This window comes from Roseimaritima multifibrata (assembly GCF_007741495.1).
GTDB lineage: Bacteria > Planctomycetota > Planctomycetia > Pirellulales > Pirellulaceae > Roseimaritima > Roseimaritima multifibrata.
Window position 1 is genome coordinate 2,768,230 of sequence record NZ_CP036262.1, and the last position, 57,671, is coordinate 2,825,900.

A 57,671-nucleotide genomic window follows, 5' to 3' on the forward strand; every position below is an offset into this window, starting at 1 on the left:
CACCGGACCAGGTGGTCCCTTCCAGTACGTTGGCAGCGGTGTGACCGTGGACCCTGGCAGTTATCAGTACAACACCGATCGCAGCAGTCCTTCGGCGAACCTGGAAGTGAGTCAAATGACGATCACGCCTCTGCCAACTCCGACGGCAGCGGTAAGCCTAACGAACCGTGTCCTGTCCGATGATGGCGATCCTATTCCTGCCTACATTCCTTCAGCCGGCGCGGTTCCTCTGTTGTACTTCGATAGTCGTACTTACGGTTACATCAGCGATGCGGCGGATTACAACGGCTATGTCTACGGCGGCACCGAGGGTGCGGGGCAGATTCGTCCTTACAAAACCAATTTGACGCCACCCGGAGCATCGACCTATACGGCTGCAAATGTTGCTGAAGCTTTGGGCTGGAGAAACCCCGATACCTACCAAATCATTTCGGCAGGTTTGGATAACAACTACGGAACGATCGTGGGGCCAACCGCCTCGACGTTGACTCCGCCGGCTTACTGGCTCGCGGAAACCGGGCAGCTGATGATCTGCGATACCAGTGCAACAAGTGGTACCAGCATGTTGGCCAGCGTGAATGGTTTTCAGGAACGCAGTGTCGACGGTTCGGTGACGGAAAACGGTCACCTGGACAACATCACGAACTTTAATACCCAAGTCCGTATGGAAGACAACCTAGAGGAGTAGTCCCACTGATTTTCTGGCCGCGTGCACTCGCATGCGGCTGGAGATTATCCGCGGGAAGCTAACCACTGTTTTTATATTGCTGCCGCGACTTATCGATTGCATCCCTTATCGGATACCCTTTTCATGTTCATCCACCGCTCACGACGCCGCGCGTTTACGCTCGTCGAATTGCTGGTCACGATGGCGGTCTTAACCATTCTGGTTGGAATGGTGACCGCCGCGCTTGCCAGTGTGAATTCGGACGCTCGACGAGCACGATGCGAGACTCAGCTGACGGCGATCAACGCCATGCTACAGGCTCGGCTGGAGACCTATTTGACGCAGCGGATCCGGGTAAACCCCACACCGCCATACCAGCACTTTTTGCCATATTCGGCCCGCGCCCGAATGCTGTTGGTTCGCGACCAGATGCGGATGGAGTTGCCCGATCGTAAGAACGATCTGATGTTCGGACCGGTGAGCGTGCAGTCGTACGTGCAGACACGCCGCGGTGCAGCTACCACACGTGAGGATTTTACGGCGCCGGATCATCAACAGCTAATGTACCGTCGAATCATCGCTCGGTTCCGAGGAAACGCACTAACTCCAACGACTTGGCACCTGGGTTGGACGGAGCAGAACGAAGCGAGCGAGTGTCTGTATTTGATACTGGCCGCAACGACTGTCGGTGGTAAATCGGGTTTGGAAATTGTCCGTAAGGATCAGATCGGTGACACCGACGGAGACTTGGTGCCGGAAATTTTAGATCCATGGGGCGTCCCGATCGCATGGATTCGCTGGCCGGCTGGATACTGGCTGACGTATGCCCTACGCAACGAGTGGAATGGAGCGACGGCTGCAGATCGCACCGCTGCCATTCAGGCTAAGAAGCAAATTCTTGGCGAAGACCAGTTCGACATGCTGTACGTCGATTGGCGCAATTTCGATCGCAACACGTCGGCTACGGGCGATGATGACAGCACCGATGATACCTTTAACATGCCACCATTGGTCGTCTCTGCCGGTCCCGACGGCGAGTTCGATTTGATGCTTCGCAGCCCTGGGCACGGCGACCCAATCAATTTTGCAACCATGCCATCCCCTGCGGCACCGACTCCCTATGCGACACCCTATTACTACCCCGATCCTTACCCAAGGAATTATCACGGGGCGACCGATCCATCCTATGGCGTCGACTATATCGGTGACAGCGATGTCTTCGCTTCGACAAAAACAGAAGGCTGGTTGGGTGCGTATTACGATGCGAACGGCAACGGCTACGATGAATCGGCTGACAACATCTACAGTGTGAGGGCCCAATGATCCGGAATCTAATACCGACGAACGTCGGACGATCCTACCGGTTGGCGAATCGCACCTCGGTGATGCGGCGCAGCGGTTTGACTTTGATTGAATTGTTGATCGTGATTGCGATCCTTTCACTCCTGGCAGCCATTTCGCTTCCCAGCATTCGCGACATCATTCGCGAACAGAAAACGAGCCGCACGGCTAGCTTGATTCAGGCTTACATCAATGGAGCACGAGCTCGCGCGATTGGTGAAGGACGTTCGTTTGGTGTCGTGATCGAACGCGCCAGTACCGAATCACCGATCGGACGTGCTTATTCGATTAGAGTTTCGCAGGCTTACGTTCCACCACCATACAAGGGAACAGGCGTTGCGGCGGTCGCTGCGGGAGGAACTCTGACCGTCACGGATGACCTGGTGTATGCAGCTCAGCAACAGATTCTAAACGGTCACGTCAACCCAGTGATTGGGCCAGGAGACATGGTTGGGATCGGTGCCACTCCACGGTTCTTTCCGATCACTGGGATCTCGGCTGGTCCAATTGCGCTTTCGTCTTCGATTTCTGTTTTAGCACCCCATGCGGCTGAAATAGTCGCTCAATTTCCCGTCGGTACAACGCTTCCCTTTACGATCATTCGCAAACCGCGACGTTCCTTTACCGCTCCTTTAGAACTGCCTGAAGGGACGGCAATCGATTTGGTCTATAGCGGCATCGGCCTGAATGGCGATCAGTTTTCGCCGCTTGCGATCGATGACGCTAGAGGCTTAGGCAACCGTTACGGGACCACTCCTTATAGCCCGCTGTCGACGACTCCGTTTGCAGGGGGAGTGCTTGATTTCCAGCCCGTGACGATCATGTTCAACGCGACAGGTGGAGTTAACGAAGTGCGTTCGGGGGCTCCGAGTGGTGCGACCGCTGTGGTGGTAGCCAACCAAATTCCGACGTCCAATATCTACTTGATGTTGGGCAAGATCGGCGGAGTCTTTCCGGAAGCTCCGTTTTATGTCGATAAAGCAGACCAAGCGAACCTGACCGATTTTGAATCGGCTTGGATTGTGATCAATCGTCAAACCGGCGAAGTTGCTTTGTCGCCAATTTCTGCTTTCAGCATGGGGGCTGCCGGGAACATCCTGGACAGCAATACAGGAGTCGAATTCGCCGCAGCGTCGGCTCCTCTCCAGACCAAAATTCAAGCAGCTCTTCAGTTGTCTCGCAAGGAAGCTGCTGAAAACAGGGCGGTTAACCAATAGGCAAACCCATGAATAAAACAATCAACACTAGTGCGCCGATGACCGCCGGAGTTGTCGCTCGGCTCTCCGACCCGCAGGGCGTTGGTCGCTGCGAGCCAGGTGTGCAGGACCGTGCGACCTTTGTTATGTCGACGGCCTTCAGCTATCGTGGGACTGTGGCACGCGGGGCAGGCCGCCAGCGGCATGGTGTTACGATCGTCGAGGTTTTATTTGCGATCGGTGTGATCCTGATTGGATTGGTAGGCGTCGTCGCGATCATTCCGGTAGCCGGTCGTGATGCGGGGGAAGCCTTGCGAATCGACGCGGCGAATCGTATCGCGTCGGGCGTCATGGACGAATTGGTTGCTCGCGATCTGAAAAGTATGACCGGTTTGGTTTACTGGGATAACGATCCACTGGCGGACGATTATTCGGTCTCTGGGCAAGTCTTGGGAACCGGATCGGTAAACGATGTGGTGTCGCTGACTAGCCCTGGGATGCGGAGCGTTTCGGCTCTGCTGGAAGGCCCAACGCTTTCGATTAGCGGTACGGCCACCCGCCTGAAAGGGCTTGATTCGCCCGGGTTCGCGTACAAATTTCAGTCGTCCGGTTCGACGCCTGGTTATCGCACGACCCGAATGGCATCGTTTTGCTTGGACCCTGATTTCCTCAGCAAGAATGATCCCTCCACAAGCACATTGGGGACGACTCGCAATGCGTACCAAATCTCAAGGTTCCCCTATTACAGCGAGTGGTATTCGCCGTTGACATCGCCGACCGCGTCGATCGATACGTCCAGCCTTGGGTTGCCGCATCCGCGTATGTTCCGGATCACGGCGTCAGGGACCGGTGGGTTTACTCCCTCTTTGATCGCCGATGTTCTGACGCATGTCGATAGCAGCATGATGGCCTATCGTCCTGAGGACAAATCACTGCAGCCGAGCCAAGTGCTGAACAATTTGGATGCTGCCGGGACGACCGCCGGGTCTCGGCGAACCGGGGGACGCTACACATGGTTGGCGACGATTTCGCCGCCGATCGATGGTTCCCTTTCCTACAACGTGACGGTCGTTGTGATTGAATCCCGTGGAGGGACAACCGATATCGCCGGAGCCGGTGGGACCGCGGATACCAATCCGACCAGCGAACGAGTGTTATGGGTAACCAACGGCATTTCGTTTGGCTCGACCGCTCAAGTAACCGTTTACGGTTCGAACGCCATTGACGATTCGATCCGAGCGGGCGAATGGGTGATGCTGTCGCAGCAGGCGTATAACTCATCAGGTACTCCGTCTGGCACCATGCCTGCTGTCCATCGCTGGTTCCGAGTTCAGCGAGTCACCGAGGTTGAAAAAGGACCGTTTGGTACCGGGGATAATATCCTGCCTTACACGTCCTTAACCGATGTCTGGCGGCGTGACGTCGTTCTTGAGGGGCCGAGCTGGCAGTTCGGTAGCGTTAATAACGGCACTGTGACACCGGCAGCCCTAGCCGTTGCGGACGATAGTTATATGACGGTCATCGATGGAGCGGTCAGTATCCGCGAAGCGACCATCGTGATCGATCCATAAGCGATTGAACCACAAAACATTAAAGCACTAAAACATTTCAGAAATATTTAGAACACCCTTTTCTCTGCACGTTTCACGGAAGTCTCCGGGAAACGTGCTACCCGGAACCGAAACTGACGGCCGCGTTCGATTGTTTGCGGCTTTCAGAAAATGTTCCTAGCGGACCTTCCCGTCCAACGAGGTTTTTTCGATGAAGACTTCTCCCCGATTTTCGAACTCCTGCGGTCAGCGACGCTCCGGCGTTGTCTTGCTGTTGGTTTTGGGCATGTTGGCGCTGTTTAGTTTATTGACAGCCACCTATGTCATCTTTACCAGCCAGGCGAAGCTTGCTTCGGTTTCGATCGGGCAGCGGACGACGCGTGCGGTTGCGCCAGAAGATCTTTTGGATCGAGCCAGCGTGTTGGCGCTTAGTGGTAGTCAAGACAATTCGTCGGCATGGTTCGGGCAGTCGATTCTGGAGGATCGGTATGGCAACGATGTGATCACCGGCAATTTGCGAAATGCAGCTAACTTTTTGGATGACGGATCAGGCCGTACTTCGGGCACTCCGGGAGCCCTCAGTTACGTCACTGGCGTTCCCGCCAACGACCGGACGAACTACCGCTTCTTGCGGGTTCAGACCAATCTTCCATTGCCTGTCGATGACATCCTGACAGGGCGTTATTTCACGATGACCGAAGGTCCGTTGAAGAACATGACCTTTCGGATCGTTCGCTCCTACGCCAACCGCTCCAGTTTTACCGATAACCGTCGTTTCCTGGATCGCATTCTTATCTTGGATGCGGGGCCTCATCTTGAAACGCTGATTACCCATGAAGGGCTGACCCGTGACCTAGCGACCTGGATGGTGCCGAACACTGCGACGCCAGATGTCTCGGCCGTGGGGGCTTTGCTGTACGGCAAAGGGGCCAACGGTGTGTGGGGAGGCGGCGGAACGGTAACGTCGGCGGCAGCGCTTGCTACGGATGATGTTGGCCTGGATTTTGTGATCAATGGCCGAGTCCGAAATGGGTACGGGTACGGTTGGAACGACACAACGGGAAGTCTGTCTAACTATCAAACAATCACGGCGGGTAGTGAGAATATTGATGTCCCTTTGAATTTGCTCCCCAATTACGCAAGCTACTACATTCCAACGGCGGCCAACGGGGATCCACTTCCGTTTGGTGATCCTGATGAACCCTTTGATGTTCCGGATTACCGGGATATGTATCTGGCTCACTTTCCTGAATCGTTGGCACTTGGTCCACAGTCACCATCCTTCGTCCGTCCAGCGCTGGTCAACTACGTAACGGCGTATTTCAACCAGTCGCTTGACGACATGGAGTCCAGTAATCCGGAACGCTTACAGTTAATCCTTAGCATGTTGATTCGTTCAACCATGCGTCCGCTGCCGATTTCCGGGGCCCCTGAATACGGCGGAGGCAATCGTTATGCCGTGTTCGATGGTGGCGCCGAGAACCATGCGGCGTTTTCGACGACCATCAATTATTCGGCACCGACGGCCGCTGGGGTTTTGGCCCTCGCGGAAGCACTGGTTGATGGTCCTTGGGATGTTGACAATAACGGCAATGGAATCAACGACAGTGTCTTTATCGACGCGGGACTTCCACGGATCACGCTTCCCGATGGGACTTTGGTCCAGCCGATGCCGGCCTACCGAATCGAAGACCTTAGTGGTCGTGTGAACGTGAACACCGCCGGAAGTTTGGCGACGTTGGTAAATTCGGTTCTGGGATACAACACCACAAACAATACGGCTCGCAGTATTTCCAGTATGTATGCTCGTCCTCCGCTGGGAACGGGAGCCGCTCTGGAGACCGCGAACCCTGTGACCGTCATTCAACCTGCCGGGATCGGATATGGACCGGCTGAAATCGATCCGCGTGTGTTGTACACAGGTGGAGTCACGGCAGCGACTCCGCCGGCTTTAAGTTTGGTACGCGGACGGTATGGAAATGGTTTCCCTGGGCTTTCCGTCTCTAGTGACGAACCGATCGGCGTTCTTCGTCGCGCCCATTATCCGGCCAGTCATACGATGGTCAATTCGTTTGGTTTGCCGATGGATGTTTGGGGCCGTGGTAGTGTTGCGGTTGACCCCACCGGGGCACCGCTGTTCTCAGGCCTAACCAACTTGCTTGATTTGAATGGCGATTCGACAAGTGATGCCAACGAATTGATCAATGACCCGTATGAGACGATGATGAACGGGGTGCTGCGTGGCGACACCAAATATACGTTGGCCGAATTGGAAGCGATGCTTCGCAATTGGGACTGGGATCAAAACCAGCTCAATCGCCGTTTGGTTGGCGCTTACAACCAACAGAAGTCTTCGCCTGCTGTCGATCCTCAGCGCTACGTCACGACGATCTCTTCATCGGATGACCAGATCCCGACGCAGGCGTCTTATAAGATGCGAACCGAGATCGAAGGGACGTCGCCGCTTGCATATCGCGAGGGTTCGACTCCGCCACCACCCGCTAATCCATTCATCGGCCATCCGGTTCAGCGGTTGATCGAAGCGTTAGGATTTGGGACGCCTCCTTATTCGAACGCAGAGATCACTCGTTTTGAGCAGATCGTTCCAGCGGACATTCGCTTGGGAATGAAAATGGATCTGAACCGTTGGTTTGGCAATGGGATCGACGACGACGGTGACGGTGTTGTCGATGATCCAGTAGAAGTGGACAACGGCGAACAGGTTTACGCTGGGTCATCCTGGGTGACGAACGGAGGAGATTTCAGCCGCGAGGCGGATGAATCGATCGCTCCTTTGAACATTGGTCAGAACGGCGGCCGTCAACGATTGGCCAAGGATCTGTACAACTTGATGATGATTCTGTTGTACGACAAAAACACCAATCAGGTCTATCGATTCCCCGATACTCCAACCGCACCTGGCGGAATCGCGCAACCTCAGTTTGATCAAGACTTCGCTGCATGGCGAGTCGCCCAGTGGGCGGTGAACGTAGTCGATTTCCGCGATCCCGATGGCATCATGACTCGGTTTTCCTATGACACACGTCCCTACGACGGCTGGGATATTACTCCTGGCAACCCGACAACCAAAGTGGTTTACGGGATGGAAACCCCTGAGCTGTTGTTGACTGAAGGACTGGCATTCCATGATCGCCGGGCTAAAGACACCCCCGCCGGTGGCGCTTCCTTTCAAGCGGGCAGCGATTGGGGGGCGATGCCTGATGATGACCTGGACCAGCACCGCATCCCACAGGGGAGCAGCTATATCGAAATCTACAATCCGCGAACCCCCGCGGCGCCTGCGGCTCCAACAAGCTTCACGGCTCCGAATCCGCAGGGGATCGCACCGCGAAGCGAACTTTACCAAACCGTAGGAACCGAGACCGCGTTGAACCTTGCGGCAACGGGGCCTGATGGAAATCCGGTTTTCCGCGTCGCAATCGGCCGCGTCCAAACCAAGGGAGAGACCCCGGTTGAAACGCCACTGGAATACTTGGACGATGCGGACCTGTTGAAAACGGCTGCTTTCCAGACCCCACAGGGGGCATCGGGATTGCACATGGACCCGTTTGATACGACTCGTGATATCTCGGTCGATCGCGTGGTCTGGATGGGAAATTCAGATCCAACGGCGATCGGTGGCACGCTGCCTCCTGATTCGCCTGCGGAACGGATTTACTGGAACCGTATTGCTTCTGGTACCTATACGGGATCGAATCCATTCCTGATGGGTGGACAGTATGCAGTGATCGGACCCCGGAACGTCACTTATCTGGGAGCGGACGCGGCACTGGATACCAGTTCCGTCGTGAATTACCAGTCGAAACAGCGTATTGAAATGGATCATGAATCGATCCGAATGTTCAATATCGCGGACACTCGGTTAACTCCCGATTTTGCCGGCGAAACCAATCCTTCGATTCGGCCGATCGTGGGGATCATCGCTCAAGCGAATCCTCCCAGCCACTGGACCGCTGCCAACCCGCCAGAGATCGGATTTAATATTTCCGAACCGGTTGCTATCGCTCCGGCTGGCGGAAACCCTGGATATTATCCTCAGCCTGACGATCAGTTAGATGCTGCTTTCCCCTTTGATAGTTATTCAACAGCACTCGACACGCCATTTGATAAGGTTGCCGGTCGACCTTTGGAAGGCGGAACCCCGGAAAATCCCGATGGTCAGAAGACTGGGACACGGACGAATTTTCGGACCGCATTTCTGCAGCGTCTGGCCGACCCAACCCAGGCATACGATGCCAATACCAACCCATACATCACGGTTGACTGGATGCCTATGGACCTGACGGTCTTTAATGGTGAGCAGCCTGAAACGATTGAAACGGACGCTATGGGAGAGCCTCGCCACGTCGATGCGGACGATCCCAATCCGTATAGCGATGCAGGGATCGCAATCGCCGGTTTGCCGATTCAATTGGGGTCTCGGTACAAGAGCGGATTGCCAAATGATCCGAGCATGGCCGTCGCGTTCGACGCGACGCCGACCAACCACTTGTACTCGTCCAACACAGTAGAACCCGTCGATGCGACGCGTTCGGGCGGAACCGCTATTTTCCCCTACGATGTTCATGTCGATCCATCAGGGGATATCAACAGTGGCGGTAACTTCACGACGCATGCAACGACCGTTGGGTATTTGAATCACTCCTTCGGTCGCCGCTGGAGCGATGACAGTCGAGTTCGGTTCTTGGGCGTTCCTGATCAAGCGGCGTTCCCATGGATTCCTTGGCTCGACCGACCGTTTGCGTCTCCCTATGAAATCATGTACGTCCCCTCCTCAGCGCCAGGTCGATTGGGTGTCGAATGTTACTTCCCAACGAAAAAGCCTGGTGGACCGGTTACGGACCCCTATTCGAACGGGAATCCTGAAACATGGGCAGGGTCCTATGGATCGTTCTTGAATTACTTTGCCCATGACGATGCGGACGGCGGTGCATTGGATGCACCCAACGTCCATCGGATTTTGGATTGGATCAAAACGCCCCAACCGTACGATGCACTGGAACAGTTGATCACTCCGAATTGGATCGCAAAGTCGTCGACTTGGAATTCGGCTGGCGCTGCCGATCCGGTGGCCGCAACCACGGTCAATTCGGTCCCTAAGAACTACGTGACGCTGTACACCAACGAGCTGTACGGGCCGCCGTTTAACTGGATTGGTCCCGATGACCTACGCGGAAAAATCAATCTGAATACGATTGTTTCGCCACAGGTCTATCGATCGATCTTCGCGCCTCGGGCACGGAACAGCGGGGAGTACTCCAACGGAGCGTTCTGGGATGAATTTATTAACTCTCGTCGCTCGTTTGCTCCGGTCGCAGCGACTGCGCCCGGAAGCCGGTTGACGACAACGACGCTTAACTTGGTGCCAGGGCAGGACCCTGAATTTCCGACTCCGTACGTCGGTGCATTCCAGCCCGGCGAAACGGGGCACGTGGTTCCCGACTTGAATACGATTCACGGTGGGGTTGCCGATCGGATGCGTCGCGATGAGCAGCAGTTAAAACTGACGCGGAAGCAGTTCACCGATCCTCAGGAACCGCTCTTTTATCGCGACCCTGCGGACACCCTAAATGGTATTACCGCGGCTGATACTCCGGGGCGGCACCCATATTTCCAAGTGAACGAAATTGCTCGCTTGCCGAACTTGGTTTCCAATAACTCCAATACGTTTGCGATGTGGGTCACGGTGGCGATGTTTGAAGTCGATACGGCGACCGGCAATGTGCTGGGTGAATACAACGCGGACCAAGGAACGAACAAACGTTATCGAGCCTTCTACATTATCGATCGCTCGGTACCGGTTGCCTGTGAACCCGGCAAAGAACACAACGTGAAAGATACGATCCTGTTTTCACGAATACTGAATTGATTTTGATAACCCAATGTTAAATATCGGGCGCAGCAGCCCGGGCATCCCAGTCCGCTGTCGGTGTTAGCCGATCCCTCGCTGACGCGTCGGGTTGTGATGAAAAGCGGTGGAACGATTGTTCTGCGTGATACTAACGATTTATTCCTTTTGTTTTGGTGCGTACCATGTTCCTTCCATCTCGCCGCCGTCACGGACGATCTGCGTTTACGCTGATTGAAATGTTGATTGCAATGGCGGTCACCCTTTTGATGATGGCAGCCCTCGGCCGGATGTTTCAGTCGATTGGGCGTGGGATGCAGGACAGCCGCGCCAATGTCGAAATGAGTGCGAAGCTTCGCTCGGTGACGTTTCGGTTGAAGGAAGAGCTTTCGCTGGCAACCGCCAACATGCAGCCACCTTTGGCTTCGGGCGATGGCTCGGGGTACTTCGTTTACCACGATGGGCCGATGACCGATGCGACCACGATGATGTTGACTGGCGGGATCGCGTTGGTGGACGATCAGGTTATCGATTACCGAAGCACGAGCAAGTTCGGCGATTTCGATGACTATATCGCTTTCACCGCGGTCGCTCCTGGATCAGAGTATTTCACGGGAGTGGTTCCCTACGGTGTCGTTTCGGGTGCTTATCCTGGACGTTATCCCGCTGGAGCGATGGCGGCATCGGCGCTGGTTCCGATCGAATCCAAGTATGCCGAAATCATTTATTGGGTTCAGCCTGTGATGGAAGCTGGAGTGGTCGTCGATCGGAATTCCGACGGACTGCCAGACCTTATGAATCTGCACCGACGGGTGTTGTTGATTCGTCCCGACCTGAACAACGCTGCCGGTTTACTGCCGGTTGTCGGAACGGTTCCTGGCACCAGCCCGTCGCCGGTAAATACGATGATGGTGATGCGGCGTTACGACGGATCGACGATCGCTTCGACCGGGGCGCCTCAGTATTACTACGGCGAAACCTACCCAGGCAACTACGACCAGCAGCTGGAAATCTATCAGGATTGTGATCTTTCGATTCGCCGTCCTCTGCAAGCCAACGGGTTGCCAGCGGCTGGCGGACAGGTTGCAGCCAATTCGCTAAGCGATCTTGCGATGCCGCACAACCGATTTGCCCATGTGCGGATCCCTGGTGGAACCGGCGTGATGAGCAGTATCGGAACCGCGACCACGATGACATCGATGCCCATTTTGGACTTGGCAGGGCCTGCAAGTATTCCCTACCTGACCAACAATGCCGCTTTGCTGTCGGGGCGAACCACGATCGAAACCACCAGCGGTTTCCTGAGCGCCGCCTACTCGCTGCGTGGATCGCGAGCGGGTGAAGATGTCGTCTTGTCCAATCTGACCGCGTTTGATGTGAAGATCTTTGACCCCGAGGCGCCCGTGTTGATCCATTCGGGACCCGATGGGATTCCCGGGTATTCGAACACGGCAGCAAGTTACGGTGAACTGGGAAGCGATGACGTTGTTCTCACCCCTTCGGATCCAGGTTTTTTTACTGCGATTCGAGGTACTTCCCCGGCAGCCAGCGGAGCCTTTAGCGCAACGTCGCCATGGAGTTTCGTCTTGGGAAGCAATGGAGCTTTTGTTGATTTGGATTACGTCTATAAAGCGGCCGGGACCGTGCAAGCTTCTTCCGGAGCGGGTACCGCAAATCTGAATGCCTACTGTGATTCGCACTTCAGTAATTACGACACCAGTCGGCCCGGTTCGGGTTGGCGATTCCCGGATTCGCTGGGCAAATCGGGGGCTTACGTGCAGCGTTCCGGTGGTTTGACTTTCTATCAGCCTCGTTTTGATACCTGGGCTCAGAACTACGAATTCGACGGGTTTAACCAAGAGGTTAGCCCTACAGGCGAAGGAACGATCTGGTCGACCAATTCGACGATGGCAAACACCGATACGGGGAACGATGGTCTGGACGTTGGCGGTGGCATTGGAATCGATGATGAAGGGGAGCGAGAAACGAGTGCTCCGTATGTCTCGCCGATGCGAGCGATTCAGATTAAGATCCGTATCGAAGACCAGTCGACACGGTTGTTGCGTGAGCTGATGGTTACTCAAGAGTACGTAAATTAATGTCGTCGATTGAAGTCTGGGCGGACGTCGGAGGAACGTTCACGGATTGTCTTGTTCTCAATCCAGACGCTCCGGACCATTTGCACCGCCAGTCGATCAAAGTCCTCAGCAGCGGCTTGGCGTCGGCGACCGTGGTGGAACAGCTGGCCAGTGATTCCTGGCTGCTGGAAATGCCTGCTGCCTTTACCTGTGACCAATTCTGGATTGGTGCCAAGGTCTTTTCTCCGCAAGCCTCTGCAATGGGAACGGTGACGGTTTGTGATCGTCTGGAACCGTCGGCTCAGGCGGGGAAAACAAAATTCCGAATCGTGGTCGATGGCACTGAGGGGGCGTCTGAGGAATCTGAAGGGTTCGGCGCCGGTCAGTCGCTGACGCTGGACGCTCGCTTAGAGGCCCCTGTGCTGGCGGCTCGCCTGCTGTTGCAGGTACCGCTCTCGCAGTCTCTGTCGCCTCTTCGAGTCCGTCTGGGGACGACACGTGGCACCAATGCACTGCTGACCCGTTCGGGAGCCAAGACCGGGCTGGTTATCAATTCAGGTTTCGGCGATCTGCTTTCCATCGGGACGCAGGATCGACCGGATCTGTTCGCGTTAGATATTTGTAAACCGATCCCGCTGACCGATTGTGTTCTCGAAATCGCGGGGCGGTTGGACGCCGCAGGGAAGGAAATTCAGCCTCTTGATGAAGCGGCCCTAGCGAACCAGTTTTCCGAATTGTCGGCTTCGCCGGATGCTCCGGATGTGTTGGCGATCTGCTTGATGAATTCCCACCGCAATGATTTGCATGAGCGGACCGTTCAGCAGATCGCGCGGCGATGTGGTTTTGCGCGCGTCGTCCGTTCCAGTGCGGTTGCTCCGTTGCCTCAATTGGTGCCGCGTGCGGAAACGACGGTATTGGATGCTTACCTGCAGCCGATCTTGGAAGACTATATCGATCGCGTCTGGGAACAGTTTGGCGGTCCTTCGAATTGCCATTTGCGTTGGATGACCAGTGGTGGCAACTTGGTTTCGTCGTCCGCTTTTCGAGGCGTCGATAGCTTGTTGTCGGGGCCGGCAGGTGGCGTGGTTGCATTGGCTAGGATCGCCGACCGAGTTGGCGCCCGTGGGGCGGTCGGCCTGGATATGGGGGGAACCAGTACCGACGTCAGTCGCTATGAGGGATCGATAGGACGGCGTCAAGAAAGTCAGTTGGCCGGCGTACGCGTGCTGACGCCCATGATGGATATCCACACGATTGCCGCCGGCGGTGGATCGATTTGCTCCGTCCGAGACGGTCGGTTGATTGTCGGACCCGAGAGCGCCGGAGCGGCGCCGGGTCCAGCCTGCTACGGCCGAGGCGGACCGTTAACCATCACCGATGTCAATCTGCTGCTGGGAAGATTGCCAATCGATCGCTTTCCCTTTCCGCTTGATATCCCCGCAGCCGAACAAGCTTTGCAGCGCGTCGCCCAGGCATTGCCAAACGACAGCACGTTGGATTCGCAGGCGTTGGCGGCTGGTTTTCTGCAAATCGCGATCACGGAAATGGCCGAGGCGGTTCGAGTGGTGACCACCGCCGCAGGAAGTGATGTGCGACAGATGACGCTGGTCGGATTCGGAGGAGCGGCTGGAGGGCATCTGTGCCGTGTGGCCGATGCCTTGGAAATCACGTCGATCGTCGACCATCCCGAATCGGGGTTGCTTTCCGCCGTCGGGATCGGAGCCGCTCCGCTAGGCAAAATTTTGACTTTGGCTTTAGAGCAGAAAATCGCCAACAAGGTTTCACCCGGTTCAGGCGATTCGCAGGCAACACGGATAACGGATTCGAGTGCGATTAGGAACCTGCAGCAGACAAGTGACGCGTTGCGATCGCGGACGCTGGAAGGTTTTGCCTCAGCAGAGTCACTCAGTCCATCTGAAATCTCAGCGGCAGAAGTGGCGGTGGAGGTGGATGTTCGTTACGTAGGAACCCAAGCGAGTCTTCCCGTTGCTGTCGATCCGCTGGACCGCTTAGCGGCAAGGTTTGACCAGTTGCATGCGAAGACATTTGGGTACGATCGTCCCGAAATGGAAATCGAAACGATCGCCATACGTTGTGAAGCAACGTTAAAGGAACGAGTGAATGGAGAGGAGTCAACGAGCGCAAACAACCTAGCGGCAGGGCGCAAGCCCTCCGGCCAGCAGTCGAATCTCACGGACGTTGGCGGAGAGGCGGGTGATGCGAATTCGATCGCGGGACAAGACATAGCGTCCAGTGAAGTGGGGCCGGAGGGCTCGCGCCCTGCCGCTAAGAATTTGGGACGTGCGCCCTCTGCTAATTCGGAAACGCTGCCTACTTGGGATCGTTTGCAACTTGAACCGGGACAAGTTATCTCGGGACCGGCAATTGTGTCGGGGCCCCACTCGGTCTTGATCGTTGAATCTGGCTGGCGAGCCGAAGTGGACTCCGAGGGATGGATTCAATTGGAGCGGACGGTCTCGGAATCGTCATCCGATTTGGTTTCGGATACGCAAGAAACGAGCGACGATGCAATCGCTATGGAAGTTGTTGCACGACGTGTCCAGTCGATTGCGGAGGCGATGGGTGAAGTCATCCGCAGGACAAGTGTTAGCATCAATGTGAAAGAGCGACGGGATTACAGTTGCGCCGTTTTCTTAGGGGATGGCTCGCTTGTCGCCAACGCGCCTCATGTGCCGGTGCACCTAGGGGCGATGGGGCATACGGTGCGGCGAATGATTACTGAATTTCCGCAAATGGTTGCGGGCGATTGTTTCATCACCAATGACCCCTACGCAGGCGGATCGCACCTGCCGGACGTCACGGTGATCACGCCCGTATTCTGTGCTCAGTCAGATGCAAAGCGACCGACGGGCTGGGTGGCTGACTTCTTTGTCGCCTCGCGCTGCCACCATGCCGAGATCGGGGGAATGGTCCCCGGGTCGATGGCTCCGGCGGCAACCAATTTAAGCCAAGAAGGGGTTGTGATCCGTCCGTTTTGTTTGGTCGGCAATGGAGTTTCGCATCACAACGAATTGCAGACGCTGCTGGGAAGCGGCCCTTATCCGTCTAGAAACGTGGCCGAAAACATGGCCGATATTGCGGCGGCCGAGGCGGCGGGACGATCGGGTAGCGAAGCGGTTCAGCAACTGAACGCGTCGCTTCCCCCTGGCACTTTGACCAAATTGCTTCAGCGATTGTTAACGGTCGCCGGCAATGCAACGGCCGACTGGATCGCCTCTTTGGGACCGGAGCGGCGATCCTTCCGCGATCAGTTGGATGATGGGACTCCGCTACAGGTGACGCTGCAACCGAACGCGGATGGTTCAAAGTTGACGATCGATTTTGAAGGAACGGGGAAGGTGCATCCTCATGGATTTAACGCAACGCCATCGATTGTCACGTCCGCCGTGCTGTACGTTCTAAGATCCGTATCACCGACCAAGTTGCCGCTGTGCGATGGCGTGCTACAGCGTATCGATTTGAAAATTCCTGAAGGACTATTGGATCCGCCGGCGGACGAAGACCCTGCAAAATGTCCGGCGGTTGTCGCTGGGAATGTCGAAACCAGCAACCGAGTCGTCGATGTGCTCTTGGGAGCCATTGGCGGTGTCGCGGCGTCGCAGGGGACGATGAACAATCTGCTGTTGGGGAACGATCATTTCGGCTACTACGAAACGATCGGTGGTGGAGCCGGGGCGACGGCATCGCAGCGTGGTGCGGACGCCGTTCATACTCACATGACGAACACCAGGATGACCGACCCTGAAGTCTTAGAATCAAGGCTGCCAGTCCGGTTATGGCAATTTGCAATCCGCCAAGGAAGCGGAGGCAAAGGAGAACATCGAGGCGGCAACGGAATGGTCCGAGAATTAGAGTTCCTAGAACCGTTAACCCTTTCCTTGATCACATCGCGACGCACCACCGCCCCCTACGGCCAAGACGGAGGCGAACCAGGCGAATCAGGAAAGCAAGTCCTAAGAACCAAAGCAGGAGAGGAAGAACTGCCCCCAGCCGTCACCCGCCAAGTAGAACCGGGAGATCGTCTGGTAATCGAAACCCCAGGAGGGGGAGGTTTTGGACACGGAGACACGGAGTGAAGGAGTGAAGGAGTGAAGGAGTGAAGGAGTGAAGGAGTGAAGGAGTGAAGGAGTGAAGGAGTGAAGGAGTGAAGGAGTGAAGGACCATGCGCGAAAAGTCAATTATTATCCCAGCTCCCAGCTCCCAGCTCCCAGCTCCCAGCTCCCAACTCCCAACTCCCAACTCCCAACTCCTTGTCTCCTTGTCTCCTTGTCTCCTTGTCTCCTTGTCTCCTTGTCTCCTTGTCTCCTTGTCTCCTTGTCTCCTTGTCTCCCAATCCAAGCCTCTACTGAAACCTTACTACCGTCCAGTCCTCGGCGTTGACTTGGGCTCCTTCCCAGGAGTTTTGTTGGCCTTGGCGGTGGTCGAAGCGGATGTTCCAGGTGCTGCCGCTGGGGATGGGGAGCGTTTGTAAGTCGCTGCGGCGGATTGCGGCTTCGACACAGATCGTGTCCTGGTCGTTGCGGACGTCGACGAACCACATCGGTTGCCAACCTGTGAATGCATTGCAGGTGTCTCGCGTTCGCCCTTCGGCGTCGACTTCCAGTGCAAACGCGGTCAGCAAGTCACCGTCGATGTCGATCTTGAGGACCAGTCGGTCGCCAAGGTTTAGGTCGGCGTCTCGCGTCGCTGCGGTGGTCTCGTTTGCACCCTTTAGCTGCGGGAGAATCCTGGGCCCGACTGCGGACCAGTAAACGTGCTGGGAATCGTAAGCGAAACGAATGTCGTACCCTTGGGAGTTCCGGTACGGTTTGGATTGCCAGCAGGCTTCGTTCAGTTTTCCATCCAGAAAAGGACGTTCCGCCGAATGAAGGGCCCGCGTCGCGTTCGCCTCTTGCGGATTCAGCAGCGGAGACCAGCTGTCCATTTCGCTCAGGTGCTTTGATTGTTTTGCCAGTTGGGTCAACGGTGTTCCACCCAGTGTTTCCTCTTCTGGATTGCTTGATTGCCGGTGCCGGATCAAGGCGACCATGGGATGGAAGTCCCAGCTCAGGTCGAACTCGTTTGCCGAACGGTCTTGCGGTGTTTCGTGCGACGTCGTCCGGTCGGGCGTGATGATCAGGTTTTCGACCGAACTGGCTTGCCGGATCGGCGAAGGATCGTCGCTGGAGAATGGGGAGAATTGGACGTTTGTCGCCACCGGTTGCGGGGTGTGCGCTTGCAGCCGACGCGTACGGTGCAGTGCCGACCACTCTTGGCTGAAATGCAAGGCTTCTCCTCGCAGCTGAGCCCAGCGTCCAAGCGGGGTGTCGGGGATTTCCGAAGCGACGACCGAGAGTGCCTGGAGGTACAGACGCGGTTGGTCCGTACGCTGACAGCCTTGCAGGATTTGTCTTGCCAAACGCGTTCGATTTTCAGTGGGCGTTTGGCTGAGGGTTAACCGCAATCGATGGACAAACGACCCATTTCGGTCGCCGTCATCCAGCATCCTTTGGATCATGGCGACTTCGCTTCCGCGGGCTTGAAGTATTTGCAGCGTCCGTCGATTGGCGGCCGTTTCAATCGTCCGCGTTTCCGTGGTCCCCAGCCTGACGTATCCGTCCAGCGGGTCCGAAATCGAGCGGCCTAGCGGGACGAGTGCATCATGTGTGCGACGGAAATGCAGATCGTCCGTCGAACGGTTTCTGACGCCTAATATCGCATCCGTATCCTGTTGAAGATCGACCAACAGAAGTCCCGATTGAGGCAACAAAGCGCGGCGGTAGAGACTCCAGTCGGCGTATGATTTTGCCGTTGGTTCGAGGACTCGCTGGACGCCATTTTGAATCGCAAGTTCGATCCAGTCGCGTCGTTGGTCGGGATCGATTTTGTCGCTGATCACCAGCACGCGTGGGCGGTAGGCTTTCAGAGCGTGTTGGATCGACACACTTTCCAGGTTGGTTGGAATTTGGTCCGGCGAGTTTGGCAGTTTGAACCCAACCGCTTCTCGGCCCGCCGAAGTGGGGCTGGCGATCTCGGTCGGTTTGGGAGCCGCGGGATGCCACTCGAAAATTTCTCCACCACCAAGCTGGCAAGCGACCTGTGTTCCCAGCGTGGCGGCTCGAGGGGAAAAAGGGTCCAGGTGCGGCGTTTCTTGAGCGGTGCTAACAACGACTCGGTGGCCTCGTTCGAGGGCTTCGTTGGCTACGAAGGACCAGGGGACGTCCGTTAACTTGTCGCCGACCACAAGGATTGCGGCTCTTGAATTCCCGCCTCGCTGCGTGCGCCAGGAACGACCACCATCGCGGGTGGCCAAAATGGTGCCAAATGCGCCCACGGCCCAGCCTCGTTGTGCGTCCTGAAAAGAGATGTCGTTTAAAGAAGCGTGGATGGGCGTTGAAAAAGACTCTTCCGTTCCCGCGGGGTGCCGGTGGAGGATCTTGGTGCCGGGCATTCCGGCCAAATAGAAATTGGTTTGACCGGTTTCGGCTCGCCCAGCATTCGATGGAAGCGGGGCAATCGCGGCGGCTAAAGGCGAAAATTCCGCAGGGGCTGAAACGGACTTCCATTGGCGTCCACCGTCGGTTGATTGATAGACCGCATTTTGACTGCCGATGGCGATTCGTTGCGGCCCGCTGCCGGTGACCCTTTGCAGGTGAGCATCGGCAAGGACTTTTAGCGGAGCGGTTTGCAGGGTCGCATAGAAATGCATGACCCCGTCATCGCCAAGAACGTTTAGAGGGCCGTGAAGCGAACCCGACATCGAAATCGCTCGGCGAAGTCCGTCCGTCGACACTCCGGCCCATGTTCGGCCTCCGTCGACACTGTGGAAGATGGCGGAAGTGTGCACGGGGGAAAAGTCGCCGATCGCCAGCACCGATCCGTTCTCTTCCATTTTGACGCCGCGCAGGAAGGGCAGGTCGTCGCCGTAGGTTTTCCAGGTTCGGCCGCCATTAAGGGTGATCAGTAGGACGCCGCGGCTGATTTGGGTATCGGCTTCGTAGTATCCGCCCACGGCGGCTCCACGCTTTGCATCGACAAAATCGACGTCGACCAATTGCACGTGCGTGGGGCTGTCCTGAAGTTCCCAGCGGTCCCCGCCGGTGTCGGTCACCAGGATCACGCCCCGGTCTCCCACGGCCCAGCCGCGGTCGGCATCGACGAACGTCACCGAGCGTAGCGATGCATCCGATTTCAGCCAGCTGCGGGTCGCATAGCCCGGAACCGACGACGAATCCTCTGCGGCGGCCAGCGAGGCCAGCAGCCACAGCGACAGAGTGATCGCTCCTCGCAGAATGCGTCGTGGCGAGTGTGGCAGGACGTTTCCCGCTTTCAAAATCACGGGGGCATGCTTTCTGATCATGATGCTAACTCACGCACAATATAGCTTCCGAGCCAAAACGCAAAAAAACCGACCACCAGATGGGCGGCCGTATGCATCATCAGCCAGTGAGGGCGTCCTTCGCCCCCCATCGCCCATGATTCGGCTGCAAAGGTAGAAAACGTCGTTAATCCGCCCAACAGTCCCACGCGAAGCAATAAGACCTGTCGCTCGGACAGCTGTGAAGCTTCCAACGCGACCCATTCCCCTAGCAGGCCGATGGCAAAGCAACCGATGGCGTTTGCCACAAGCGTGCCCAACATCGCTTTCCCGCCTGGTAAAGCGGGCAACATAACGGTCAGGCCGTGTCTTAGGACGGCTCCAATGGCTCCACCCAATCCAACAGCCAACAGATCGGCAAATAGGCCGGGACGCGGCATGAGGCGAGCCTTGGGAAGGGGGAAAACGAACGATATGAACGAAATCGACGGAAATTAAGGGCGGGTTGGGAGGGCATCCTAGCGAGCGAACGCCAAATTCAGCAATGTCGTTTCTAAATGACCATTGCCATTCTGGCGGTCGGATTCTAGATTTAGGGTTAAATGAGAGCCGAACTCTCTTTGTTGGCATCTGTTTGCCTGTTTCTGAACCCCTGAATGAACGGAAGTTTCCGATGAGCACCGCGAAAGCCGCGTCCGACACGCAACTGATGACTGGAGCCGATATCCTAGTCAAGTCGCTGGTCGATCACGGCGTCGAGGTCCTATTTGCTTATCCCGGCGGCTGCAGCATGCCAATGCATCAGGCGTTGACTCGCTACGGAGATTCGCTCCGGACGATTCTGCCGCGGCACGAGCAAGGGGGAGCTTTCGCCGCCCAAGGTTATTCCCGTAGTACGGGTAAAGTTGGCGTCGTGATGGCGACCAGTGGCCCTGGAGCCACCAATTTGGTCACCGCGATTGCGGACGCAAAACTGGATAGCATTCCAATGGTTTGCATCACCGGACAGGTTCCTACGGGAATCATCGGTACCGATGCTTTCCAAGAATGCCCGATGGTTGAAGTCTGCCGTGGGATTACAAAACACCATTATTTGGTGACCGATGTCAAAGATTTGCCGCGGATCATGCGGGAAGCCTTCCATATCGCTTCGACCGGCCGTCCTGGCCCCGTCCTGATCGATATGCCCAAAGACGTCCAACTGGGATCGACGGTCCCGGATTGGGACGTGGAAATGAATTTGCCTGGCTACCATCCCGACGCGACTCCCGTTGCGGATGAAAAGATCAAGCAGATGGTCGCAGCCATTCGCCGCGCCAAACGTCCGATCATCTACGCAGGTGGCGGGATCATCAGTGGCGAAGCTAGCGCCGAACTGCGTGAACTGGTTGCCAAGACCGGGATCCCGATCACGACCACCGTGATGGGATTGGGGGCCTACCCTGCAGGCGATCCGCTGTCGCTGGACATGCTGGGGATGCACGGTTCGGCTTACGCGAACTACGCCGTTCGCGACTGTGACCTATTGATCGCTTTGGGAGTTCGTTTTGACGACCGGGTAACCGGAAAGGTCGAAGCGTTCGCCAAAGATGCAAAAATTATCCACGTCGATATCGATGCATCGGAACTAAATAAAAATAAATCGGCTCACATCCCTGTTTGCGGCGACGTCAAACAGGTCCTCGGTGAACTGAACAAAGTCGTTCAGGCTCCCGAAGATATTAAAGAGTGGGTTCAGCACTGCAAAGCTTTGAAGTTGAAGTACCCGTTTAAGTACGACGAGAACTTCGACGGCATTTTGCAGCAGCATGCCATCAGTGAATTGTGCGACGTCACACGTGAGATGGATACGTATATCACGGTAGGCGTAGGGCAGCATCAAATGTGGGCGGCTCAGTTCTATCAGTTCACCAAACCACGAACCTGGCACAGCAGTAGTGGTCTGGGAACGATGGGCTTTGGTTTGCCCGCAGCGATGGGCGTCCAAGCGGCACATCCGAACTCGTTGGTGGTTGATATCGACGGAGACGGAAGTTTCCAAATGAACATCCAGGAACTGGCGACCTGCTTCTGCGAAGAATTGCCGGTCAAGGTTCTGCTGTTGAATAATCAGCACCTTGGGATGGTTGTTCAGTGGGAAGACCGGTTCATGGATCGCAATCGAGCCCACACTTATCTAGGCCCAATCCATCACGAAGAAGCTAGCGGGAAAAGCGACGCCGATCCGTTTGCCTATGCCGAAGAACGCTATCCCGACTTTGTCGGAATCGCCAAAGCCTACGGTTGTGGGGCAGCAACGATTCGTCGCAAAGCCGATTTGCGGGATGCCTATAAAGAAATGATTGAACACAAAGGGCCTTACCTCTTGGATGTTCAGGTTCCTTATCAAGAACATGTGTTGCCAATGATCCCAGGTGGTCATACCGTCGACGACATGATTCTGGAATAAACAACGCATCGCTGAATAGCGAGTGAACAAAACGAAACCCGGTGACCAAGTTCGCCGGGTTTTTTCGTGCCTGGAACGAGTGGGGAATCCAACTTAGCTTCGCCTTTCGGGATGTGCGATTTATTAATAAAGAAAGTCTGGCTCCCCTCGCCCCTAAGCGAGCTCTTTGGGGCGGAAGAAATCTCTGCTAGCTCATTGCGTGATCTCTGCCTCTTTTTTTGATTTAGAGGAGCTCGCTTGGGGGAGAGGGGCTGGGGGGGGGGGGGAGATTTCCAGGCGGCGATTTTGCAGCGAAGACGCAGTGAACGCCTCGGATTTCAAGCGGTTATGCCACGCCTTGCCCAGCGCTGTCGGCCCCTCTCCCCCAGCCCCTCTCCCCAAAAACAAGCCTTTGAATCGACCTTAATTGAATTAGCTGGCGAACCGTTGATCCGGTATCAAACCTGTTTTAAGCGAACTTGTTTTGAGGGTGAGGGGAGCCAGACTTTCTTCATGTATAGATCTCATCGCCTTTCGGGACGTGCGATTTATTAATAAAGACAGTCTGGCTCCCCTCGCCCCTAAGCGAGCTCTTTGTTGCGGAAGAAATCTCTGCTAGCTCATTGCGTGATCTCTGCCTCTTTTTTTGATTTAGTGGAGCTCGCTTGGGGGAGAGGGGCTGGGGGAGAGGGGGAGATTTCCAGGCGGCGATTTTGCAGCGAAGACGCAGTGAACGCCTCGGATTTCAAGCGGTTATGCCACGCCTTGCCCAGCGCTGTCGGCCCCTCTCCCCCAGCCCCTCTCCCCAAAAACAAGCCTCTGAAACGTACTTTATTTGAACTAGCTGGCGAACCGTTGATCCAGTATCAAACCTGTTTTAAGCGAACTTGTTTTGAGGGCGAGGGGAGCCAGACTTTCTTCATATATAGATCTCATCGCCTTTCGGGACGTGCGATTTATTAATAAAGACAGTCTGGCTCCCCTCGCCCCTAAGCGAGCTCTTTGTTGCGGAAGAAATCTCTGCTAGCTCATTGCGTGATCTCTGCCTCTTTTTTTGATTTAGTGGAGCTCGCTTGGGGAAGAGGGGCTGGGGGAGAGGGGGAGATTTCCAGGCGGCGATTTTGCAGCGAAGACGCAGTGAACGCCTCGGATTTCAAGCGGTTATGCCACGCCTTGCCCAGCGCTGTCGGCCCCTCTCCCCCAGCCCCTCTCCCCAAATACAAGCCTTTGAATCGACCTTAATTGAATTAGCTGGCGAACCGTTGATCCGGTATCAAACCGGTTTTAAGCGAGCTTGTTTTGAGGGCGAGGGGAGCCAGACTTTCTTCATATATAGATCTCATCGCCTCTCGGGACGTGCGATTTATTAATAAAGACAGTCTGGCTCCCCTCGCCCCTAAGCGAGCTCTTTGTTGCGGAAGAAATCTCTGCTAGCTCATTGCGTGATCTCTGCCTCTTTTTTTGATTTAGTGGAGCTCGCTTGGGGGAGAGGGGCTGGGGGAGAGGGGGAGATTTTCAGGCGGCGATTTTGCAGCGAAGACGCAGTGAACGCCTCGGATTTCAAGCGGTTATGCCACGCCTTGCCCAGCGCTGTCGGCCCCTCTCCCCCAGCCCCTCTCCCCAAAAACAAGCCTTTGAATCGACCTTAATTGAATTAGCTGGCGAACCGTTGATCCAGTATCAAACCTGTTTTAAGCGAACTTGTTTTGAGGGTGAGGGGAGCCAGACTTTCTTCACTTATAAATCGCACGTCTCGGAGCGACGCGGCTACGGTTATTGGTTACTTCGGATTTGGCGATCCGTTCTTTGTATTGCTTCGGCGGATGTCGACAACGACGCCTGGCCAGAGCACCTCGGAAGCCTCCTCAAGATTGGTATCGCCTAACAACTTGAAAGGTAGTTCGCCGTTTTTTGCTAGTTTCTGTAACTCTTCGATAGTCGATTTTTGGGTGCAGCAGATCAGACAGCTGCCTGCTCTGGTTAGATGATTTTCCAAGCCATCTAGCAATGCGACCAAACGGGCGGTCCGGTCGCTCTCTTCTAAATCAACGTCGGCCAGAATCAAAATCCGGTCAAAGCTTTCGTCCGGCTTGATCCCCGCGTAGGGCTGGGCGGGGTCGTTGGATCCCAGGCGGACCGAAACGATTCTATCTTGGTATAAACTGGCCGCGTTGTAGCGAGCGCAGGCGACGGCCGCCGGATTGCCGTCGGTGGCAACGACCTTGGACGCGCCTTGTTGACTTGAGTAGATCGCCAGCAGTCCGGTCCCCGTCTGGATTTCCAGCACGGTTCGCTGCGAGACCAACTCGTCCTTCTTAATCAGCTCACGAACGGTTTGGGTTGCTTCTGCGTTCCATGGAACCGTTTCGAATTGTTGGAATTCGCCTCCGAAGACCTCATCGACTTGCCAACTCTGGACGACTTGGTAGTCGTAATCCAAATCTTTGCGGACCGGTTGTCGGCAGGCGGCAACCAGTAGCAGTCCAATAAACAGAGCGACCAAGATGCTTGGGGGCGTTTTATGGGGCATCCATCACCTTCTGAATGACATTTGCATCGAAGTAGTTGGTCGACATACCAGCATCGACCACAATTCCTTGGGCGGTAATCCCCGACGATCTTGGGCTGAGCAAGAACGTTGCCGTCGAGGCGACTTCGTCGGTTGTTATCGCTTCGCCGCGGGGGATGACCTGTTCGGCGTACAGATAGGCATCGACGTAACCAGGGATTCCGGCAGATGCGCTGGTCTTCAGCAGGCCGGCCGAAACGGCGTTGAAGCGGACTTTGGAAAACCGGCTGAACGATTTGGTTAGGAAAGCTAGTGAGGATTCAAGTGCGGCCTTGATCGGAGCCATATAGCCGTAGCTTTCACTCGCCATCCTGGTCGTGCTGATTCCGATCGTCACGACGCTGGCATCGGGAGCAAACACGTTTTTCAGAGCATTGCAGACCGCGGTCAGCGAAAAACATGAAATGTCCATCGCTTGCAGGAACGCCGTGCGATTCGTTTCATGGAAAGGTTTGATTCCCTCGCTGTAATCGGCAAACGCGATCGAGTGAACGAACCCAGCCAACGGGACAGCGTCTTCCGCAAGCGTTGCTGCCAATTGCTCAATTTGCTCGGGGACTTCCACATCGCAGACCAAGATTCGGTCATTCGCCAACAGCTTGGCCAGCGATTCGCGGCGTTGTTCGCTGCGGACGCTGAACAGGACTTCGGCACCGGCTTGTTGCAGTTGGACCGCGATCTTGTAGGCCACGCTTTTTTTGTTGGCCACTCCCATCACGAGAAAACGTTTGCCCGCGACCTGCAAAAAATCGGCGGGGGTGGAAGCGTGCGTCATTTGTGGCAGTCTTGTAATGGTGTGTTAGTTGGGAAGGTGGACCGTGCAGGCGAAATCCAATCGAGCCGCAAGTTTACCCTGCAATTTGACCTGCCCGGTCAAAAAGAACGCGTTTGCAACCCGCTCGTTTAGCGTTACGTGGATCTCAATGCTGTCTCCAGGAGTCACCATCCGTTTGAATTTGACATTGTCCGCTCGGGTGGCCAGTGGGACCGCGCCCTTACCCCCTGGGGCGACATGGCTTAGCAGAATCGCCCCCGCCTGCATGCAGCTTTCGCACAAGATCACGCCGGGGACGATCGGTTGACCAGGGAAGTGCCCTTGGAAAAAAAATTCATCCGCATGAAACGTTTTGACGCAAACGATGCTGTTTTCAGTTCGCGATTCAATGCGATCAAGCAGCAACATGGGGGAGCGATGCGGGATCGCGGCTTCAATTTCCTCAATGGACATGAATGACTCGACGAGTGAAGGGACTTGAATCGCCCTCAGTTTAGGCGACCCCGAGCAGATCTCCCAGCAGGCTGGTTGGATTGGGGGGAAACCGAACGGATTCAATTGATTTCGGACGCAAGCCTGCGGCGATGGTCGGTGTGCAATGCGCTGGTTTTACGAGGTGCGTCCGGTTGGTTTGCCCATCCCGCCGACCGCGATCCGATCGACTCCAGGCTGGTTATCAAACGATCACCGGGGCATAATCTACGCATGTCCCTTAAGACCGGACATCTACAAATCAATTACCCAAGTTCTTTCGACAGCGGTCAGACCGATGACAATCTACTTTGCTGAGGGTTCGGCGACGACCGACCTATCCACCGAGGACATTCGTGCCGCGCTGAAGAAGACGTTTGATGCGATTTCAATACCTAAAAAGGCGCTGATCCTTCCGCCCGACTACTCCCGTTTGCCCAGTCGATCTGGCGAAATCACGGCGCTCACGCATGAACTGCTTGGCGACCGGATTACCGACATCATGCCCGCCTTGGGAACACATGATCCGATGTCCGATGCTCAGATCGCTGACATGTTCCCCGGAGTTCCTCGTAATCTGTTTCGTGAGCACCGGTGGCGTGACGATGTGGTGACTCTGGGACATGTGCCGGCTGACTTTGTTGGGGAAGTGACCGAAGGTTTGTATCCGAAACCGTGGCCAGCACAGGTCAACCAGATGCTTCGCGATGGGGGCCATGATCTGATTTTCTCGATCGGACAAGTCGTTCCTCATGAGGTCATCGGAATGGCGAATTACAACAAGAATGTGTTCGTCGGAACCGGCGGGAAAGATGGTATCAACGAGAGTCATTTCTTGAGTGCTGTCTATGGCATGGAACGAACCATGGGCCAGGCCAACACGCCGCTACGCAAAATTCTGAATTACGCTCAGGATAAATTTTGCCAAGATATGCCGCTGTTGTACGCGTTAACGGTGATTGAAGAGGATCACGCGAACCAGCGACTGATCACCCGTGGGCTGTTCATCGGCGATGATCACGAAACCTTCTTCACCGCAGCAAAATTATCGTACGAAGTGAACTTCACGCATCTGGATAAAGCTCCGAAACATGTCGTTGCTTATTTGGATCCGAAGGAATTCACGACAACATGGCTTGGAAATAAATCGATCTATCGGACGCGAATGGCGATCGCTACGGGCGGCCGGTTAACGGTTTTGGCTCCGGCGGTTAAACGATTTGGCGAAGACAAGCAAATTGACGTGCTGATTAGAAAGTACGGATACCGAACGACTCCAGAAGTGATGAAAGCTTTTGAAGAAAACGAAGATTTGGCTGCGAATCCCTCGGCCGCTGCCCACCTGATCCACGGTTCTTCGGAAGGACGCTTTGAAATCGTTTATGGTGCGGGCCAATTGACTCGCGAAGAAGTTGAAGGGGTTGGCTACCAATATGGAGATATCGATTCTTTGATGAAACAATATCCTCCCGAGGAACTTGTGGATGGGTGGAATCCTGATCGTGGCGATGGTCCGTTCTACTTCGTCCGCAATCCGGCCCTTGGTTTGTGGGAAGCCCCTGCAGCGGAACGTCAGTAACATTCGCGTTATCGATTTCCTGGCGGTTTGGGCGAAGTCCGTAAAGCCCTTAAAGCCCTTTTTGTTGGTCGCTTGTCTCAAACGGCGATCTATTCCATTCTTTTTGGTGAAGCTGTGAGTGCTACTTCTAAAGATTTGTTTCGGCTGGACGGTCAGACTGCATTGATCACCGGTGGGACGCAGGGGGTCGGAAAAGAGATTGCGTTGGCCATCGCTCGGGCGGGAGCCAATGTCGTGATCCACGGCTTGGAAGAAAACGAAGCGGCGATCGAAACGCGTGACCAGTGCCGTCAGTTTGGAAATCAAGCCGAACTGGTGTCGATCGATCTTGCGGGCCCGCAGCCGGAAGTTACCGCTCGCTTGCTGAGTAAGATCGAGCAGACCGGATTGACGGTCGATCTGTTGGTCAATAATGCAGGTGTCTTTATCGATCAGCCGTTCCTGGAAATGGAGCCAGAGCGATTCGAGAAAACGCTGCAGATCAATGTGGCGGCCGGTTACCATCTGACGCAGGCTTACGCACGGCGCTGGGTGGAATCGAAGACCGCGGGCCGAGTCCTGTTCACGGGATCGATCAACGGGATTCTTGCCGAGCCCGATCATGTGGCGTATGACTGCAGCAAAGGAGCGGTCGCAGCGATGGTTCGGTCTCTGTGCGTGGCGCTTGCACCGCATCAAATCCGAGTCAATTCGATGGCTCCAGGGTTGGTGCGAACCCCGCTGACCAATTCGGCAATTGATAACCCAGCGTTTGAATCGTGGATGCAGCTGCACACGCCAAGCGGAGAGATACCGCCTGCAGAAGTTTGTGGGCCCGCAGCCGTTTTCTTGTTAAGCGATGCAGCCAGACACATCCACGGTCAGACTCTATTGGTCGATGGCGGAATGAGCGTCTGGCAGCAACCCGATATGCCAAATAACTGACCACATGCCAAACCGCTGACCACCGAGCGAGCTTCGCCTTGCTCAAGAATTCCATTCCTGAGTTCTGCTCCGGCCACATTTTGTTATGGTTTGTCATAGAATGGCTTGGCTTACCTACCGCGTCGGTTTGTCCGTGTTTAAACCGCTCGCGGTAACCCTTTTCTGACAGAACTCTATTTCGCCGAAACAGAAATCTTGTCGACCGGTTCGCCTCGAGTCCAGGTCGCGAAATGATTTGGGTCGCGGTGAACTTCGTGATAAGTCGTGTCCCGTTCGACAGGTTTGCGACCGGTCTCGCTGATCAGATGTCGGATTTGGTCGACACTGAGGAATTCAGGCGTCGTTGCTCCGGCATCGTGATAGATCAATTCGTGACGAACGGTACCGTCAATATCGTCGGCACCGTACTGGAGCGCGGTTTGAGCGGTACCCAGGCCTAACATGATCCAGTAGGCCTTGATGTGCTGGATGTTGTCCAGCATCAAGCGGCTGACCGCCATGGTCCGCAGGTCCATGATTGCCGAAGGCTTTTTTAGATGGTCTAGTTTTGTATTTTCCGGGTGGAAGGCAAGCGGAATGAAAACTTGGAAGCCTCCGGTCTGGTCTTGCAGTTCTCGCAGACGCATCAGGTGATCGATGCGATGGTAGGCTTTTTCCAGATGCCCATACAGCATCGTGCAGTTGGTGCGAAGTCCGATCTCATGGGCCGTGCGATGGATGTCCAGCCAAGCATGTGTGTTGGCTTTATGTTCGCACAACTGGTCGCGGATTTCGGGATGGAAAATTTCCGCGCCACCGCCGGGCATGCTTCCAAGCCCCGCTTCTCGCATGTCCTCCAGGACCCACTGGACGCTCTTTTTGGTTTGGAATTCAAACCAATTGATCTCAACAGCCGTCCAAGCCTTGAGGTCGATCTGCGGGTAGTTGGAATTTAGCAGCGAAATCAGATTCCGGTACCATTCGTAGGGACGTTGGTGGTGCAGGCCGCCGACGATATGCATTTCGGTGCAGCCGTTTTCGGTCGCTTCTTTGCCGCGTGCCAGGATCTGTTCGTCGGTCATCGCATACCCCTTCGGGTCGCGTAGGTCCGATCGGAAAGCACAAAACCGGCAGCGGTAGACGCAAACGTTGGTTGGATTCAGATGGGTGTTGATATTGTAGTAACCCAAATTTCCATTTTTGCGTTCCCGCACAAGGTTGGCCAATGCGCCGACCTCTTGTAGCGGGACCTGGGGATCCTCGAGGAAGAGGCCGTCGTCCATCGTCAGCCGCTCTTCGGATTCAACCTTGTCACGGATTTCGCGAAAGCGGGCGTTCAGTTCAGTCTGGTTCATGATTTCGTAGCAAGCGAAAAAACGGAAACGGTGGTGGTGACGGGGTTAGATAACCCAACAGTCGATACCGGCTGCAATCAACAGCACGATACTAATGACTGCGTTGACATTGAAAAAGGCGTCGTTGACTCGTTGAAGATCGTCCGGTTTGACCAAACGGTGTTCATAGATCAGTAAAGCGGCGATCAATCCAATTGCCCCGTAATACAGGACACCTAGACCTAAACCGTTGGTTGTCTGTGGAAGTAACAGCAGCGCGAAGATCATCAGCATGTGTAAGCAGGCGGCGACATGGAGCGCTCGACGTGCTCCCAAGCGGGCAGGGATGCTCCGCAGCCCTACATGACGATCAAAAGTTTCGTCCTGGCAAGCGTAAATAATGTCGAATCCCGTGACCCAGAGGGCAACGGCAATCGCCAGCACCACCGACGGCATCCATTCAGCGGGGGCCGCCAATAGGCTTTCTCCGCGAATGGCAACCCACACGCAGATCGGGGCCAAGCTGAGTGCGATCCCCAGCCAAAGGTGCGCCAAAGACGTAAATCGCTTTGCCAGGCTATAGCCACAAAGGAAGATCAGAACGGGGACCGAAGCGGCCAGCGGTAGCCAGTTGGGCAAAAATAATCCGCAAGATGCGATAAAGCCGACGGCGCAAAATAGAGTGAAACCAATCACCTCGGCTCGGGAAAGCAGGCCCGCTGGCAGGTGGCGGCCAGCGGTTCGCGGGTTGGCCGCATCGTACGTCTGATCGACCAGCCGATTAAAAGCCATCGCGGCACTACGAGCGAACACCATGCAGAGGATCAACCCGATCGCCGTCCACCAGGTAATCGTAACTTGGGTCCCGTCCGCAAGCGGCAAGCGAAGCGCCAGCAGGGCGGCTAGGCAAGCGAACGGGAGGGCGAAGATGGTATGGCTGAACCGGATCAATTCCAGCAGTCGGCGTGCACGCTGGCCAGTGGTGATCGATGTTGAATTGACGGGTTTGCCGGAAAGGGCAGGGGGGACGTTCATTCGTTTTTCCACCGTTCGATCAGTGCATGCTCAATTCCCAGTTGATCGATGATTCGTGAGACCACAAAATCAACCAAGTCTTCTAGGCAGGTGACGCCGTGGTACCAGCCGGGCATCGCGGGCAGCACAACCACTCCCGCACTGGCCAAGCGGTGCATGTTTTCCAACTGGAAAACGGAAAGGGGTGTTTCGCGAGGGACGACGACCAGTTTGCGTTGCTCCTTTAAGTGGACCTCCGCTGCTCGCTGAATCAAATTGGATCCAGCACTGCGAGCGACCGCGCTAAGCGTGCTTCCGCTGCAGGGGCAGATGACCATTCCCTTGGTGAGGAAAGATCCGCTGGCGATCGGGGTCATGTAGTCTTGGTAGTGATGGTAGCGGATCGTATCGGTTGGAAAATCGCCTGATTCCTCTCCATCTTTTTCCTGCTGCCAGGGAGCTTTGCAGTGGAGCAGGGGGTGGGGATCAAAGTTCGATAGGTCTATCGATAGGTCCAGTTCTTGTTTGATCACGGCCGCCCCGGAGGGACTGATCGTTAGATGAACGGTCTGCCCTGCCTTGGCCAAGATCTGTAGCAGGCGGACGGCATAGATGGCACCGCTCGCTCCGGTGATTGCGACCACGATATCTTGTGAGCTCATCGCGGTTTAAAGCCTTGGTAGATCGTTGCGACGCCACAGGTCAGTGGCTTGGCCGTTGTCTTCTCAAGTCCCGCTGCGGTGAAGCGATCAAGCAGTGCTTGGCCCGAGGGAAATTGGCCGACCGATTCCGGAAGATATTGATAAGCCGATTTGTCGTTCTTTGCGAACAGCTGGCCTACTTTGGGCAGGACATGCTGGAAATAGAATCCGTACGACTGTTTCAGGACCGGGAGCGTAGGCGAGCTGAATTCTAAGACCATCACCTGCCCGCCAGGACGGCAGACTCGGGTCATTTCTTGCAGGCCACGATCGGTGTCGGCGACATTGCGCAAACCAAACGCGACGGTGACGCATTGGAATTGATTGTCGGCAAACGGCAGCGACTGTGCGTCGGCTTCCAGGAACGGAATGTTTGCAGCGGAATTCTTTTGACGTGCGAACCGAAGCATGTCGAAACAGAAATCCGATCCAATCACCTTGATATCGGAATGGGCTCGCTGGATCGCAAATGCAAGGTCACCGGTCCCGGTGCAGATGTCCAGGATGGGACTTTGATCGAGGACCTGCAGCCTTTTCACCGCCTGGTTTCGCCACCAGCGATCGATGTTCAGCGACAGGAGGTGGTTCATCGCATCATATCGGGGGGCGATCTGACGAAACATCTCACGAACGCGTGCTCCGCTCTTATCTAGCGGGGCGTTTGCCGGTGAAATGGGTTCGGCAGGAGCCGTTTCAGGAGCTGACACGAGGCTGATTGGGGTAGGGGCTGATTGGGGTAGGGAAGGGACGGCAAGGCTGTGAATAGCCCGATCATAAGGGAAATGCGGGAAAACGACAGCCACCGAAAGGTGGAAAAGCTGGTTTCCCAAGTGTCTCTGAGAGACCTAACCGGGGCCGGGATAGGGTAATTAACCGGCGATTTACCTGTTTTCGGGCGATTCGACAGAGAAGGGCGGAAGGAACAAGGTTGTCCGGCCGGAAACCGGCGCCTATCTTTGTTGCGACGCCCAACGGGCAACGAACACTCCGCTGTGAAGAACCGGCTCCGACGATTGCTTTGCCAATTCGGTAAATGGCCGCCGGAAAACGTTTCTCACCCGTGGCTGTACCATCGACACTATCAGGCTCCATATGAATGCGGGCCTTTCTTGCGCCGGGACGCGCACCGTGTGAAATATCCGATCGGAAATTCGATCGACATACGTTCGCTCGATCGACTTTAAGACTTCAAAAAAATGAAGTAGTAAAGTTGACCCAAACGGTCCTCTGCTAGTCCTCTAAACCGCACTGTGCGAATAATCCTATCGACGTTTTGACGGTTGTATGGGTTGCATAAAGAGGGACTAATAATGACTGCGATCGTTTTTTGACCGGGCATGTTTTGTGACCTATATTCCTCTGGCCGCGGGCTTTGTAGCGTGGCCAAATCGGTATCCTTCCACCGATTTCAATCCACGCGCAAGACGGAAATAACGCGCATGAAAATCAATCTAACTTCCGCGATGGTTGCGGGGCTGATTGCTGCTGCACTGCTTCTCCCAAGCAGTGCTCGAGCAGAATCTGCAACCGTGACCGCCGCGCCCGCTCAATCCACAGCACTCGAAGCGATGGATGGCGGCATACAACTGGAAAAGCAGCGTGAGTGGGGCGAAGCGATTCGGCATTACGAATCCGCACTTCGTGAGCACATTGATAATCCTGATCTTCAGCAGCGGCTGTTAATCTGCCGATTGCATTTTGACGTGAAGCGTCGCTATCAGGACAACAGTTACCTTCAGGCAGTGCGTGAAACGAGTACGCAGCAGGCCTTGGAACTGTATGAAGAGGTCCTCGCGAATCTTGAAACCCACTACGTTGGGTCTGCGGATTGGAAGCGTTTGGTCACCAATGGCACGGCGTCGTTAGAAGTCGCCCTCACCGAACCGACTTTCGTCGACCGATTGTTGGCAAATGCGTCGCCCGAACAGATCGAAACCTTTCGACAAAACGTTCATCGCCATTCGTTGACGCGGCCTGCCACCAATCGGCATGACCTGCGTTCCACGGTGGCTTATGTGGCCGGGTTGGCACGCCAAGACCTAGGGCTTGCTGGATCGGCCACCGTTTTTGAATTTGTATGTGGTTCGATTGGTACGCTGGACCCCTATTCCAGGTTCCTGACTCCGAATCAACTTGAAGAAACCTTTTCGAACATCGAAGGCAATTTCGTCGGCTTAGGGATTGAACTGAAGGCCGAAGAGAAACAGTTGTTGATTGTTAACGTCATCGAAGGCGGACCCGCCGATTCGGCGGGCATTCAAGCCGGCGACCGGATCACTCGAGTCGAAGATTCTTACACCCAGTCGGCGGACCCTGATTTTGTTGCCGACCTGCTCCGCGGGCCGGAGAACACTTTTGTTTCCGTCACCGTTGAAACGCCCGGTCAAGAGCCCCGTGATGTCGACGTTCAGCGTCGCCGAGTCGAAGTGCCAAGCGTAGAAGATGTGCGGATCGTTGATGAAGAGCACGGCATCGGGTACATGCGGTTAACGAATTTCCAGAAAACCACATCTCGAGATTTTGAAGCCAAACTGTGGGATTTGCACCGCCAAGGGATGCGTCAGCTGATTGTCGACGTGCGAGGCAACCCAGGTGGATTGTTGACCGCTGCAGTGGAAGTTGCCGACCGATTTGTGAGTGCCGGAGACATCGTGCGGACTCGAGGACGTAATGCTCGAGAAAACTACGATTACAAATCGCATCGTCCGAACACCTGGAGCGTTCCATTGACGGTTTTGATCGATGGAGACAGTGCGAGTGCAAGCGAAATTTTTGCCGGAGCGATTGCCGATCATGATCGCGGAGAATTGGTGGGAGAGCGGACTTACGGGAAAGGAAGCGTGCAAGGAATTTTCCGCATGCAAGCCGCTCGGGTAGGCCTTTGTTTGACCACTGCAAAATTCTATTCTCCTAACGGAACGGCGATTAGTGGCCATGGCGTCGTCCCGACGGTGGTGCAGCAGAAGACTTATATGGCTGCAAGGCCCGCTGCAGACGGACATATCACGACCCTCGCCGAAGACGCGGTTCTGCAGCGAGCGATTCAGTTGGGACGCGATCGCGCTGCCCAGCAGTAACCTAGAATCAATCGTTGATCGCCCATCAGGCGATCATAAAGAACCCGACGACTCCCCTCGTCGGGTTTTTTTATGCGCCTTGGCAGCCATCTTTGTGCGGGGCGGCGATCACTTCGTCACTGGGAAGGCGTCACTGGGGTGGCATTGCGTGGATTGGCTGCACTTGCCCATGCATATTTCGAAGGAAGCTAACCTTCTGACGTTTTCGCGTTCTCTTCGCGGACGCTGGTCACTAACTGAACGGCATCGTACAAGGCATGTGCGACGATGGGGATCAGCAAGTTTTCTGTCGCGATGGCGATTCCCCCCAGGTAGAACCCCACCACGGCTGCCAGAATGAAATAGGTAGGCGTCAGCGCGTGAACCAAGCCAAAGACGATCGAGGCGACCATTAGGCCGATAAAGATTCGGCCTGGACCAGCTTCAGCCAGTGGGCCGATCAGCCAAGCTTGCAGGAAACCGCGAAACAACAGTTCTTCGCCAAGTCCTGCGCAGACCGCGATGGCAAACAATTCCATAAACGTCAATCGCCGCATGGGGGCGAGCAACCGATCTTTCGTGATCGTGCTTAGTTCTTGCACGCCAGCGATCTGTAGGCGTTCTAAGATAAAAACAGCCAACAGCATTGGCAGGGTCGCGATTACTCCCCAGCCTAGGCTGCTAAAGATTACAGGCAGGTCATCAAACGCGGGTATCCACTGGCGGGCGTCGAATCCAACGACCCAGCCAGCGACCAACCCAACAACCCCAAGGAGCAATTCAAAGGTGACGGCTCGAATAAAAAACGACTGCGGTTCAATATCCGACAGTTCGTCATCATCCAACTGAAAATTATCCGGTTCATCCATCCCGGTGAAATTAGTCCGTCACGTGTGAATTGTCTACCGCAAGCCTAATTATCGTCTTCTTCGCGAAGCTTGGCCATTACGGTGTAGTCTTCCAGAGTCGATGTATCGCCCGCCGATTCGCGGCCGGCAGCGATATCGCGGAGCAAACGCCGCATGATTTTCCCGCTTCGTGTTTTCGGGAGGACGGCTGCGAACCGAATATCATCTGGTTGAGCCAACGCCCCGATTTCTTTGCGGACATGCATGCGAAGTTCATTTCGCAATTCTTCGCCAGGGTTTTCGGTTGTCACTGTCACAAAAGCCGAAATGCCTTGTCCCTTCAGTTCATGTGGCCGACCGACAACCGCTGCTTCGCAGACAGCTGGGTGACTGACCAATGCACTTTCGACTTCAATCGTGCTTAGGCGATGGCCTGAAACATTGATCACGTCATCGATACGTCCCATGATCCAGTAGTAGCCATCGGAATCCCGCCGGGCATTATCGCCTGTCAGGTACATTCCCGGGACTTTTGACCAGTACTGTTCGACGTATCGTTCTTGATCGCCCCAGATACCGCGGAGCATGCCGGGCCATGGTTTTTCAATGCACAGCATTCCGCCGAACCCGTCTTCAATTCGCTCTCCTGCTTCGTCGATCACTGCAGGGATCACACCGGGCAGCGGTTTGGTGCAGGATCCAGGTTTGGTAGCGGTGATTGCAGGCAGCGGGCTCATCATGATTCCGCCGGTTTCGGTTTGCCACCAAGTATCAACGATCGGGCATCGCTCGGCACCAATCTTTTTGTGATACCACATCCAAGCTTCGGGGTTGATTCCCTCACCAACGGTCCCGAGGATTCGCAAGCTGGACAGATCGTGAGCGTCAACATGTTGATCGCCCCATTTGATGAACGCGCGGATGGCGGTGGGAGCGGTGTACAGGGTGGTGACCTTATACTTTTCGATCAATTCCCAGAAACGATCTTCAGCCGGATAATTGGGAGCTCCTTCGTACATCAGGCAGGTAGCACCTGCGGTCAGCGGACCGTAGACCACATAACTGTGTCCGGTGATCCAACCACAATCGGCCGTGCACCAATAGACATCGTCTTCACGATGGTCAAATACCCACTGGAACGTCAGTTTTGCCCAAAGGTTATAGCCTGCGGTTGTATGCAGAATTCCTTTAGGTTTGCCGGTGCTGCCACTGGTGTAGAGGATGAATAGAGGAGTCTCACTATCGAGCGGGACGGCTGGGCAATCTGCCGAAGCCGAATCGACCAGATCGTGCCACCAGATATCGCGACCTTCGATCATCGAAGTTTCTTGGTCGGCAATTCGCTGCAGGACCAAGCAATGTTTGACGGATGTCGATTTCTCTAGAGCTTCGTCAACGACTTCTTTCAAAGGCAGGACTTTGCCGCGGCGGTACAGTCCATTGGCAGTGATAACCAATTTTGCCTGAGCATCGTTATTGCGATCCGCAATCGATTCCGCAGAGAACCCCGCAAAGATCACCGAATGAATCGCCCCGATGCGAGCACACGCCAGCATCGCGATAACCAATTCAGGGGTCATCGGCATATAGATGCTGACAACATCCCCTTTCTCAATCCCAAGTTCACGAAGTCCATTGGCGGCTTTGCAGACTTCGGTAAGCAGTTCGCTGTAGGTAAGAGTCCGGGTATCTCCCGGTTCTCCTTCCCAGATGATCGCTGCGCGATCGCCATTGCCAGCAAGGACGTGAGCATCCAGGCAGTTGTAACTGGCATTGGTTTTGCCGTTCACGAACCAAGCGACATCGGGGGCATCCCATTGGCAGACCTGGTCGAAGGGTTCAAACCAGTGGAGATGCTTTTTGCCCATCGCATCCCAAAAGGTATCTGGATCGTTTGCGGCTTGGTCGTACAGCTTTTGATACTCTGCTTCCGATCCAATCACCGCGCCTTCGGCAAGACTTTTGGGAGGTGGGAAAAGACGGTCTTCGGTTAGGATATGGTCCACGTGATTGGCAGCGGAATCCGACATGGGGTGCACTCTCTCTTACGTCAACAAACTCAAGGAAATAGCAGACGAAACGTTAGGTAGGTGAGGGTTCGTCGCTCGAAGCAAACCAGAGTTTAGCGAGATTGCCGAATGTTTTCACCTCTTAACGGCGTGGAAATCCATGCAATGCCGAAGAACGGTCGCTTTGTTTCGCCTAGGAAGCCGCTTCCGCCGGTCTTAGCGGGCCACAACAACCCAAAAAAAGAATGAGGACAGTCTACGCCTGGAACAAAAGAGCCAGGACAGTCTATGTCTGGGAGGGGGAATCGAGATTGCTGCGTGGGGGTTCGAGGGGTGGGTGACGGTTTTGGGGCCTGGATTTGGCTTTTCGGTGAGGAGTTTTTGACGTTTTGGGACGTGTTTTTGGGCATGTTGATGGACCGGTAGCGATCAAAGGCCGGTTTTTGACTTTTGAGACGTTGTTTTTGGAGGTGGGGACCGATTGGCTAGGTCAGACTGTCGACCAGGTATTGTCTAGCGGAGCGGATATCCTGCCGGCGGCTAAACGCCGATTGATGGCGTCGCGGGTGTGTCGGTCTAGGGGCGATTTACAGCGACGCCCCATTTTCGCGTGCCGTTCGATTAACACTTCCAGGTTGACGGTTTTTCCTCCTAGCTCCATTGGGCTTTGGAATATGCTAGCCGGCAGGCGATCGGAAGCTTGCAGTTCCGGGCGTGATTGAATGGCTAGATGCCAAAGCAGTTCTTGGTAGGCCTCAAGTTTCATGGGAATGCATCCAAGACGTTCGTTTAGGGCTTCCCTTTTTCGTGCCTGTTCCTCGATCTGGGCGGTGGTGAGTTTGTTAGCGATGACGACCTTCTTGCCGTCGACTTCGCCTTCCAGCTCCAGCGGCGCCAACCATGACTCGAGATTGGCTGCCTGGCCGTCAAGCGTTTGTAACCGGTCGCTGATCGAAACTTCGGCAAAGTCGTCTAAGGCGTCGGCCAAGCCGGCTCGAAGTGGGTTTAAATCGACGTACAGCATCCCGGCTAGAATTTCCTCTTCCGTCGGCAGACGGTTCATTTTGAATCGACTACCGAAAAGGTGACCGGTTACTTCGTCCTCTTTGTTGCAGCGTCTGGAAAGCGTTTGACACATTTGCCGTACAAACCATGAAATATTCGATAGCCTTGCGCGACGCTCTTCAAGTGCTTGCGGGTCGTTGACGATCTGAGCGATTTCGGATTCTGTGATCTCTCCGCCGTTCTTGTTCCGACATTTCGCTCGTGAGGTGACGGAAAGCCAACGAATCGCGACCTCACGTGGCGTCAACTTGGCTGCTAGGTCAGGCCGATTGCGGAGGACGGCATGCCAGTGGTTGGACAGGATGCTATAGGCCAAAACATCGATGCAAAAGAAACGCGCAAGCAATGCCATCCGTTCTTTAAACCAGTCTCGTCGATGCCTGTGGTCACGTCCAAAAACGGGTTCGACTCCGAATAGATATGTGCCACGAGTTGTGCGGTTCATCACATGATATACGCTCACCTCGTTTGCCTTGAACACTTCACTTCGATTTACATTGCACATTGGATCTGCCCCATGCAAGAGAAAAAAGCGAGTCAACTTGACTCTTGTATCCTACCGCTGTCGGGGGAGACGATCAACGTGAAAAACAATAAATCCTGTGGGCTGTGCTAGCAATGCTCGGCGCCCGTTGAGGCATCGATCGGCTTTGGCACTGAGCGTATCGAAGTGCTGGGGAGCGTGCAGGCGATCGCTTGGGGTGGTCGCCAAAACGTTCGCTCCGTTTGCTTTACAGAATGGCTCGCAGCATCCCTTCCGCCTTGTGCCACGTTTCTGCTTCTTCTTCGACCGGATCACTTTGAGCCGTAATTCCGCCTCCCACTGGAATTTGAATCCAGCCGTGGGCGATGGTTAGCGTGCGGATCAGAATATTCCAGTCAGCGTTGCCACCGGTGCTTAGGTAACCAAGCGATCCGCAGTACGGCCCACGACAATGAGGCTCCAGTTGTGAAATGGTCCGCATCGCTTCGATCTTCGGGGCTCCGGTGATCGAACCGCCTGGGAAACAGTCGCTTAGCAGGTCTTCAATCGTCCGGTCGGGGCGAAGGTCGCCACGCACGATTGAAACCAAGTGTTGTACAAAGGCGTAAGATTCGACCTGACACAACGCTTCGACGCGGACGCTTTCGTCAACGCATGCTCGAGACAAATCATTTCGCATGAGATCGACGATCATGACATTTTCGGCGTGGTCCTTTTTGCTTTGACGCAATTGATCTGCGAGGGCTTCGTCCTGAGCTGTATTCCCCGTGCGTGGCACTGTTCCTTTGATCGGACGTGTTACCACTTTGTCGGCGATGACTTGTAAAAATCCCTCGGGGGAAGAACTAAGGACCTGGAAATCGCCCGCATCCAAATATCCGGCCATTGGAGCCGGGTTGGTTGAACGAAGACGCTGATAGATGTCGGCTGCTGGTTCCTGTTGCGGATATAGCAATCGCTGAGCGAGATTGACCTGGAAACTATCTCCTTTTCGAATTCGCTTCACGATCTGGGCAACGGCTGAGCGAAAACCGGCGGGAGAAAAATTGCTGGTCAGTTCGGGAGAGCGCGCGGTCGGGAATTGACCAGATACCGGGCGGCGTGTGAAGTCTTGACTTTGGGCTGGAGCCTCTGTTGCGGGGGCTTCAAGCCAGCCTTGAATTTGATCATGGCGAAGCTGCGGCGAATCACTCCAGGGCTGAACGATTAAATCTGCGTGTTTTTGCTGATGGTCAAATGCAATCACCCAGTCATAGACCCCAAGCCAAATAGGCGAGGTGGGGAGATCGTTGGTTGGCAGTTCGCCGATCGATTCAAGCCACTGAGCCGCGTCGTAACCTAGCAGCCCTGCCACGCCGCCCTGAAAAGCTGGGGCTCCTGCGATCGTCGGAGAGGAGAGATAGCGAGCGCGTTGCAGTGCCAGCCATTCCAGCATCTTTTTCCAACCCGATTCGTCAGATGGTCGTAGACTGAATTGATCGATCGGGTCGGAGGTCAGATAAGAGTATTGGCCCGTGCCATCGGGACCGGTACACGCACTGTCCAGCCATAAACAGCCAGGACGCCTTGCCAGTCGCTGAAAAACGTCTAGAGGGCGAAAGTTTGTTGGGAAGCGAAACGTTAACGCAGCGGGCTTCATGGATCGGTCTTCTGGTTCTCGCGATCGTTTGTTTTGCCGGATGGGGGCTTCGAACGATGGCGGCTGGCTCGGCTTAGTCGATGAGTTTTTTCAGCTTGAGTTAACATGCCCCACGATAGGGCTTCGTCCTGTTCGTATTGTTTTCCCAAATGCAGTGCGGTCATCGCTTTCGCCATTTCGTACCCAAGATAGAAAGCGTGGCTCGCATCAACGTTGTCGCTCTGTTGGTGCTGAAGCAGTTCGGCAAATAATTCGAAAGGGTCTTTTGCCTGAAGGTGTAAGCCAGCAGATAGCAAGTGGATTTGTTCCTGCTGCGCGAAAAGACGGTAGTTGTTGTCCTTCAGCTGAGCGGCCATGGATGCGAACATTTCGTCTGAATGAGGTCGCAGTTTAGGGTCTCTTAACATCACTAGCGAGGGATCGATTCTCTTGGGTGGAATTCCATGCTGCACAGAATGATGCACTAAACGCCGGCCATGATCGCATTCACGAACCGATGACCTTGCCCAGTTGATCACCTCGGTGGTCAGGACGCTCCGAATTCCTAGTTCCTGACAGATTCCTAGGAGGAGGACGTTGACACCGGCGGAATCGACATCGGTCAATTCCGTCAGGTTTCCAATTCCCATCATCATTTCGATTTCGGGAAATTGTTTCCGCACGGCACTGTAACGCTGCAAACTGGCAGTAAAGCCGCTGGGGGCCCCATTTCGGACAGGGCCGCCCATCCCGATGGGTTCCAGGATTGGATCGATTCGCATGGGAACGTTTTGGGTTGCCAAAAAATCGATGGTCTGCAGCAGCGAATCCAAGTCGTCGGGGCGATCGGGAACGACGACCACCTCAACGCCCCAGTCCAAGGCTTGTTTGCGATTCGATGCATTGACCGATAGGACCAATTCGGCGCCACAGCGGGCTGCTTCCTTTGCCTCCCAAGGGTCAAACGTGTCGATCGAAACTTTTATCCCTATGTCGCGGATCATGGCGACCGTGCTGCCGACCGAGTCCCAACGTCGACCGGGGCTGCAACCTAAATCGATCCAGTCGGCCCCGTCGCTTTTCAATCTTGCAACTTGTTTGCGAAGGTCCTCCGCCGGGAGCCTGGACGCATGGTTGATCTCGGCCAGAATTTCAATGTCGTACCTGCCAAAATCCTCAAGCATCGACTGGTCGGAGCCAAAGGAATCGGGCAACATGCGGAGATCCTTAGGGCCGACCGATATGGGAACCGATGTCGCCTGTTGGAGTTCCTCTGGTTGATCGATATAGCCGGGAACAAAAATCTCTGTTGCCTGAGACGGGATCTGCCAATGACGCTTTATCCACTTCGGTGTCATTAACGCGGCTACGGTTATCGGCAAGATGTCGATGGTGAACGCAAAACCGATCTCGTCAGCAAGGTTCACAACCACCTCTTTCAATGCGGGAGCGGCTAGCTTTCCCGTGATGAAATGGATGTGTCGTTGTTGACTGGGGGAATCACTCACGCTCAATGGCCACAGAAAGAAGTTGGGTTGTCAAAGTTGACAGAAAAAAAGTAACGATAGTTTAACAACTAGCTCTTGACCGATCGATGGAAACGCATAAAACAACGACGAACGAGAGACTCGTGTTGTGCCGATTGGTTTTCTTCAAACGATGAAGAGAAGAGCACTGATTTGCACACGTGGCCGGAGTCTCTCGTTTTTTTATGTCCACATTCAAACGTCGGCTTCACCGTTCATCGTTCACCGTTATCAACATCGCGATGAGAATATGTCGTGATTCGTTGTCTCATGATTCGTTCTCTGGTCGACTAAGGCCAGATTGGACGCATGTTGCTTAACGCCTGTGTGTGTCCTTCATGTAACGGGCAAGCAACGCGTCTGGTTGGAAATGGCATATGGATGAACGTTTCTTAGGCGTCCTAAAAATCTGTTTTTCACGGTTGTGGTTCAAGCGGAAGTTTGTACCAACGAATCGCGTTCTCGGACCAGAAAGCTCGCTGTTCGGAATCGCTTAGTTCCGAAGCAAGTTCTTCAACGGCAGTGACCCAGCCCGCATATTCGCTACGGAGCAGACAAACGGGCCAGTCGCTTCCGAACATCATTCGCGAAGCACCAAAGGCTTCCCAGGCGGTTTCCCAATATGGACGAATGGTATCGATGGTCCATTGATCACCTTGGACTTCGGTGACAACCCCAGAGAACTTGCAGGCGACGTTCCCCCGTTTGGCAAGGTCGCAAAAATCCCGTTTCCAATTGAGGTCTAGCTGATTCTGCTGAACGGTTGGTTTGGCAATGTGGTCAAGCACAAATGTCTGATTGGGATGCTGGTCGACGAATGGCGTTGTCCAGGACAATTGATTTGCATAGATCAGGATGTCGTAGATCAAATTTCTGGCGGTCAATTCTCGGATTCCGTTTTGAAACCCATCGTTTTGGAAAAACGTGTCGCCCGGTTCATCTTGCACGACATGTCGCATTCCTCGCAGTTTCGTAGATTGAGCAAACCGTTCGAGAATGGACCCGATTTCGGGCGACGCCAAAGGCGCCCAGCCAACAACCGCGCAGATCAACGATGACCGCTCGGCTTGATCCAGCAGCCATTCGGTTTCTTCAAGATGTTGCCGAGCCTGGACGGCGATCGTTCCGGTGATTCCACAATGACGACTGACTTGCTGCAAGTCATCTGGAGTGAAGTCCCGACGAAGAAGGTCCTTTGAATCGTCGATCCAAGGGTACTCGCTTTGGGAATAATTCCAGAGGTGATGATGGCTATCGATTCGCATGCTTAAAAACCACTGAACGATTGGATGACACGGATGGACGACATGGAGACGCCCTCAGCGAATCCCGAGGGCAAGTGGGATTTTGGTCGGTTGCTGGCTTCAGGCGAAACTAACATGGTCTGTCTTGGTTTTAATAAAATGAACAAACCAAAAGAACAAAGAGTCGAACAATGTAACGCCCTCTGCGTTTTTTGACGAAGCACAACCCTCAGCGTGTCGGATTTTTGCGGGATTCCATTGATGACTTTTCGTTTTCGATAATCCGTTTCTTGCCTCCAATCGTCATTGCCAGACGCCGAGGGACCTACCGCATTGGCTGATCCGAATCGAGTTCACGAGGCCGCGTTGAAATTCGCGTCGGGATTCGTGGGAGGCATGGAAACTGTCCTGCTTAGGCAATTTAACACCATTTTGGCTGAAGTTAACTGCACTCGCCTGCCGTGGATGGTTCCGATGTTGGGGACTTCGCATAGGAAACGGAACCAAAAGGCACGGATCGATTAATTCGTCAAAAAACGAATTAAGAGTCGAATCTACTTGACCCGATTAATTTATTTGGAATGATGACGTTAGGTCTTTCCCTTCTCTAGGATGCCGTTCGCACTGTGTTTACGCAGATTCTCAATCGATTAACGCTCTTTGCGTTTACCGTTCACGCGGTATTTGGTTGCTGCATGCATCATTCCCATGCGATTGGAAACGATTGCTGTGCTTCGATGCATTTTGAGTCTGAAACGCATTCTTCACAACAAGATGCTGTTGATTCTTGTACGACAGGTGGTCCGGTTTGCCAATCCGTCGCCTGCAATCCGCAAGATGCTTTGCCGAGCATGCCCGATACCCATGGGGTGACGTCGGATGCTGATCATGCCGCGAACGCTTCGCTCGATTCTCATGATCACGACGCCCCCCCCATCGATGGTCATTCCCATGACTGTGATGAGCATGCGTGCAGCTATGTGGGAACTGCCCCGCCCCTGAGTGATTTAGGGCAGGGGTCGTTGTTTGTCGATTTCTCGGGAACAAGCGACTGCGGGAATTCAGGCATCGCATGTCATCGATCTTTGCAGGAGAGCCGAGACCATTCTCTAAGCCGTGCTGCAACTGCGGCACAGTTCTGCGCTCATCTTCAATCTTGGCAGATTTGAGCTGGTTGTCTCTCTATAGACAATTCGTGATTCGGTAGTTCGCGTGACCGTAAGTGTTGCGCAACCAAATCGACTTCTTGCTGCTTAAAACTCGTGTTGCCCGTTGCGCATTCGTAGTTTCAAACGTTTGAGCGGCGTACGAGTATCCTGCTTTGCTAATATCGAGTTCCATCGATGCGATTCGAATTCAATCAATTTACGGTGACGGCCTTGAAGTGGGTCGCTGGGATCGTCCTTGTCGTTGTTGCAGGAGTTACATATTCGAAGTGGTGGCCCGTCGTTTCTGGTTGGGTGGACGCCACGTTAGCGAACGAGTCGGGGGAATCCCCTGATGCTCATCCCGCACCTAAGCCTGATCTGGATAGTGGCGGCAATATTGCTTTAGAGGTGCTGCGGTTGAGCCCGCAAGCTTTCCAGAATCTGAGGCTTACCGCGGATTCGTTACGGCCGATCGAGTTGACCGACTACCAGCGATCGATCACGGTTCCCGCCGTGGTTGCCGCCAAACCGGGCCGATCTTCCGTGGTTGTGTCGTCTCCACTTAACGGAGTCGTAACGCATGTCCACGCAGTGACTGGGGAAGCGGTCACGCCGGGGGCGTTGTTGTTTGAGGTTCGGCTGACCTATGAGGACCTGGTCGAGACTCAAACCGCTTACTTGAAAACGATCAGTGAACTGGAGGTCGAGGATCGCGAGATCGCTCGGCTGGAAAGCGCGACACAATCAGGGGCGATTTCGGGACGGCAATTACTTGAGCGACGGTATGCGAAAGAGAAGCTTGAGGCGTTTGCGAAGTCGCAACGAGAGGCCTTGCGGTTACATGGACTTTCCGAACGTCAGATCGAGGGAATCGGCAAAAACGGAAAACTGATGGGCGATTTGCGGATCTATGCTCCGGATGTGGATAGCCATGACCACGATCAAGAGCTGCACCTGAGTCAGGCTGACGCGTTAACCGTCGGGTTCACCGGCAGTCAAGCGACTTTGTTTCCTGGAGCGATTCCGACGGCGAAGAAGGAAGATCATGTACTGATTGTGGAGCAGCTAGATGTGCATAAGGGGCAAGCGATCGTTTCTGGCGAGACCCTCTGTACGCTGTCGGATTACACCGATCTGTTTATCGAAGGGAAGGCTTTTGAGCATGATATTGCGGCGCTGACCGAAGCGGCAAGCAACAACTGGAAGGTAAGTGCTCTGATCAACGGTTCGACAGGTCAGCAGGTCATTGACGGTTTGAATTTGGCCTACGTATCGAATTCGGTCGATCCGATATCGCGGACATTGTCACTGTTCGTGGAATTGCCAAACGAGCGTGTTCGTGATGTGCTGAATTCTGAAGATCAACGCTTCGTTTCTTGGAAGTATCGTGTTGGTCAACGGCTGGAGCTTCGAGTTCCGGTCGAGGAATGGAAGGACCAAATCGTTCTTCCTGCGGAAGCGGTTGTGAAGGAAGGGACCGATTGGTTTGTTTTTCAGCAAAGCGGACAGACGTTTACTCGGGTGCCAGTGCACGTACGTCATCGCGATCAGTCTGCGGTCGTGATTGCCAATGATGGTTCGATTTTTCCCGGCGATGTGGTGGCGAGAAAAGGAGCCCATCAAATGCAGATGGCGATCAAGAACAAAACGGGCGGAGGTGCGGATCCACACGCCGGTCACTCCCATTAGTTCTTGATGAAATTTCTTTAGATTTCTTAGTGCAACCGGCTCCTAACGCAGACGTCTACTTATGCTCAATGCCGTAATTCGTTTTTCGCTTCACCAGCGGCTTTTGGTTATTGCGATCGCTCTGACACTCATCGCCGTTGGGATGTGGCAAGCGGCCGTGATGCCGATCGATGTGTTTCCCGATCTGAATCGTCCGCGGGTCGTGATCATGACCGAAGCGCCGGGGATGGCGCCGGAAGAAGTTGAATCGCTGATTACGTTGCCGATCGAAACCACGATGAACGGAGCGAACGGCGTTGAAGCCGTTCGAAGTTCTTCAGGCGTGGGGATCTCGGTCATCTATGTCGAATTTGAATACGGCACCGACGTCTATACCGATCGTCAAATCGTTGCAGAACGGATGCAGATGGTGCAGGATCGTCTGCCCGAAGGGATTGCGCCGCAGTTAGCCCCGATTTCTTCGATCATGGGGCAGATCCTGATGCTGGGGATGTGGAGCGACGACCCCAACGCCGACACGATGGATTTGCGGACGACAGCAGACTGGGTGGTTCGGCAGCGGTTGCTGACCATTCCTGGAGTGTCGCAGGTTTTTACAATGGGGGGCCAACGGAAACAGTTTCAAGTGTTGGTCGATCCCGGCGCGATGATTCGTTACGGCGTCACTCTTGAGCAAATTGAATACGCGGTGACGCGGAGCAATGAAAATGGAACCGGAGGGTATTTGGATCGGCAAGGTCCGAAAGAGTTGCTTGTCCGTTCATTGGGACGCATCCAATCGATCGAAGATTTGCGAAAGGTTCCGGTCACCATTCGTGACAGTCGGCCGGTTTTGCTAAGCCAAGTCGCAAGCGTCGTCGAAGGGGCTCAGGTTAAACGTGGCGATAGTTCCGCGTTCGTCCGTCGCCCTCAATCGGATTCGGAGAGTGGCGAAGGTGTCGGAGACGAGATCACTTTCGCTGGAGATAGCGAGTGGAGCGGTGGTCCCGCCGTTGTTCTGACAGTCAACAAGCAACCAGGTGCCGATACCCGTGCGGTCACTCGTGAAGTGATGGAAGCCATCGAGGACCTGCGGCCATCGCTACCTGCCGGGGTTCAGCTTAGGACGGTTTACTCTCAGAAGGCGTTCATCGATCGGGCAATCGAGAACGTCATGGAAGCTTTGCGGGATGGCGGCATCTTGGTGGTCATCGTTCTGTTCTTGTTTCTGCTGAACATTCGCACGACCTTTATCACATTGACCGCGATACCGCTTTCTTTAGTGATGACCGCACTGGTTTTTGCCGCGTTTGATTTATCGATCAACACGATGACCTTGGGTGGCATCGCGGTCGCGATGGGCGAATTGGTCGATGATGCCATCGTCGATGTGGAAAATATCTATCGAAGGCTGAAAGAGAACCGCTCCAAAGGGTCTCCGCTTTCTCCGCTGCTGGTGGTGTTTCGAGCGAGTACCGAAGTTCGAAGGTCGATCGTTTTCGGAACGATGATTGTGATTTTGGTGTTCATTCCCCTATTCGCACTGGGGGGCATGGAAGGCAAACTGTTTGCTCCGATGGGGATCGCCTACATCGTTTCGATCCTCTCTTCGCTGGTTGTGTCGTTGACGGTGACCCCCGTTCTTTCCTATTGGCTGCTTGGCCGGAAGAAAACGCAAGCGGAGGAAGCGGACGGATTCCTGCTGCGATGGTTGAAGTCGGGTGCTGGCCACGTCATCCGGTTCAGTCTTGCCTTTCCCCTACTGAATTTGGGCGTCACCGCATTGATGGTGGCGTTGGCGGTCGTTTTTGTCTCGCGATTAGAACAGGATTTCTTGCCGCCGTTCAATGAAGGGACGATTCAGTTGAACGTTGTTTTGCCTCCGGGGACGTCGCTTACCGCGTCGAACGAGATGGCCATGACGGTGGAAGACGCGTTGATGCAAATCGAAGATGTTCAAAGTTTTGCTCGACGAACGGGACGAGCCGAACTGGATGAGCATGCCGAAGGGGTGAATATGTCGGAATTCATCATCGAACTGGATCCCCTCTCGCCTCGATCACGCGAGGAGCAGCTTGCGGAAATTCGCACAGGCATGGATCAGATACCAGGGATCGTAACCGCCGTTGAACAGCCGATTGCTCATTTGATCTCGCATATGCTCTCGGGGGTTAAAGCTCAGATTGGTATCAAAATCTATGGCGATGATCTGGATCTGCTACGGCAGCGAGCGGAACAGATTGGTGCTGAGATTGAAACGGTTTCGGGCGTGACGGATGTTCTGGTGGAACCCCAGGTCAGCATTCCACAATTGCGAATCGAATTGGATCGTGATCGATTGCTTCAGTACGGGTTGACCACTGCCGACGTGAACGAGCACATCCAGACCGCGATGAACGGAAAGGTTGTTTCGGAGGTTCTTGATGGGATGCGAACCTTTGATTTGTTGGTTCGAATGAATGAAGAGTATCGCGAAAACATTGAAGAGTTGAAGCGATTGTCGATTCAGGCTCCTGAAGGGGGCGTGGTCCCCTTGTCCAGTTTGGCACGAGTCTATGAATCGGGTGGTCCGAATGTGGTGAACCGTGAAAACGTCCGTCGCCGAATCATCATTCAGTGCAACGTCGCCGATCGCGGGGTTGTCGACGTGGTGGCGGATATTCAAAAAGCCGTGCAGCCGATAGTTGCTCAATTGCCCGATGGTTACTTCGTCGAATATGGCGGTCAATTCAAAAGCCAACAATCGGCAAGTCGAGTGATCTCCGGCCTGTTTGTGATGTCGCTGGTCGGAGTGTTCCTTGTGCTCTATACGTTGTTCCGATCGACAAACCTTGCTTTGCAGGTGATGGCTGCATTGCCGATGGCATTCATCGGTTCCGTTGCCGCTCTGGTTATTACCGGGCAGACCCTAACGGTCGCTGCGATGGTCGGGTTTATCTCATTGGCTGGAATTGCCTCGCGCAACGGCATATTGCTGCTGCAGCATTATTTGCATCTTGTCGAACATGAAGGCGAAGAATTCACCAAGCCGATGATTGTCCGGGCAGGTTTGGAACGACTTGCTCCGGTTCTTATGACCGCGTTGACGTCGGGAATCGGTTTGGTCCCGTTAGTGCTTTCCGCTGGCGAAGCGGGTAAAGAAATTCTTTATCCCGTTGCCACGGTGATTCTGGGTGGCTTGATCAGTTCAACGATGCTTGATTTCTTCGTGCATCCCGCTCTGTTTTGGTTGTTCGGAATGAAGTCAGCGGCAGCGGTTGTTCGCAATGCTAAGAATAACGTCGAATTGACAGAAGAAACCTTTTAACGACGTTCGTTCAGTCCGCTCCCTCTCCTCCTCCCTTCGATTTAGGAAATGCATGAACATGAAAATTTTAGCTTTAGCGGTGGTTTCCGGGTTGCTCGCTACCTTCGGTAGTATGGCTGTTGCCCAGGACCACGGGCATTCGCACGCCGACGGAACCTCCCACGGGGACCATGGTCATTCGGGCGAATCGATCGCCTTTTACATGCCTAAAGCGAAGACCGTTCACTTTGATGATGTGAACAAAGCGAAGCAGCAGTTTGACACCCTGCAGAAATTAGGCTGTCAGGTGAAACAGGGCGGGCACGCGGGGCATATCGACGGGACCTACATCTGCAGCGAATGGAAATCCCTCAAAGTTGCAGATCACGGTCTGGCAGATCAGTGGAGTGCATGGCTGAAAGGTGCAGGGTTTGATGTTTCGCACGGACACCTGGATCCCAATTTTGGTGAAGGGCCGGAAGTCGTCGAATTTCGAATGGACAACTGGAAGCAAATTCACGGAAATGGTTCCCCTGAAGAAAGTCAGATGTTGACACAACTGAACCAGTTGGGGTGTGAGATAATCATTGACGATCACGGCAATCACAATGACATTCGCTTTCGAGCACCAACTTGGCATGACGCCCATTTCGCAGACCATGACAGCGCCGAAAAGTGGGCGTCTTGGCTAACCCAAAACGGTTTTCAGACACGACACAGTCACTAACGAATTCGAATTCCTTCTTTTTCAATTTTTGAACTCTATCAAGGTACCTACCAATGCGGATCTCACTTAAGTTTTTGCTTGCCGGAATGGTTCTATTTGCGGTTGGCTGTAAAGAAAATGCTTCGACTGAAACGGCTGGTTCCGACGAGGCGATTGTGATGGAAGGGGGACCTCCTGAAGCGTTGGATGCCCATCCCACCGAAGGACCGCATCATGGCAGTCTGGTTGAACTGGGGAATGAAGAATACCACGCAGAGGTCACCCACGATGACACATCGGTGACGGTTTACATCTTGGATGGACATGCCGAAAAACAGGTTCCGGTGGCGACAAAGGAGATCACCATTAACCTGGTGCACGATGGCAAACCCGAGCAATTTGTTTTGGTGTCAGCTCCGGATGTCGGTGAGACCGAAGAACTGTCGTCACGTTTCACCATCGTCGATCCACATTTGGTCGCCGATTTGGATGCCGAAGGATCCAATGCCAAGCTAAGCCTGACGATCAAGGGAACTCCTTACCGTGGCGAAATTAAGCATGATCATGAAAGCCACGAAGGGCATGACCACGCGCACTAAAATCGGGGCATCTGTTTGAGGCGAGTGAAATTGTTTGATCGGAAACAGAGTTGTCCCTGTTTTGACGGGGATTCTCGGTGGCTTCGTCGTTAAAGCCAAGGGCTCTGTTTCCGAAGGGGCTTGCCTCGCACGGGACGTTTGTGTGCGCTCAAGGCGACTGCACGGGTAACCCATATTCCCAAAAGTTATTGAAAGACTAGGACCTGCTTTTGTTGCCCTTCTACTTGATTTTTTTTGCGTCCGGATTTGCGGCCTTAGTCTATGAGGTGAGCTGGAATCGTCAGCTCGGTTTGTTGTTTGGACACACCTCTCATGCTTCGGCGGTAGTGTTGGCTGCGTACTTCGGCGGTCTGGCGATTGGCTACTTTGTCGGAGGGCGATGGGCGAATCGGGTCTGTCCATTTCGCGGTTATGCCTGTTGCGAAATCGCGGCCGGGATTTGGGCTTTTGCGGTGCCGACATTACTGCAATGGGGGAGCACCACGTCCTGGGGATCGGCTTTGCAGTCCAGCGATCCCTCGGTTCAGTTGGCAGCACGCGTCCTGTTTTCGCTCCTGTTGTTGGCCCCCGCGACGATTGCATTGGGGGCGACTTTGCCGCTGATGAATGAAATGCTTCAGCGTGTGCCGTCTGGAGATGGGCGAACGTTGACGAAGGAACGACTGACGCGTGCTTACGCTTTTAATGTGCTTGGGGCAGTGCTTGGGGTTGTGGCCGCATCTTCGATGTTGCTGGCTTCGATTGGAGTGGTCAAGATAAGTTGGTTTGCGGCCCTGATTTCAATCGGTTGCGGACTGGTCGCGGTTACTCTGGCAGGTCGTGGAACCAAGATTTCGTCAGCTGAAAAAATGGTGCCGCAGGGTACTGAGGCTGAGCCGGTTCTTCAGGAACATCGTTTTCCTATGTATTGGTTGCTGGTTGTCACGGTTTCGGGCGGTGGAACATTGGCACTGGAAGTTTTGTATACGCGGCTGTTTACGTTTGTTTTCCATAACAGTACCTACACGTTCTCATTCGTGTTGATCAGTTTCCTGTTGGGGATATCTTTGGGGGCATTCTTGGTCCAAAGATGGTTGCAATCCAGTTCGCCCTACAGGATCGCTTCCTGGGTCGGGGGGATGGTCGCCGGCTTGATTCCGGTTTCGGTAATCGGGTTCGTTCTTTTTACAGAGCTTCAGTACTTTCGTTCTGGCGATACGTTTGCCTCTTATTATTTGGGCGGTCTGCTGTTGGTACTGGTCGTGACCTGCCCTATTGCCATCGGTAGTGGAATGTTTTTGCCGTTGGCCTGGTCGGTTGGTCATCCGACGCGAACGATCGATAGCCGGACCATTGGTCGGCTGACTTTGTTCAATACGGTGGCCGCTGCTTGTGGAGCGATTGCCGCCAGCTTTCTTCTTTTTCCGACGGTGGGGATCTGGAGTTCCTTTGCTTTTTTAGCTTTGCTGTTCTTGGTGCCTGTGTTGACCAATCCTGTGCAGTTTGGTTTTCGCTGGGCTCGTTTCGCAATGCCTGCGGCGGTGTTATTGACTTGCTTGCCGCTTGTCGTCGGAGCCCCTGAAAGCTGGGGGGGAGCGGCGGGGAAAGATCGATTGGTCAAGCGTTGGCATTCCAGCTACGGGTGGATCGATGTCGTTCAACATCCACGGACTGGGGTGCTAAAAGTGCAGCAGAATTTGCACTATCGCTATGGTGCCACGGGAAGCAATGCGGAACGAGAATTCCGCCAAGCCCATTTGCCGTTATTCATTCATCCGAATCCAACAAACGCATTATTCCTTGGTTTAGGGACTGGCATGACCGCCGGCGGTGCGATTCCGCATCAAGAGCTGGAGGCAATTTCGATTGTCGAATTGATCCCCGAAGTCGTCGAAGCTGCCGCGATGCTGGGGAAGGAAAATCGCCGGGTCGTGGAAGATCCTCGCGTCCAGATGATCGTGGACGATGCGAGACACTATTTGTTAACAAGTGAAACGCGGTATGACGTGATTGTGGCTGACCTTTTTGTGCCCTGGGAAAGCGAAACCGGCTATCTATACACTGTCGAGCAATTTGCTGCGGTGAAGAAGAATTTGCGGAAAGGGGGGCTGTTTTGCCAATGGTTGCCGCTGTATCAGCTGGGGAGCGACGATTTCCAAATGATTGCAGATAGTCTTCGGGATCAGTTCCCACATGTCACTTTGTGGTGGGGACGATTAAACGCGAACCGTCCGATCCTAGCCTTGGTTGCGTCGATGGATCCATTGCGGGTCGATCAGGCGGCTACCGATCGCCGGTTGGAAGCGATGCAACAGCGTGGTGAACTGGATGATACTTATTTGGCGAATGCAAAGCAGTTGGTGCAACTGTACGCGGGGGACTGGCCGCGACGCCAGGGAATGACCTTGAATCGTGATGAACACCCCTGGGTTGAATTCCAATCGCCTCTTTCGCATCGAAGTGGAAGACTGATCCGTAATCAGACTCTTCACGATATGGTGGAGTTCACTTTTGAGCCGATGACGGCCGATTCTTTAATCTATAAGCCGGCTTCCGACCGGAGTCCGCCGGTTGACCGGCGCTGGCAGCGGACGGTGCTATTTCCCGCTCCGTAAATAACGCGTTCGTGATGGCAAGCTTTCTGTAACACCTTTTCGCTTGCCCCTTCCCACCTTCAACCAAACAAGGCCACCGTTATGCGCGGCGGCCTTATTGAATGGATGCTGGTCAAGATTGTAAACGTGACCTTAGTGAGGCCGGCCAAGGTCGATGTGAAGACGGCCAACGTTTAGATGTAGTCCGCTGCTGTGTTGACCATGCGAGCCGTGTCCGTTGTAGATGCCTGGCGAAGGGTAGCGGTGTGAGCTGGTTGGGTAGTGGTTGTGGGAAGGGCGGTGAGCATGGTGGCCAGAGTGGTGGCGGAAGGGAGTCGAGGAATGCCAAGAGTGTTTGGATGTTACTTGATGGGAGTTCTGTCGAGCACTTCCGTTTGAAATCACAATTACGCCGTGGCCGTGCTGGCTGCTGTAGCCGCTCTGGTGACCGCGACCGTTGTTGACTCCTTTCCCGCCGTGAGCTGAGTGCTGAGCGTGTCCGTTGTGGCCGTTGTGTCCATTTTGAACGTTGTGTCCACTGTTTCCATTTTGTCCGTAATGGTTGCCGTTTCCGCGGCCCGCAGCCGAAGCGGATGGAGTCGGGATCAATAGTGCGAAGGCAGCGGCAGCGATTGCGACGGTCAGTAGACGATTCATATCAAGTTCCAGATGGGAGGGGGGATGGAAAGCAATTTTTCCTAGTGAGTGCTTTGATGATTTTTAGTAAAAGCACACACCGTGCCAAACCATAAAAGGAAGCAAAAGAGCCGCTTTGAGGCCGTTTTGGGGAAATGGTGTGATCGGATTGATTACGAAGAGTGTCGTCAAACAGGGGACACATCGCTGATGCAGCGGTCTGTTTGATCGGTATTGTCTTTGGACTGGATTACCGAAGGAGGCAAGCATGGCCTGCAGAAACGTTTGGTGTTGCTATGGCAATTTCAAACTTCTGCTTTGTTTGGAGCACTCGTCGTGCGCCTCGATCGTAAGAAGAGGCGACCCCGGGCATGAAGAGCGTCTGGGGAGATGCAACGGCGGGGCCGGCTGATTCTCGCTTACGTTCGCGTCTTCCGAGCGACGCCAATTTTGTATCGCTGAGGGGATGCTGGCGAGCAGAGCGGAATTTCTGCTGCCGTTTCCGAAGGCAAAGATGGAAGTGGGGCTGAACCCTGGCACCCGACGTGATTACGTTCGGTGCGTTCAGGGGCTGCTCTTTTAGAAAGCCGCTATTTGGTTGCTTGGATAGCGAAACGCAAACCACGCACGATTTGATTTCGTGCTTCGTCGCGATCGATATCCATTGCAACTTCCATGTTACTTTGCTCGCTGACCCGTTCCCGGCGATCAAAGATTGTCACGCCGCGAGTAATGTCACCGCTTGTTTCAACATCCCCAGGAAATTCTTGGCACTCAAAGAGTGTCGGTTCCAAGACGGCAAGTAACGCGACAGCATCTTGCAACGGGATCACTTCTCTTCCCAATTTCATGCGTGAAACACGAAACGCATGTTGCAGAAGTTTGTGAAGTAGGACGCCGGCTCGCGAAGTGGAGTTCGAAATTTTTTCGACTAGGTCGACGCCGAAAGTTACTTTGTTCGTCACATCCAGCGGGACCAAGGTTTTTGTGGTCGCGGAATGAAACACAGCCCGAGCAGCCGGAGGATCAAAGTACATGTTCCATTCGGCAGCGGCCGTAACGTTCCCCGAACAGGACACCGCTCCACCACTGATGACCAATTTGTCGACCAACTTGGCAACTTGTGGGTCGCGTTGGAAGGCTCTGGCAATGTTGGTCAGAGGTCCTAAGCAGATAATGCTTATCTCATTAGGATATTGCCGGATCAGATCCGCGATGACTTTGTCGGAAGTCGCCGTGTGCTGCCTTTCGGTTGCGTTCACGGCGAAATCCCCCAGTCCGTCTCTGCCGTGCAGGTCCCGGTCATCAATGACCGATGCATCTTCTGGCAGGACGGCTCGAGCAATTCGTGGGTAACGAGGCGGATCCAGCTGATTCAAGATCGCCTGGACATTGGCCGTCGCTTGATCCGCATCGACACTCCCGGCAGTGGGCGTGATCGCGAGGACATCTAGACGGGGATCGAACAACGCCATCGTCAGTGCAACGGCGTCGTCAATTCCGGGGTCACAATCGATAATAACTTTGGTAGCCATAGGAAAAATTGTACCTTTTCAAGATGTCTGGCGAAATCACCGATTTAGCCGATTCGCCGAATCTACCGAAAGAGGTTACAATCCCGCCATTATAACCCGTTCTGCCGCGCAAGATTAACAGTTGTTTTATGGATCCGTTGCAATCCGCTACTGACATTGTTCGTTCAGGAACCGACCTTACGGTTTCCCAGACCAGTGATTTAATTGGTTTAATGCTGGAGGGCAAGGCGAGTGACGAAGCGATCGGCAGCCTGCTTCTTGGGCTCCGCGAAAAAGGTGAATCGGTCAGCGAGCTGGTCGGAGCCGCATTGGCCATGCGTCAGCACATGACGCCGATCCCCCACCAGTGTGCCGTCTTGCTTGACACGTGTGGGACAGGTGGGAGTGGTTCGGGCACTTTTAATATCAGCACTGCAACGGCCATCGTCGTGGCAGCAGCGGGGATTCCTGTTGCGAAACATGGGAATCGAAAAGCAACAAGCAAAACCGGATCTGCCGATGTGCTTGCCGAGTTAGGAGTCGCGATCGAATCGTCGGCCGATGCCGTGGCCCAAACGCTGGAACGAGTTGGCCTTTGCTTTTGTTTTGCTCCGAAACTTCATCCGGCAATGAAACATGTGGGCCAAGTGCGGCGACAATTGGGAGTTCCCACGTTGTTCAATCTGCTGGGCCCGCTATGCAATCCGGCGGGAGCGACCCATCAATTGTTGGGAACCGGTCGTGGTGCGGATCAGCAAAAGATTGCTTCGGCGCTCGCTCAACTACAAACGACTCGGTCGTTGGTGGTACGTGGTGAAGACGGGCAGGACGAGGTGACGCTTGCCAGTGGAACGGTGGTTCTGGATGTGCAGCAGAACGCGATTCAGGAACTGCACTGGACTCCGGAAGCGTTTGGGTTGGAATCGGTTTCCACCGCCGACCTTCAAGCCGCTGACCCATCGGAAAGTGCGGTCATCATTCGTGACCTGTTGGCTGGCAAACCCGGGGCCTGCCGCGATACGGTTATTGCAAATACCGCAGCCGCTTTGTGGTTGGTTGGCAAAACGAATGATTTAGCCAGCGGCAGCGTGTTGGCTGCCGAGGCGATCGATAGCGGTGCCGCTAAAGATAAATTGGCTCAGTTGGTGGGTTGATCGAACGCCCTAGAATTTCCAACGCCATTCCATCCGCGTTCCGTAAATGTCGGTGTCGGCTCGGCGGATCCCGTACATCGCATCGAACCGAATCAGGGTGCGATACGAGATCGGGAATTGGTAGCGTGTGGCAAACCCAACCTGATCCCCTTTTGCGATCCGGCCTGTCGGGGATCCATGAACGCCCAAATAGGCCATTTCTAAGATCCATTGTCGATCCAGATCCGCACCCAACAGGTCGACTCCTACCGTTCCGCCGTAAGTATCGTTTGCGGAGGCATCCAGGGTGGGCTGGCCGTTTAAACCATCCGGGTCGAAATTGATTCCCACATTGCGAAGGATCCCACCACTTACGGCGGCTCGGGCAACGCTTTGCGGCCGGTCCCATCCGTAAAACAGGTTGAGGTATGGAACGATCCGCATCGGCGATGAAGTGACCAAACTGTTTTCGATCAGGAATAATCCTCCGTCGGCGGTCCGCTGAGATTTGTCCAAGTCCTGGCCGGTGTTGATGATGATTCGTAGGCTGTTGTTGATCCGTTGGAAATAACGCCGCGTGTAGCTAGCCGTCAGGTTGTGGTAGCTCCGTCCCAAATCGTCACGATCATTCAGGTAGGCATACCCGGTTTCAATGTAGCCGTCGTAGGCGTCGATGAATGCGGCAATCCCTAACGCTTGAGCGGCATGATTGTCCGCACCGAAGGCTGGACTGTTTAGTTGGTCGGCGACTGCAAATCCGGTGAT

Annotated in this window: 36 protein-coding genes (2 of these 36 only partly in view); 17 read left to right on the forward strand and 19 right to left on the reverse strand. The window is 54.6% G+C overall.

What is annotated here, in order from left to right:
• From FF011L_RS10175 to FF011L_RS10205, 7 genes are all read left to right on the forward strand, one after another.
• Positions 1-688, forward strand: the 3' portion of a protein-coding gene (locus FF011L_RS10175) for a type II secretion system protein (protein ID WP_145351576.1). Its footprint begins 473 nt before the window's first position; only the last 688 of its 1,161 coding nucleotides appear in the window; the start codon falls outside the window, past its left edge; it ends in the stop codon at positions 686-688.
• A 123-nt stretch (positions 689-811) separates the two neighbouring features.
• Entirely contained in the window at positions 812-1,990 is a 1,179-nt protein-coding gene (locus FF011L_RS10180) for a type II secretion system protein (RefSeq protein ID WP_145351577.1), read from the forward strand.
• Entirely contained in the window at positions 1,987-3,225 is a 1,239-nt protein-coding gene (locus tag FF011L_RS10185; protein WP_145351578.1) for a pilus assembly FimT family protein, read from the forward strand. The genes FF011L_RS10180 and FF011L_RS10185 overlap by 4 nt, the downstream gene beginning before the upstream one ends.
• Before the next feature lie 8 nt (positions 3,226-3,233).
• On the forward strand, positions 3,234-4,775 hold the full coding sequence (locus tag FF011L_RS10190; RefSeq protein ID WP_145351579.1) for a type IV pilus modification PilV family protein: 1,542 nt from the start codon (positions 3,234-3,236) through the stop codon (positions 4,773-4,775).
• Between the two features lie 190 nt (positions 4,776-4,965).
• Positions 4,966-10,644: a hypothetical protein gene (locus tag FF011L_RS10195; protein WP_145351580.1), complete on the forward strand. Its 5,679-nt coding sequence runs from the start codon at positions 4,966-4,968 to the stop codon at positions 10,642-10,644.
• 164 nt (positions 10,645-10,808) lie between these two features.
• Positions 10,809-12,722: a PulJ/GspJ family protein gene (locus FF011L_RS10200; protein WP_145351581.1), complete on the forward strand. Its 1,914-nt coding sequence runs from the start codon at positions 10,809-10,811 to the stop codon at positions 12,720-12,722.
• Positions 12,722-16,798: a hydantoinase B/oxoprolinase family protein gene (locus FF011L_RS10205; RefSeq protein WP_145351582.1), complete on the forward strand. Its 4,077-nt coding sequence runs from the start codon at positions 12,722-12,724 to the stop codon at positions 16,796-16,798. Before FF011L_RS10200 ends, FF011L_RS10205 begins: the two co-directional genes overlap by 1 nt.
• 266 nt (positions 16,799-17,064) lie before the next feature.
• Here the strand turns inward: FF011L_RS10205 and FF011L_RS10210 are convergent, their stop codons facing one another.
• Entirely contained in the window at positions 17,065-20,061 is a 2,997-nt protein-coding gene (locus FF011L_RS10210; protein ID WP_218933118.1) for a YCF48-related protein, read from the reverse strand.
• Complete coding sequence (locus tag FF011L_RS10215) at positions 20,058-20,459, reverse strand: fluoride efflux transporter FluC (RefSeq protein ID WP_145351583.1); 402 nt, start codon at positions 20,457-20,459, stop codon at positions 20,058-20,060. The genes FF011L_RS10210 and FF011L_RS10215 overlap by 4 nt, the downstream gene beginning before the upstream one ends.
• Positions 20,460-20,692: 233 nt before the next feature.
• On the opposite strand from FF011L_RS10215, the gene ilvB reads away from it, so the two are divergent.
• Positions 20,693-22,468 (forward strand): biosynthetic-type acetolactate synthase large subunit, encoded by a 1,776-nt coding sequence (gene ilvB, locus FF011L_RS10220; protein ID WP_145351584.1) that lies wholly within the window; start codon positions 20,693-20,695, stop codon positions 22,466-22,468.
• 1,759 nt (positions 22,469-24,227) lie between these two features.
• On the opposite strand, the gene FF011L_RS10225 is transcribed toward ilvB, so the two are convergent.
• Genes FF011L_RS10225 through fabZ form a run of 3 tightly spaced genes read right to left on the reverse strand, consistent with a single transcriptional unit; the run spans position 24,228 to position 26,244 of the window.
• Positions 24,228-24,977 (reverse strand): 50S ribosomal protein L11 methyltransferase, encoded by a 750-nt coding sequence (locus tag FF011L_RS10225; RefSeq protein ID WP_145351585.1) that lies wholly within the window; start codon positions 24,975-24,977, stop codon positions 24,228-24,230.
• Entirely contained in the window at positions 24,967-25,791 is an 825-nt protein-coding gene (locus tag FF011L_RS10230) for an enoyl-ACP reductase FabI (protein WP_145351586.1), read from the reverse strand. Before FF011L_RS10230 ends, FF011L_RS10225 begins: the two co-directional genes overlap by 11 nt.
• A gap of 24 nt (positions 25,792-25,815) precedes the next feature.
• Entirely contained in the window at positions 25,816-26,244 is a 429-nt protein-coding gene (fabZ, locus tag FF011L_RS10235) for a 3-hydroxyacyl-ACP dehydratase FabZ (RefSeq protein WP_145351587.1), read from the reverse strand.
• 316 nt (positions 26,245-26,560) lie between these two features.
• Here fabZ and FF011L_RS10240 point away from each other — a divergent pair, with 316 nt between their 5' ends.
• Positions 26,561-27,841: a nickel-dependent lactate racemase family protein gene (locus tag FF011L_RS10240; RefSeq protein ID WP_145351588.1), complete on the forward strand. Its 1,281-nt coding sequence runs from the start codon at positions 26,561-26,563 to the stop codon at positions 27,839-27,841.
• Between the two features lie 114 nt (positions 27,842-27,955).
• Positions 27,956-28,765 carry an SDR family NAD(P)-dependent oxidoreductase gene (locus tag FF011L_RS10245; protein ID WP_246109844.1) on the forward strand — a complete coding sequence of 270 codons (810 nt, stop codon included), beginning with the start codon at positions 27,956-27,958 and terminating at the stop codon, positions 28,763-28,765.
• 173 nt (positions 28,766-28,938) lie between these two features.
• Here the strand turns inward: FF011L_RS10245 and mqnE are convergent, their stop codons facing one another.
• From mqnE to ubiE, 4 genes are read right to left on the reverse strand one after another with little or no spacing between them, the layout of a single operon-like run.
• Positions 28,939-30,099: an aminofutalosine synthase MqnE gene (gene mqnE, locus FF011L_RS10250; protein WP_145351589.1), complete on the reverse strand. Its 1,161-nt coding sequence runs from the start codon at positions 30,097-30,099 to the stop codon at positions 28,939-28,941.
• Positions 30,100-30,144: 45 nt separating this feature from the next.
• Positions 30,145-31,113, reverse strand: coding sequence for a 4-hydroxybenzoate octaprenyltransferase (locus FF011L_RS10255; RefSeq protein ID WP_145351590.1), 969 nt, complete (start codon positions 31,111-31,113; stop codon positions 30,145-30,147).
• Entirely contained in the window at positions 31,110-31,754 is a 645-nt protein-coding gene (locus FF011L_RS10260) for a UbiX family flavin prenyltransferase (protein WP_145351591.1), read from the reverse strand. Before FF011L_RS10260 ends, FF011L_RS10255 begins: the two co-directional genes overlap by 4 nt.
• Entirely contained in the window at positions 31,751-32,500 is a 750-nt protein-coding gene (gene ubiE, locus FF011L_RS10265) for a bifunctional demethylmenaquinone methyltransferase/2-methoxy-6-polyprenyl-1,4-benzoquinol methylase UbiE (protein WP_246109845.1), read from the reverse strand. The genes FF011L_RS10260 and ubiE overlap by 4 nt, the downstream gene beginning before the upstream one ends.
• Positions 32,501-33,232: 732 nt before the next feature.
• Between ubiE and FF011L_RS10270 the strand changes: the two genes are divergently transcribed.
• The gene (locus FF011L_RS10270) at positions 33,233-34,870 is read left to right on the forward strand and encodes a S41 family peptidase (RefSeq protein ID WP_145351592.1); all 1,638 of its coding nucleotides are present in this window, start codon (positions 33,233-33,235) and stop codon (positions 34,868-34,870) included.
• A 188-nt stretch (positions 34,871-35,058) separates the two neighbouring features.
• Here FF011L_RS10270 and FF011L_RS10275 read toward each other — a convergent pair whose 3' ends face one another.
• The 7 genes from FF011L_RS10275 to FF011L_RS10305 form a co-directional block, all read right to left on the reverse strand.
• The gene (locus FF011L_RS10275) at positions 35,059-35,718 is read right to left on the reverse strand and encodes a CPBP family intramembrane glutamic endopeptidase (protein ID WP_145351593.1); all 660 of its coding nucleotides are present in this window, start codon (positions 35,716-35,718) and stop codon (positions 35,059-35,061) included.
• 44 nt (positions 35,719-35,762) lie between these two features.
• Positions 35,763-37,727 carry an acetate--CoA ligase gene (acs, locus tag FF011L_RS10280; RefSeq protein ID WP_145351594.1) on the reverse strand — a complete coding sequence of 655 codons (1,965 nt, stop codon included), beginning with the start codon at positions 37,725-37,727 and terminating at the stop codon, positions 35,763-35,765.
• A gap of 469 nt (positions 37,728-38,196) precedes the next feature.
• Positions 38,197-39,216, reverse strand: coding sequence for a hypothetical protein (locus FF011L_RS10285; protein WP_145351595.1), 1,020 nt, complete (start codon positions 39,214-39,216; stop codon positions 38,197-38,199).
• A 286-nt stretch (positions 39,217-39,502) separates the two neighbouring features.
• Complete coding sequence (locus tag FF011L_RS10290) at positions 39,503-40,894, reverse strand: anthranilate synthase component I family protein (protein WP_145351596.1); 1,392 nt, start codon at positions 40,892-40,894, stop codon at positions 39,503-39,505.
• Positions 40,891-42,381: a DUF6513 domain-containing protein gene (locus FF011L_RS10295; protein ID WP_246109846.1), complete on the reverse strand. Its 1,491-nt coding sequence runs from the start codon at positions 42,379-42,381 to the stop codon at positions 40,891-40,893. Before FF011L_RS10295 ends, FF011L_RS10290 begins: the two co-directional genes overlap by 4 nt.
• Before the next feature lie 434 nt (positions 42,382-42,815).
• The gene (locus FF011L_RS10300) at positions 42,816-43,664 is read right to left on the reverse strand and encodes an amidohydrolase family protein (RefSeq protein WP_145351598.1); all 849 of its coding nucleotides are present in this window, start codon (positions 43,662-43,664) and stop codon (positions 42,816-42,818) included.
• Positions 43,665-44,407: 743 nt separating this feature from the next.
• Complete coding sequence (locus FF011L_RS10305; protein WP_145351599.1) at positions 44,408-44,611, reverse strand: hypothetical protein; 204 nt, start codon at positions 44,609-44,611, stop codon at positions 44,408-44,410.
• Positions 44,612-44,986: 375 nt separating this feature from the next.
• Here FF011L_RS10305 and FF011L_RS10310 point away from each other — a divergent pair, with 375 nt between their 5' ends.
• The 5 genes from FF011L_RS10310 (at position 44,987) to FF011L_RS10330 (ending at position 53,644) form a co-directional block, all read left to right on the forward strand.
• Positions 44,987-46,480 carry an efflux RND transporter periplasmic adaptor subunit gene (locus tag FF011L_RS10310; RefSeq protein ID WP_218933119.1) on the forward strand — a complete coding sequence of 498 codons (1,494 nt, stop codon included), beginning with the start codon at positions 44,987-44,989 and terminating at the stop codon, positions 46,478-46,480.
• A 61-nt stretch (positions 46,481-46,541) separates the two neighbouring features.
• Positions 46,542-49,766 carry an efflux RND transporter permease subunit gene (locus FF011L_RS10315; RefSeq protein ID WP_145351600.1) on the forward strand — a complete coding sequence of 1,075 codons (3,225 nt, stop codon included), beginning with the start codon at positions 46,542-46,544 and terminating at the stop codon, positions 49,764-49,766.
• 58 nt (positions 49,767-49,824) lie between these two features.
• Positions 49,825-50,472 carry a hypothetical protein gene (locus FF011L_RS10320; protein ID WP_145351601.1) on the forward strand — a complete coding sequence of 216 codons (648 nt, stop codon included), beginning with the start codon at positions 49,825-49,827 and terminating at the stop codon, positions 50,470-50,472.
• Between the two features lie 53 nt (positions 50,473-50,525).
• A complete protein-coding gene (locus FF011L_RS10325; RefSeq protein ID WP_145351602.1) occupies positions 50,526-51,050 on the forward strand; it encodes a hypothetical protein in 525 nt (174 codons plus the stop codon).
• 209 nt (positions 51,051-51,259) lie between these two features.
• On the forward strand, positions 51,260-53,644 hold the full coding sequence (locus FF011L_RS10330) for a fused MFS/spermidine synthase (protein ID WP_145351603.1): 2,385 nt from the start codon (positions 51,260-51,262) through the stop codon (positions 53,642-53,644).
• Positions 53,645-53,776: 132 nt separating this feature from the next.
• On the opposite strand, the gene FF011L_RS10335 is transcribed toward FF011L_RS10330, so the two are convergent.
• Complete coding sequence (locus FF011L_RS10335; RefSeq protein ID WP_145351604.1) at positions 53,777-54,280, reverse strand: hypothetical protein; 504 nt, start codon at positions 54,278-54,280, stop codon at positions 53,777-53,779.
• A gap of 569 nt (positions 54,281-54,849) precedes the next feature.
• On the reverse strand, positions 54,850-55,794 hold the full coding sequence (locus FF011L_RS10340) for a nucleoside hydrolase (RefSeq protein ID WP_145351605.1): 945 nt from the start codon (positions 55,792-55,794) through the stop codon (positions 54,850-54,852).
• 128 nt (positions 55,795-55,922) lie between these two features.
• Between FF011L_RS10340 and trpD the strand changes: the two genes are divergently transcribed.
• Positions 55,923-56,927: an anthranilate phosphoribosyltransferase gene (gene trpD, locus FF011L_RS10345; protein WP_145351606.1), complete on the forward strand. Its 1,005-nt coding sequence runs from the start codon at positions 55,923-55,925 to the stop codon at positions 56,925-56,927.
• 9 nt (positions 56,928-56,936) lie between these two features.
• On the opposite strand, the gene FF011L_RS10350 is transcribed toward trpD, so the two are convergent.
• Positions 56,937-57,671, reverse strand: partial view of a hypothetical protein gene (locus FF011L_RS10350; RefSeq protein WP_145351607.1) — the final stretch only. It continues 1,311 nt past the right edge of the window; 735 of the gene's 2,046 nt are visible here — the last part of the coding sequence; its start codon lies beyond the right edge, outside the window; it ends in the stop codon at positions 56,937-56,939.

Bases quoted from the DNA above. Each gene is read 5' to 3' on its own strand.
- FF011L_RS10180 (WP_145351577.1), top strand. From the start codon at position 812: ATGTTCATCCACCGCTCACGACGCCGCGCGTTTACGCTCGTCGAATTG.
- FF011L_RS10185 (WP_145351578.1), top strand. From the start codon at position 1,987: ATGATCCGGAATCTAATACCGACGAACGTCGGACGATCCTACCGGTTG.
- FF011L_RS10190 (WP_145351579.1), top strand. From the start codon at position 3,234: ATGAATAAAACAATCAACACTAGTGCGCCGATGACCGCCGGAGTTGTC.
- FF011L_RS10195 (WP_145351580.1), top strand. From the start codon at position 4,966: ATGAAGACTTCTCCCCGATTTTCGAACTCCTGCGGTCAGCGACGCTCC.
- FF011L_RS10200 (WP_145351581.1), top strand. From the start codon at position 10,809: ATGTTCCTTCCATCTCGCCGCCGTCACGGACGATCTGCGTTTACGCTG.
- FF011L_RS10205 (WP_145351582.1), top strand. From the start codon at position 12,722: ATGTCGTCGATTGAAGTCTGGGCGGACGTCGGAGGAACGTTCACGGAT.
- FF011L_RS10210 (WP_218933118.1), bottom strand. From the start codon at position 20,061: ATGATCAGAAAGCATGCCCCCGTGATTTTGAAAGCGGGAAACGTCCTG.
- FF011L_RS10215 (WP_145351583.1), bottom strand. From the start codon at position 20,459: ATGCCGCGTCCCGGCCTATTTGCCGATCTGTTGGCTGTTGGATTGGGT.
- ilvB (WP_145351584.1), top strand. From the start codon at position 20,693: ATGAGCACCGCGAAAGCCGCGTCCGACACGCAACTGATGACTGGAGCC.
- FF011L_RS10225 (WP_145351585.1), bottom strand. From the start codon at position 24,977: ATGCCCCATAAAACGCCCCCAAGCATCTTGGTCGCTCTGTTTATTGGA.
- FF011L_RS10230 (WP_145351586.1), bottom strand. From the start codon at position 25,791: ATGACGCACGCTTCCACCCCCGCCGATTTTTTGCAGGTCGCGGGCAAA.
- fabZ (WP_145351587.1), bottom strand. From the start codon at position 26,244: ATGTCCATTGAGGAAATTGAAGCCGCGATCCCGCATCGCTCCCCCATG.
- FF011L_RS10240 (WP_145351588.1), top strand. From the start codon at position 26,561: ATGACAATCTACTTTGCTGAGGGTTCGGCGACGACCGACCTATCCACC.
- mqnE (WP_145351589.1), bottom strand. From the start codon at position 30,099: ATGAACCAGACTGAACTGAACGCCCGCTTTCGCGAAATCCGTGACAAG.
- FF011L_RS10255 (WP_145351590.1), bottom strand. From the start codon at position 31,113: ATGAACGTCCCCCCTGCCCTTTCCGGCAAACCCGTCAATTCAACATCG.
- FF011L_RS10260 (WP_145351591.1), bottom strand. From the start codon at position 31,754: ATGAGCTCACAAGATATCGTGGTCGCAATCACCGGAGCGAGCGGTGCC.
- FF011L_RS10270 (WP_145351592.1), top strand. From the start codon at position 33,233: ATGAAAATCAATCTAACTTCCGCGATGGTTGCGGGGCTGATTGCTGCT.
- FF011L_RS10275 (WP_145351593.1), bottom strand. From the start codon at position 35,718: ATGGATGAACCGGATAATTTTCAGTTGGATGATGACGAACTGTCGGAT.
- acs (WP_145351594.1), bottom strand. From the start codon at position 37,727: ATGTCGGATTCCGCTGCCAATCACGTGGACCATATCCTAACCGAAGAC.
- FF011L_RS10285 (WP_145351595.1), bottom strand. From the start codon at position 39,216: ATGAACCGCACAACTCGTGGCACATATCTATTCGGAGTCGAACCCGTT.
- FF011L_RS10290 (WP_145351596.1), bottom strand. From the start codon at position 40,894: ATGAAGCCCGCTGCGTTAACGTTTCGCTTCCCAACAAACTTTCGCCCT.
- FF011L_RS10300 (WP_145351598.1), bottom strand. From the start codon at position 43,664: ATGCGAATCGATAGCCATCATCACCTCTGGAATTATTCCCAAAGCGAG.
- FF011L_RS10305 (WP_145351599.1), bottom strand. From the start codon at position 44,611: ATGCTCATCACAGTCATGGGAATGACCATCGATGGGGGGGGCGTCGTG.
- FF011L_RS10310 (WP_218933119.1), top strand. From the start codon at position 44,987: ATGCGATTCGAATTCAATCAATTTACGGTGACGGCCTTGAAGTGGGTC.
- FF011L_RS10315 (WP_145351600.1), top strand. From the start codon at position 46,542: ATGCTCAATGCCGTAATTCGTTTTTCGCTTCACCAGCGGCTTTTGGTT.
- FF011L_RS10320 (WP_145351601.1), top strand. From the start codon at position 49,825: ATGAAAATTTTAGCTTTAGCGGTGGTTTCCGGGTTGCTCGCTACCTTC.
- FF011L_RS10325 (WP_145351602.1), top strand. From the start codon at position 50,526: ATGCGGATCTCACTTAAGTTTTTGCTTGCCGGAATGGTTCTATTTGCG.
- FF011L_RS10335 (WP_145351604.1), bottom strand. From the start codon at position 54,280: ATGAATCGTCTACTGACCGTCGCAATCGCTGCCGCTGCCTTCGCACTA.
- FF011L_RS10340 (WP_145351605.1), bottom strand. From the start codon at position 55,794: ATGGCTACCAAAGTTATTATCGATTGTGACCCCGGAATTGACGACGCC.
- trpD (WP_145351606.1), top strand. From the start codon at position 55,923: ATGGATCCGTTGCAATCCGCTACTGACATTGTTCGTTCAGGAACCGAC.